This window comes from Caulobacter segnis, assembly GCF_031454995.1.
GTDB classification, from domain to species: Bacteria; Pseudomonadota; Alphaproteobacteria; order Caulobacterales; family Caulobacteraceae; genus Caulobacter; species Caulobacter segnis_E.
Window position 1 is genome coordinate 1,185,131 of record NZ_JAVDRV010000001.1, and the last position, 56,886, is coordinate 1,242,016.

The 56,886-nt window shown below is 65.4% G+C and carries 52 protein-coding genes and 2 pseudogenes (2 of these 54 only partly in view); 26 read left to right on the top strand and 28 right to left on the bottom strand.

Annotated features, from left to right (window positions below; translation table 11 throughout):
* Positions 1-2,850 carry the 5' portion of a TonB-dependent receptor gene (locus J2728_RS05510; RefSeq protein ID WP_309997312.1) on the bottom strand. 84 nt of this gene lie to the left of the window's left edge, so only the first 2,850 of its 2,934 coding nucleotides appear in the window; the start codon lies at positions 2,848-2,850; the stop codon falls past the left edge of the window.
* A gap of 292 nt (positions 2,851-3,142) precedes the next feature.
* On the opposite strand from J2728_RS05510, the gene J2728_RS05515 reads away from it, so the two are divergent.
* Positions 3,143-4,357 (top strand): MFS transporter, encoded by a 1,215-nt coding sequence (locus tag J2728_RS05515; protein WP_309997314.1) that lies wholly within the window; start codon positions 3,143-3,145, stop codon positions 4,355-4,357.
* A 29-nt stretch (positions 4,358-4,386) separates the two neighbouring features.
* Here the strand turns inward: J2728_RS05515 and J2728_RS05520 are convergent, their stop codons facing one another.
* The 4 genes from J2728_RS05520 to J2728_RS05535 form a co-directional block, all read right to left on the bottom strand.
* Positions 4,387-6,165, bottom strand: coding sequence for a coagulation factor 5/8 type domain-containing protein (locus J2728_RS05520; protein WP_309997316.1), 1,779 nt, complete (start codon positions 6,163-6,165; stop codon positions 4,387-4,389).
* Positions 6,166-6,247: 82 nt separating this feature from the next.
* Positions 6,248-7,810 (bottom strand): alkaline phosphatase D family protein, encoded by a 1,563-nt coding sequence (locus J2728_RS05525; RefSeq protein WP_309997318.1) that lies wholly within the window; start codon positions 7,808-7,810, stop codon positions 6,248-6,250.
* A 502-nt stretch (positions 7,811-8,312) separates the two neighbouring features.
* Positions 8,313-8,909: a polysaccharide biosynthesis/export family protein gene (locus J2728_RS05530; RefSeq protein ID WP_309997319.1), complete on the bottom strand. Its 597-nt coding sequence runs from the start codon at positions 8,907-8,909 to the stop codon at positions 8,313-8,315.
* 86 nt (positions 8,910-8,995) lie between these two features.
* The gene (locus J2728_RS05535; protein ID WP_309997321.1) at positions 8,996-9,784 is read right to left on the bottom strand and encodes a metallophosphoesterase family protein; all 789 of its coding nucleotides are present in this window, start codon (positions 9,782-9,784) and stop codon (positions 8,996-8,998) included.
* A gap of 256 nt (positions 9,785-10,040) precedes the next feature.
* Between J2728_RS05535 and J2728_RS05540 the strand changes: the two genes are divergently transcribed.
* Entirely contained in the window at positions 10,041-10,820 is a 780-nt protein-coding gene (locus J2728_RS05540) for a transglutaminase-like cysteine peptidase (protein ID WP_404979706.1), read from the top strand.
* A gap of 174 nt (positions 10,821-10,994) precedes the next feature.
* Here the strand turns inward: J2728_RS05540 and J2728_RS05545 are convergent, their stop codons facing one another.
* From J2728_RS05545 to hrcA, 13 genes are all read right to left on the bottom strand, one after another.
* The gene (locus tag J2728_RS05545; RefSeq protein WP_309997325.1) at positions 10,995-11,147 is read right to left on the bottom strand and encodes a hypothetical protein; all 153 of its coding nucleotides are present in this window, start codon (positions 11,145-11,147) and stop codon (positions 10,995-10,997) included.
* Positions 11,148-11,365: 218 nt separating this feature from the next.
* A complete protein-coding gene (locus J2728_RS05550) occupies positions 11,366-13,288 on the bottom strand; it encodes an O-antigen ligase family protein (protein WP_309997326.1) in 1,923 nt (640 codons plus the stop codon).
* Entirely contained in the window at positions 13,278-15,497 is a 2,220-nt protein-coding gene (locus J2728_RS05555; protein ID WP_309997328.1) for a GumC family protein, read from the bottom strand. Before J2728_RS05555 ends, J2728_RS05550 begins: the two co-directional genes overlap by 11 nt.
* 48 nt (positions 15,498-15,545) lie before the next feature.
* Positions 15,546-16,814 carry an outer membrane beta-barrel protein gene (locus J2728_RS05560; protein WP_309997330.1) on the bottom strand — a complete coding sequence of 423 codons (1,269 nt, stop codon included), beginning with the start codon at positions 16,812-16,814 and terminating at the stop codon, positions 15,546-15,548.
* A gap of 72 nt (positions 16,815-16,886) precedes the next feature.
* On the bottom strand, positions 16,887-17,477 hold the full coding sequence (locus J2728_RS05565; RefSeq protein WP_309997332.1) for a hypothetical protein: 591 nt from the start codon (positions 17,475-17,477) through the stop codon (positions 16,887-16,889).
* Positions 17,478-17,832: 355 nt separating this feature from the next.
* Positions 17,833-18,900: a methyl-accepting chemotaxis protein gene (locus J2728_RS05570; protein WP_309997334.1), complete on the bottom strand. Its 1,068-nt coding sequence runs from the start codon at positions 18,898-18,900 to the stop codon at positions 17,833-17,835.
* Between the two features lie 183 nt (positions 18,901-19,083).
* The gene (gene gyrB / locus J2728_RS05575; protein WP_309997336.1) at positions 19,084-21,549 is read right to left on the bottom strand and encodes a DNA topoisomerase (ATP-hydrolyzing) subunit B; all 2,466 of its coding nucleotides are present in this window, start codon (positions 21,547-21,549) and stop codon (positions 19,084-19,086) included.
* The gene (gene recF, locus J2728_RS05580; RefSeq protein ID WP_309997338.1) at positions 21,546-22,709 is read right to left on the bottom strand and encodes a DNA replication/repair protein RecF; all 1,164 of its coding nucleotides are present in this window, start codon (positions 22,707-22,709) and stop codon (positions 21,546-21,548) included. The genes gyrB and recF overlap by 4 nt, the downstream gene beginning before the upstream one ends.
* Positions 22,710-22,800: 91 nt before the next feature.
* Complete coding sequence (locus tag J2728_RS05585) at positions 22,801-23,172, bottom strand: VOC family protein (RefSeq protein ID WP_309997340.1); 372 nt, start codon at positions 23,170-23,172, stop codon at positions 22,801-22,803.
* Positions 23,173-23,237: 65 nt separating this feature from the next.
* Entirely contained in the window at positions 23,238-25,172 is a 1,935-nt protein-coding gene (locus J2728_RS05590) for a S9 family peptidase (protein ID WP_309997342.1), read from the bottom strand.
* A 70-nt stretch (positions 25,173-25,242) separates the two neighbouring features.
* Positions 25,243-26,361, bottom strand: coding sequence for a DNA polymerase III subunit beta (gene dnaN / locus J2728_RS05595; RefSeq protein WP_309997343.1), 1,119 nt, complete (start codon positions 26,359-26,361; stop codon positions 25,243-25,245).
* Positions 26,362-26,507: 146 nt separating this feature from the next.
* On the bottom strand, positions 26,508-27,131 hold the full coding sequence (gene grpE / locus J2728_RS05600) for a nucleotide exchange factor GrpE (protein ID WP_309997344.1): 624 nt from the start codon (positions 27,129-27,131) through the stop codon (positions 26,508-26,510).
* Positions 27,132-27,143: 12 nt separating this feature from the next.
* Positions 27,144-28,220 carry a heat-inducible transcriptional repressor HrcA gene (hrcA, locus tag J2728_RS05605; RefSeq protein WP_309997346.1) on the bottom strand — a complete coding sequence of 359 codons (1,077 nt, stop codon included), beginning with the start codon at positions 28,218-28,220 and terminating at the stop codon, positions 27,144-27,146.
* A gap of 140 nt (positions 28,221-28,360) precedes the next feature.
* Between hrcA and rph the strand changes: the two genes are divergently transcribed.
* Positions 28,361-29,077: a ribonuclease PH gene (gene rph, locus J2728_RS05610; protein WP_309997347.1), complete on the top strand. Its 717-nt coding sequence runs from the start codon at positions 28,361-28,363 to the stop codon at positions 29,075-29,077.
* Between the two features lie 59 nt (positions 29,078-29,136).
* Positions 29,137-30,114, top strand: a complete 978-nt coding sequence (locus J2728_RS05615; protein ID WP_309997348.1) for a S1C family serine protease — start codon at positions 29,137-29,139, stop codon at positions 30,112-30,114.
* Here the strand turns inward: J2728_RS05615 and J2728_RS05620 are convergent.
* From J2728_RS05620 to J2728_RS05635, 4 genes are all read right to left on the bottom strand, one after another.
* The gene (locus J2728_RS05620; RefSeq protein ID WP_309997349.1) at positions 30,111-30,341 is read right to left on the bottom strand and encodes a helix-turn-helix domain-containing protein; all 231 of its coding nucleotides are present in this window, start codon (positions 30,339-30,341) and stop codon (positions 30,111-30,113) included. The genes J2728_RS05615 and J2728_RS05620 overlap by 4 nt on opposite strands.
* 17 nt (positions 30,342-30,358) lie before the next feature.
* The gene (locus J2728_RS05625; RefSeq protein ID WP_013081064.1) at positions 30,359-30,892 is read right to left on the bottom strand and encodes a DUF2975 domain-containing protein; all 534 of its coding nucleotides are present in this window, start codon (positions 30,890-30,892) and stop codon (positions 30,359-30,361) included.
* Positions 30,893-31,058: 166 nt separating this feature from the next.
* Positions 31,059-31,175 carry a hypothetical protein gene (locus tag J2728_RS05630; RefSeq protein WP_309997351.1) on the bottom strand — a complete coding sequence of 39 codons (117 nt, stop codon included), beginning with the start codon at positions 31,173-31,175 and terminating at the stop codon, positions 31,059-31,061.
* A gap of 165 nt (positions 31,176-31,340) precedes the next feature.
* On the bottom strand, positions 31,341-31,934 hold the full coding sequence (locus tag J2728_RS05635; RefSeq protein ID WP_309997352.1) for a glutathione S-transferase N-terminal domain-containing protein: 594 nt from the start codon (positions 31,932-31,934) through the stop codon (positions 31,341-31,343).
* Between the two features lie 33 nt (positions 31,935-31,967).
* On the opposite strand from J2728_RS05635, the gene rdgB reads away from it, so the two are divergent.
* From rdgB to J2728_RS05670, 7 genes and pseudogenes are all read left to right on the top strand, one after another.
* Positions 31,968-32,570, top strand: a complete 603-nt coding sequence (rdgB, locus tag J2728_RS05640; RefSeq protein ID WP_309997353.1) for an RdgB/HAM1 family non-canonical purine NTP pyrophosphatase — start codon at positions 31,968-31,970, stop codon at positions 32,568-32,570.
* Complete coding sequence (gene hemW, locus J2728_RS05645; RefSeq protein WP_309997354.1) at positions 32,563-33,711, top strand: radical SAM family heme chaperone HemW; 1,149 nt, start codon at positions 32,563-32,565, stop codon at positions 33,709-33,711. Before rdgB ends, hemW begins: the two co-directional genes overlap by 8 nt.
* Before the next feature lie 78 nt (positions 33,712-33,789).
* Positions 33,790-34,662: a 16S rRNA (cytidine(1402)-2'-O)-methyltransferase gene (gene rsmI, locus J2728_RS05650; RefSeq protein ID WP_309997356.1), complete on the top strand. Its 873-nt coding sequence runs from the start codon at positions 33,790-33,792 to the stop codon at positions 34,660-34,662.
* The gene (locus J2728_RS05655; protein WP_309997357.1) at positions 34,659-35,057 is read left to right on the top strand and encodes a YraN family protein; all 399 of its coding nucleotides are present in this window, start codon (positions 34,659-34,661) and stop codon (positions 35,055-35,057) included. The genes rsmI and J2728_RS05655 overlap by 4 nt, the downstream gene beginning before the upstream one ends.
* A complete protein-coding gene (locus J2728_RS05660; RefSeq protein ID WP_309997358.1) occupies positions 35,054-35,869 on the top strand; it encodes a SirB1 family protein in 816 nt (271 codons plus the stop codon). The genes J2728_RS05655 and J2728_RS05660 overlap by 4 nt, the downstream gene beginning before the upstream one ends.
* A 91-nt stretch (positions 35,870-35,960) precedes the next feature.
* Positions 35,961-36,914, top strand: coding sequence for a glutathione synthase (gshB, locus tag J2728_RS05665; RefSeq protein WP_309997359.1), 954 nt, complete (start codon positions 35,961-35,963; stop codon positions 36,912-36,914).
* 108 nt (positions 36,915-37,022) lie between these two features.
* A pseudogene (locus J2728_RS05670) lies at positions 37,023-37,424 on the top strand (magnesium chelatase domain-containing protein); the annotation flags it as partial.
* Between the two features lie 193 nt (positions 37,425-37,617).
* On the opposite strand, the gene J2728_RS22245 reads toward J2728_RS05670, so the two are convergent.
* On the bottom strand, positions 37,618-37,854 hold the full coding sequence (locus tag J2728_RS22245; protein WP_404979707.1) for a helix-turn-helix domain-containing protein: 237 nt from the start codon (positions 37,852-37,854) through the stop codon (positions 37,618-37,620).
* A gap of 73 nt (positions 37,855-37,927) precedes the next feature.
* Between J2728_RS22245 and J2728_RS05675 the strand changes: the two genes are divergently transcribed.
* From J2728_RS05675 to J2728_RS05685, 3 genes are all read left to right on the top strand, one after another.
* Positions 37,928-38,293 carry a hypothetical protein gene (locus J2728_RS05675; RefSeq protein WP_309997360.1) on the top strand — a complete coding sequence of 122 codons (366 nt, stop codon included), beginning with the start codon at positions 37,928-37,930 and terminating at the stop codon, positions 38,291-38,293.
* 856 nt (positions 38,294-39,149) lie between these two features.
* A complete protein-coding gene (locus J2728_RS05680; RefSeq protein ID WP_309997361.1) occupies positions 39,150-39,983 on the top strand; it encodes an SH3 domain-containing protein in 834 nt (277 codons plus the stop codon).
* A gap of 351 nt (positions 39,984-40,334) precedes the next feature.
* Positions 40,335-40,916 (top strand): hypothetical protein, encoded by a 582-nt coding sequence (locus tag J2728_RS05685; RefSeq protein ID WP_309997362.1) that lies wholly within the window; start codon positions 40,335-40,337, stop codon positions 40,914-40,916.
* A 148-nt stretch (positions 40,917-41,064) separates the two neighbouring features.
* On the opposite strand, the gene J2728_RS05690 is transcribed toward J2728_RS05685, so the two are convergent.
* A complete protein-coding gene (locus J2728_RS05690; RefSeq protein WP_309997364.1) occupies positions 41,065-41,943 on the bottom strand; it encodes an AraC family transcriptional regulator in 879 nt (292 codons plus the stop codon).
* A gap of 109 nt (positions 41,944-42,052) precedes the next feature.
* Here J2728_RS05690 and J2728_RS05695 point away from each other — a divergent pair, with 109 nt between their 5' ends.
* The 7 genes from J2728_RS05695 (at position 42,053) to J2728_RS05725 (ending at position 51,608) form a co-directional block, all read left to right on the top strand.
* The gene (locus tag J2728_RS05695; RefSeq protein ID WP_309997365.1) at positions 42,053-44,050 is read left to right on the top strand and encodes an FUSC family protein; all 1,998 of its coding nucleotides are present in this window, start codon (positions 42,053-42,055) and stop codon (positions 44,048-44,050) included.
* Positions 44,047-44,262, top strand: a complete 216-nt coding sequence (locus tag J2728_RS05700; RefSeq protein WP_309997366.1) for a DUF1656 domain-containing protein — start codon at positions 44,047-44,049, stop codon at positions 44,260-44,262. The genes J2728_RS05695 and J2728_RS05700 overlap by 4 nt, the downstream gene beginning before the upstream one ends.
* Positions 44,259-45,164 carry an HlyD family secretion protein gene (locus tag J2728_RS05705; protein ID WP_309997368.1) on the top strand — a complete coding sequence of 302 codons (906 nt, stop codon included), beginning with the start codon at positions 44,259-44,261 and terminating at the stop codon, positions 45,162-45,164. Before J2728_RS05700 ends, J2728_RS05705 begins: the two co-directional genes overlap by 4 nt.
* Positions 45,161-46,555 (top strand): efflux transporter outer membrane subunit, encoded by a 1,395-nt coding sequence (locus J2728_RS05710; protein ID WP_309997369.1) that lies wholly within the window; start codon positions 45,161-45,163, stop codon positions 46,553-46,555. The genes J2728_RS05705 and J2728_RS05710 overlap by 4 nt, the downstream gene beginning before the upstream one ends.
* Before the next feature lie 716 nt (positions 46,556-47,271).
* Positions 47,272-50,121, top strand: a complete 2,850-nt coding sequence (locus J2728_RS05715; protein WP_309997370.1) for a TonB-dependent receptor — start codon at positions 47,272-47,274, stop codon at positions 50,119-50,121.
* A 75-nt stretch (positions 50,122-50,196) separates the two neighbouring features.
* The gene (locus tag J2728_RS05720) at positions 50,197-51,132 is read left to right on the top strand and encodes an alpha/beta fold hydrolase (protein ID WP_309997372.1); all 936 of its coding nucleotides are present in this window, start codon (positions 50,197-50,199) and stop codon (positions 51,130-51,132) included.
* On the top strand, positions 51,129-51,608 hold the full coding sequence (locus J2728_RS05725) for a cupin domain-containing protein (protein WP_309997374.1): 480 nt from the start codon (positions 51,129-51,131) through the stop codon (positions 51,606-51,608). Before J2728_RS05720 ends, J2728_RS05725 begins: the two co-directional genes overlap by 4 nt.
* 63 nt (positions 51,609-51,671) lie before the next feature.
* Here the strand turns inward: J2728_RS05725 and J2728_RS05730 are convergent, their stop codons facing one another.
* The 3 genes from J2728_RS05730 to J2728_RS05740 are packed head-to-tail and all read right to left on the bottom strand — an operon-like array spanning position 51,672 to position 53,578.
* The gene (locus tag J2728_RS05730) at positions 51,672-52,010 is read right to left on the bottom strand and encodes an isochorismatase family protein (RefSeq protein ID WP_309997375.1); all 339 of its coding nucleotides are present in this window, start codon (positions 52,008-52,010) and stop codon (positions 51,672-51,674) included.
* Positions 52,011-52,022: 12 nt separating this feature from the next.
* Positions 52,023-53,054, bottom strand: coding sequence for a FecR family protein (locus J2728_RS05735; protein ID WP_309997377.1), 1,032 nt, complete (start codon positions 53,052-53,054; stop codon positions 52,023-52,025).
* Positions 53,051-53,578, bottom strand: a complete 528-nt coding sequence (locus J2728_RS05740) for an RNA polymerase sigma factor (protein WP_309997379.1) — start codon at positions 53,576-53,578, stop codon at positions 53,051-53,053. Before J2728_RS05740 ends, J2728_RS05735 begins: the two co-directional genes overlap by 4 nt.
* A 185-nt stretch (positions 53,579-53,763) precedes the next feature.
* On the opposite strand from J2728_RS05740, the gene J2728_RS05745 reads away from it, so the two are divergent.
* From J2728_RS05745 to J2728_RS05760, 4 genes are read left to right on the top strand one after another with little or no spacing between them, the layout of a single operon-like run.
* On the top strand, positions 53,764-54,147 hold the full coding sequence (locus J2728_RS05745; protein ID WP_309997380.1) for a helix-turn-helix domain-containing protein: 384 nt from the start codon (positions 53,764-53,766) through the stop codon (positions 54,145-54,147).
* A 38-nt stretch (positions 54,148-54,185) separates the two neighbouring features.
* Complete coding sequence (locus J2728_RS05750; RefSeq protein WP_309997382.1) at positions 54,186-55,046, top strand: aldo/keto reductase; 861 nt, start codon at positions 54,186-54,188, stop codon at positions 55,044-55,046.
* Entirely contained in the window at positions 55,006-55,239 is a 234-nt protein-coding gene (locus J2728_RS05755; RefSeq protein WP_309997384.1) for a hypothetical protein, read from the top strand. The genes J2728_RS05750 and J2728_RS05755 overlap by 41 nt, the downstream gene beginning before the upstream one ends.
* A complete protein-coding gene (locus J2728_RS05760) occupies positions 55,232-56,512 on the top strand; it encodes a hypothetical protein (RefSeq protein ID WP_309997385.1) in 1,281 nt (426 codons plus the stop codon). Before J2728_RS05755 ends, J2728_RS05760 begins: the two co-directional genes overlap by 8 nt.
* 109 nt (positions 56,513-56,621) lie before the next feature.
* Here J2728_RS05760 and J2728_RS05765 read toward each other — a convergent pair whose 3' ends face one another.
* Positions 56,622-56,816: a hypothetical protein gene (locus J2728_RS05765; RefSeq protein ID WP_309997600.1), complete on the bottom strand. Its 195-nt coding sequence runs from the start codon at positions 56,814-56,816 to the stop codon at positions 56,622-56,624.
* Positions 56,817-56,834: 18 nt separating this feature from the next.
* Here J2728_RS05765 and J2728_RS05770 point away from each other — a divergent pair.
* Positions 56,835-56,886 (top strand): annotated as a pseudogene (locus J2728_RS05770) (ATP-binding protein) (its annotated part continues 554 nt past the right edge of the window); the annotation flags it as partial.

A 56,886-nucleotide genomic window follows, 5' to 3' on the forward strand; every position in this document is an offset into this window, starting at 1 on the left:
CCGCCGACCTTCGCCGGTCAGGTTCAGGCCCTCGACGAAGGCCGTCAGACCAGGCCGGATCTCATAGCTGGCGTTGGCGTCGACTTGACCATAGGCCTCGGTGTAGCCCGGATTGGGCCCGTTCCCGGACAGGAACTGGTCGCGCCAGTTGTAGGCGACGCGGGCCTGGATCCCGTGCTTGTCGTAGAACGCGACGACGTTAGCCGTATCGCTCAGACCCGTCAGCGCGAACTGGGTGGCCGTCGCCGGCAAGGTGTTGTCGTAGCGGACGTCGCCGTCGACGATGGTGTAGTTCAAGATCACGCCCAGGCCCGTATCCCAGAAGCTGTGCTGGAAGGCGAACTCCCAGCCGTGGACGGCGGCGGTCTGGCTGCTGTTGACCGGGGTCGAGACCCTGAAATTGACCAGGTTGTCTTCGGGCAGGCCGATGATCGTGCCGGTGTAGTTACCCGGCGTTCCGCCCGTGATCTTCACCGAATTGGGGTAGTTGGCGAAGATGTACTGGCGGATGTCGGCGACCGTCGCGTTGGGGCCCAGCGCCGCGCGCGCGGCCTTGAAGCGCGGACCGTCGGCCGGATTGGTCAGGCCGAAGGCCGAGGTGTCGACGCGCGTGGACGACAGGAAGTTCTCGACGTCCTTATGGAAGTAGCCGACCGAGATATAGCTGTCGGCCTTGTAGTACCATTCGGCCGACAGATCGATGTTCTTGGACTTGTAGGGCCGCAGGCCCGGATTGCCCTGGCTGCCCGAACCGGCGTCGATCCGGAACAGCGAGTCCAGCGTCCGCCCGCCCTGCAAGCTGCCATAGTCGGCGCGGGTGATCGTGTGGCTGTAGGAAGCGCGCAGCTTGACGTCGTCACGGGGCGCGATGTCGAAATCGACCGCCGGCAACCAGTTGTCGTATTCGCCCTTGAAGTGCGTGAAGTCGCTCTTGCCAGAGTAGACGACGTTGAACTCGTTGTTCGACACCCACTCGGTTCCGGTCGGGACCGGCACCAGCGCCGATGCGTCGACCTTGGTCTTTTCGTAGCGCAGACCGCCGACCAGATGGACGGGCCAATTGAAGGCGTCGAACTTGGTCTTCACCTGCAGATAGGGGGCGGCGGTCTTTTCGTGGATGCGGCGATCGACCGTGTAGGTCGCCAGGCAGTCGCCATCGCCGCCGCAGAACTTGTAGAGCTGGTCCAGAAGCGGAACCACGGTCTTGAAGTCAAAGGTGTAGATCTTCTGGACCAGGTCCGCGCCGTTCACGCCCATGTGCGGATACTTGTCCGGGATGGTCGCCAGGGTGAACAGGTTGTCGGGAAGATCCGAAGCCGGACCGGCGCCGCTCCAGGTGTTGTTCTGGATGAAGCCGTAGGCCGACCGCACCTTGTTGTCGACATAGGAGACGCCGAAGTCGATCCCGTCGAGCCAGCCGTCGCCCTCGTAGCGACCCATGACTTGGCCCTGGTTGATCTCGTCACGGAAATAACCGTTGCGGAACGAGTTGCCGCTGGCCTGGATCAGAGACGCGTCCAGCGCGCTGATGCCCGGCTGCATCGTGTAGGAGAGGATCGGCGTTCTTTTCTTGAACGTGATGCTCTGGCTGGCGACGCCATAGATGGCGGTGCTGACCGAGGTGCTGGTGCCGTATTTGTTGGTCGGCTTGGACTCGGCGGTCGAATGGTGGCCGTCGATCTCGAAGGTCAGGCGATCGCCAGGGGCCTTCCAGGTCAGGTTGCCGCCGATGGACTTATTCTCGGTGCGGTTGGCCGTCAGATTGGCCACGTAGGAGAGGTCCTTCCTTTCGCTGGCCTTGAAGGTCTCGGTATAGAAGTTCGGCGCGGCGATCGGCCCGTTGGTCCAGTCGCTGCTGGTGGCGTTGTGATTGAAATAGACGCCGACGCTGTTGTTGCGGGTTTCGACGGTGTTGCGCGAATAGGTGTAGTCGACGGTCGCGGTCACGGCGTCGGTCGGACGGAATTGCAGCACCAGTTGGCCGTTGATCCGTTTGCGCTTGAAGTTGTTGATGCCGATGCCGGCGTTGTTGGGCACCGAATAGACGGTCGTTCCCGTGGGCCGGTTGACGATATTGGCCGACCGCGGATCGCTCGGCTGGGGCAGTTGGCCAGCCGGATTGGTGGCGACATAGCCGTCGCGCCAACCGACATAGGCCTCGTTATTCCCGCCTTCACGCTTCTGATACGTGCCCGAGGCCAGGACGCCGATGCGGTTGTCGAGGAAAGTGTCACTGAAGATGCCGGACACTTCGGGCGTGACGGGGTCTTTGTCATTGCCCGACTTGTCGTAGACCGCCTTGACGCCCAAGCCGCCGCGTAGGCCAGGTCGGTCGAGCGGGCGAGGCGTGCGGATATTGATCGTCGAGCCGATGCCGCCCGACTCCATGGTCGCGCGACCGGACTTGTAGACCTCGACGGCGGCGACGCCTTCCGAGGCCAGGTTGCCGAAATCGAACGAACGCGACGAGGGCGCCGTCGCGCCGCCGCTCAGCTGCGCGGTGGGCATCTGGCGACCATTGAGGACCACCAGGTTAAAATCGGGACCGAAGCCGCGGACGGTGACGAACGAGCCTTCGCCCATCGAGCGATCGATCGAAACGCCCGTGATGCGCTGCAGGGACTCGGCGAGGTTAGTGTCCGGGAACTTGCCCATGTCCTCTGCCGAGATCGCGTCGACCACGCCTTGCGCGTCGCGCTTGATGTCGGCCGACTGGCGCAGGCTGGCGCGGATGCCGGTGACGACGATCTCGCTGACCGCGGCGCTGTCCGACGGCGCCGAAGCGTTGGCGGCCTCCTGCGCCATCGCCAGGCTCGGCAGGCTCATGATCGCCAGCGTCGATGCGCTCAAGGCCAGTCGTGACAACCTAAGCGACGTGGAGTTCGGCATGATATCCCCCGTGTTGTGAGGCTCGTCCGAGCCCCACTCCAAAAATGTGAACGTTCACTGCACGGCGAGAAATTGGCTGTCAACTGCCCACTCAAAGCTAAAAAAAACAATACAAAAACTGTCACAGAACTGTAGTGAACATTAACTTCATCCATCATTGGCTCGTCATCTTCCGACGGTAAGGACGGCGGCGAGGTAGTCTTGCGCTTGCTGATTGTGGCGGGGCCGGATAAGGCCTCGATCGTCAAGCGCGATGCCCAAACCCTCGCCCACCCCCGCGGCCTCGCCGAACCGCCGACCCTGGCGGTTTCTCCTGGTCTTCGCCCTGGCCTATGCCGGTGGGACCATGGGCTATTTGCCGCTCGTGGCGTTCTTGCTGCCGATCAAGGTGGCCGCCATCGCCGGCGACGCGCGCATCGGCCTTTTCACCGCCACCGCCCTGTGCGGCACCCTCAGCGCCATCCTGGCCAACCTCCTCTTTGGCTGGCTGAGCGATCGCTCCGTGGCCAGGGGCGGCGGGAGACGAGGCTGGATGGTCGGTGGGGTGCTGGCCACCGCCGCCGCCTACGGGCTGGTCCTGGTGGCGAACACGCCGGTCACCCTCGTGGTCGCGGTGGTGATCTTCCAGGGCGCGGTCAACGCCATCCTCGCCCCGATGTTAGCCATCATGGCCGACGAGATTCCCGACGCGCAGAAGGGCTTGGTTGGCGGCTTGCTGGCCTTCGCCTATCCCTTGGCCGCGGGACTGGCGACGATCGTCGTCGGCATGGCGCGGCACGGCGAAGCCGCGCAGCTGGCGGTCATTGTCCTGGCGGTGGCGATCTGCGTCGCGCCGCTGGTCTTGACCCCCGCCCAGCCGGCCCCGGCCCCGACTGAACCGCCGCCGCCTCGAAGCCTGACCCAGCACGATCTGCGCATCGCCTGGCTCGCCCGCCTTCTGCTGCAGGCGGCGGGCAATTCGCTGACCCTCTACTTACTGTACTATTTTCAGAGCCTTGAGCCCAATACCCCGCCGCTGGTTCTGGCGGGCTATGCGGGCCACATGCTGACCCTGGCCTATGTCTTGCCGCTTCCCTTCGCGATCCTCATCGGAAGGCTCTCGGACCAGCTGGGCCGGCGCAAGCCGTTCCTGCTCGGCTCGGCCGTGCTGACCGCCCTTGGCCTGACACTGATGGCCCTGGCGAGCAGTCGGACGGCCGGCGCCGTTGGCTTCGTCACCTACGCCCTGGGCTCGGAGATTTTCCTGGCCCTGCACGCGGTGTTCTGGATGCAGCTGCTGCCCAGCGCGCGACATCGGGGCCGCGACCTTGGCCTCCTCAACCTCGCCAACACTCTGCCGGCCCTTGTGGGGCCGGTCCTGGCCTATGCTTTCGCCACGCCGGGCGACTTTGGCGGACTGCTGTCGCTGCTGGCGGCGCTTACCCTGTGCGGGGGCCTCGCCATGCTCGCCATTCGCGGACGCCGCTGACGCCCGCGCGCTCCTTCCCAGACGACTGATCAGGGGTAGCGCGCCAAGGTCTGGCGGATCGCGCCGCGCCGCGCCGCCGCGCCTTGGTCATTGACCAAGTGCGCGATACTGCCCACCCCGCCGCCCAGGGAGACGGTGGTCACGCTGGTGAAACGAACACCGGGCCGCCGGGGAGCCTCCACCGCGCTTTCGACCACGATGGAAGGATCGGCGATGAAATAGGCGTAAACGCCCAGGCCCACGGCCTCGTGCCGCTCGACCGAGTCGGCGACCTTGTAGGCGGCCCAGCCCAGCCCGTCCGCCCTGTAGGCGGCCTGGCTCGGCGGATCGTAGGGCAGCTCGCTCTGATAGAAGAAGGTGCGCCCCCGCTCGCCTTGCCAAACAGTCTGGTGCCGTTGGAAATGCTCGACGAAAAGGCCGTACACGGTCACGTCGTCGCCGCGCACGATCAAGCCCTGGTCGCTGGTGCTCTCTGTCCAGCCGACATGCTTACGGCCACCGTCGAGATCGCCATGATCCGCGCGCCAGATCCAGAGGTGGTCGCCGATCACCTGATGGCTGTTGATCTCAAGGCAAGTCCGCGCCTTACCGACGGCGACGCCGCCGACGCGGAAGAACAGGTCGGCCAGCAGAGTCGGGTTGGCGGCGTGGTTTCCCGAGGCGTCGCGCGGTCCCACCGTCATCAGCACCGGCGACTCCAGAGGTCCCGCATCGATCAGCACCCCGGCGATGGAGACGCCCGGCACGTCGGCCACCGTCAGCGCCGCATTGCCCGCGACCGGCAACAGCGTCGCCAGACCCAGGCCCAACACCACCGTGTCGGCCCGCTCGACCCTGATGGGCGCGTCGAGCGCGTAGACGCCCGGCGTCAGTAACAGATGCCGCCCCTGGCTCAGCGCCGCGTTGATGTCGCGGGCCGACACCCCGGGCTGAGCGATGAGAAACCGCGAAAGTGGAATCAGAGCGCCGGCCGGATCCCCCGCGGCCCAGCTGGTTCCCCGCGTGTCGCTGCGCAGCGCCGGCACGAACACCCCCCACTCACCGGCCGCGTCGACCTGCAAATGCGGCTTTTCCCGTACGATCGGCGTCGTCGGCAAGGTGGTGATGGGCGGCTGTGGAAAGGCGCCGGCCGGCGCGCCGGTCACGCCCAGGAACATCATGTTCCAGTTCGCGCCCTCCCAGCCCCGGATCGAGGCGCCACGCGTGAACCACTGCTGCTGGGAGCCCGAGTGAATCACGCCCTCGATCTGGCAATCGGCCATGAAGCCGCCGCTCGAGGAACCGCCGTCGTCCAGACGAAGATCGCCCATCAAGTGGATGCGCCGATAGGGCGCCGCCTGCGACACCGCCCAGCGGTCGGCGCCGTCGGGCGGACGAATGGCGAGGTTTTCAACCGCGCGCCAGAAGTTCACCAGGGCGTTGCCCTTGAACCATTGGGCGTCCACTTGGACATGGCCGTCGATCACGACGTCGCTCGGAAGCCGGCCAAGCCCGGCGATCTGGGTAAAGAAGCCGACCTTCACCTCGGCGGCGTAGCGACCGGGCTTGAACAGCACCGCGTCGCGGCGGTCGGTGAAATGCGCCGTCTCCTGAGCGCCGTGGATCGCGTCAAGCTTGGCCTGGATAACCGCCGTCGGCATATCGGGACCGATAATCAGCACATTTGGGCCAAGGTCCGGGTCGCCGCCCGTCCGCGGCCGCGCGCCGGCCTCGGGGGGGAATACCGCGCAAGCCGCGGCGCCCACGCCCAAGGCGACGGCGCGCTGCATCAAGACTCGCCGATCCTCGTCCGCTTTGTTGTCATCCATCACGACGGTCCGATATTCCTCTCGACGGCGGCCGCGGCGTGGGAGGCCGCGTCGAGCCCCCCGCCGCCTCAAGCGCCGCGCGTCAGTCCAAGCTGAGCGTGGGCTGGCCATGCGCGACGGTGGCCGTCTTCGCCGTGACCACCGGCGCGTCGGGCGTGGTGACCCGTTCGACGGTCCTGAACTGGGTCTCCCAGCGCTCGTGATTGACGTCACACAACAGATAGCCGCGGCGATCATTGATGAACTTCAGGAACGGGTTCTGGCTCTCGATGCGGTCCGAGCCGAGCCGCTTGTCGGCCCCGTCGCCGCCCGACGAGATCGAGGTGCCGACGAACTCCACCGCCACCGCGTCGCCTTCGCCGCCCTTGGTGCGCAGCTCGCCCGCATAGTTTTGGTGTTCGTCCCCGGTCAGGACCACGACATTGCCCAGCCCCTTCATCCGGTCGAACAGTCGCTCCCGGGGAGCATTGTATCCCCCCCAGCTGTCCATGTTGCGCACCGGCGCGGTTTCACCGGCTTCGCGACGGTCCAGCGGCATCATCATCACTTGTTGGGCGATCGTGTTCCAGCGCGCGGCCTTCTGGCGAAGATTGCCCGCCAACCAGGCGTCCTGGTCCACGCCCAGCACCTGCGCGCCACGATCATCCCAGCCGGCGCAATAGGCCTTGAAGCCATCGCCGCAGGGCTGATCCGTGCGGAACTGGCGGGTGTCCAGCAGATGCAGATCAACCAGGTCGCCGATCACCGCCCGCCGGTGGAGACGCATACCCGCCGCCGTCGGAAACGACGCCGCGCGAAGCGGCATGTGTTCGTAGTAGGCCTGGAAGGCTGCGGCGCGGCGCAGGGCGAACGCCTCCGGCGGCGTGCCGTTCTGATCGATACCGCCGACCCAGTTGTTCTCGACCTCATGGTCGTCGAAGGTCGTGAACCAGCCCGTGGCGGCATGCGCCGCCTGCAGGTCCTGATCCATCTTGTACTGGGCGTAGCGCCGCCGATAGTCATCAAGGCTGTAGAGATTTTGCCCCACATGCGCCCGGACGAAGCGTCGCGCGTTGCCGCCGTAGTCGAGCGGTGTCGGCGAGGCGCGGCCTTCATAGATATAGTCGCCGTAGTGATAGATGAAGTCGACCTCCTCGCCCGCGAGGTGGCGGTAGGCTGTATACAGACCATCCTCGTAGCCCTGGCAGCCGGCGACGCCAAAGCGCAGCCGCCGCAGCGCCGCGCCGGCCATCGGCAAGGTGACGACGCGGCCAGGCATCGAGCGCTCCCGTCCGACGAAGAAGCGATACCAATAGGGCCGCCCCGGGGCGAGCCCGCTCACTTCGACATGCACCGCGTGAGCCAATTCCGGACGCGCCACCGCGCTGCCCTTGGCGACAAGGGTTTTGAACCGAGAGTCCGACGCAACCACCCAATCGACGCTGATCGGGGCCATGGGCATCCCGCCATGTTCGCCGAGCGGATCGGGCGCGAGTCGGGTCCACAGAACAAAGCCGTCCGGGCTGGGGTCGCCCGCCGCCACGCCCAGGCGGAACGGATAGCCGCTAAAGACCTGCTGGGCGCGGACGATCGCCGGCGCGGCGATCAGGCCGCTGGTCGCCGCGGCGCCAGCCAGCACGCCTCGCCGGGTAAACCGAAGTGCCATTGTGTCTCCTGGGAATTTGCGCCGGCCGCGCCTTCAGGCAGATTCTTCGCGGCGACTTCTCTGATGGCTACACATGGCGTTCATGACGGCCGGATGACGATCCAATGACAAGCCGCCCATATGCTGTGGACGGTCTCGAACAGACCGCGCCCCAACGGGACATCCGCCCGCGAGCGGTCTAGGCTCACGGACGGAATCCCCCACCTGCGGCTGAGGGGCGGGACGGCGGCGATTGTATCCGCCGTCGACAGCCACGGGCTCGGCTTGCGTGTCGCCGCGCGCCCTTCGGGGCGGCGGACAAGCCTGGAGAGCCATCGCCGAGACGGTGGCGACATGACTCTCTAATTGGACATTACCAGTCCCCGAGTCGCGCCCCGACAGCTCGGCGTCTCAGTCTGTTGACACGGTGTCTCAATCTCGCGGAGCGCCGTTTTGCGGTGCCCAAAGAAAAAGGGCGCGGCGGTCGCCCGCCACGCCCCATTTTTCAGCCCACCGGCGAAAGCTAGAAGAAGCGCTCGCCAATCCGGATCGTATCGCCCGGCGCCACGACAATCGACGGCGTCAGCTCGCTCTTGTTTTCGGACGTCTCGCCGTTGCGCTTGATCCAGACGTTCTTCTTGTCGGCGCGATAGGTGAAGCCGCCGGCGGTGGCCACCGCGTTGAGAACGGTCAGGCCGGATGTGTAAGGATAGGTGCCGGGCTTTTCGACTTCCCCCAGGATGTAGAAGGGCCGGAATGTCAGGACCTCGGCGCTGACGCGAGGCTCCTTCAGATAGCCGTCGCTGAGCGCCTTCTGCACCGCTTGCTGGAACTGGCCGACGGTCATGCCGCCAGCCTTGATCTCACCGATCAGCGGCAACGACATCAGGCCGCTGCCAGTGACGAAGAACTCGCCGGACAGCGAGGGTTCGCCATAAACCGTGACACGCACCTTGTCGGCCGGTCCCAGCAGGTAGTCCATCGACTGGGCCGGCGTCACACCGGGCGCCGCGGGCGTAACGGCCTGGGCATGGGCCGATCCGGTCATGGCGCCGAACGTCATGAACACCGCCAGCGCCAACATGGAGAGGGCGCGAGAGAGTTTCGAAACACCGATCATTGCGAAGCTTCTCACCTTGAGACTTACAAGACGTCGAGATTGAAATTGCACATCGCACGTGACCGGCCGATGAACAAGGCGAAGACTCAGGCCGACCGCGCTTTACTAAACTGGATGATCTTCGGCGGGCCGCCGTCAAGTCTAACAGCGGTGAGCACGCCGGTCGCATAGGCGCCGGTGTCGACGTTGATCCGCCGCCGGCCGATGAAGACCTCTTCCACGGGCGTATGGCCGTGAACGATCGTGGCGTCCAGCCCATGGGGGTTGTCCAGGAACTCGTTTCGGATCCACAAAAGGTCCGCGGCCACCTGGCGCTCCAGAGGCAGGCCTGGGCGCACGCCGGCGTGGACGAAGACATGGTCGCCGTAGACGACCATCAACTCGAGCTGGCGCAGGAAAGCCTCGTGCGACGGCGGGAAGGCGGCGCGGAAGGCCAGGCGCGCCTGCTCCCAGATCTCGGGCTCGGCGCGCCCCACGGGACGCTGCACGCCGTAGGAGGCCATGGTCTCGCCTCCGCCGTATTCCACCCATGACGGTCCAGCCATGGGATCGTCGAGGAAGTGCAGGAGGGTCTCCTCGTGGTTACCCATGAGGGCTCTAAACTCGAAGCGTCCTTCGCCGGACTGCTGGCGAAGCTCGATCAGCCGATCGATCACGGCCGCCGACCGCGGACCCCGGTCGATATAGTCGCCCAGCATGATCAAGACCGGTCGGTCCTGGCGCCCCAGCGCACGGAAATCCTCGGTCATGCGCTCGACCAGGCCGTCCAGAAGATCGAGCCGGCCGTGCACGTCTCCGACCGCATAGAGCAGGCGCCCATCGGTGGACGCGGCGTGCTGGGGTTGCTGCTTGGACCGAAAAAGGGACTTGAACATGAAACTCGCCAGGCCGGCGACGAGCGCCGAGAGTGTTTTCAATTTTGCCCTAGTAAGCTCGCCGGTTCAACGGCGCACGGAGCGGTTAACCTTGAATTCAGCAAGTTGATTGCCGATCAATTTACCAAGTAATTATCGCATATGTTAGAGTTAATAGCGAAATTACCCTTATCGTATATCTCAATTATACCATCTAAATTCAGCTCAAATTTGCGGCCCGAATGAATAGTGACCCCACGAACACAGCGGGGTCAGCATGTTCAGCACGCGCAACATTATTACCGGACTGGTCAGCACTGTCGCCCTCATGGCGAGTGTCAACGCCCACGCTGGTTCCATGCCTTTCATGCCCCGCGGCGAGGGCGTGGGCGCGCCGGTAGGCTTTGCCGATCTATGCCGCCGAGACCTCGCCACTTGCGGCCTGCCGTCCAGCCAACTGGCCTTGATGGGTTTGAACGCGCCGTCGAACCCCGCGCTCACCTCGTCGGTCGGCGCGGCCGCGCCCCATCCGTTCGACGTCGCTCCGGCCTCGTCGAACGATGAGCCGCTCGAAGCCGTGACGCCCACCGGCCTCACCGAACCCGCCGCCTCGCGCCCGAACGCCGAGACCGCGGCCGTGTCCGCCACTCTCGCATGGATGGGCCAGGGCGAGCGCGAGCAACTGAAACTGCTCAACAGGGTCAATCAGGCGGTCAACCGGGAAGTCAAGAAAGCCAACGACCTCGATCTCTATGGCCAGCCCGAATACTGGTCGTTGCCGCGCCTGGTCGACGGCAAGCTCTATGGCGATTGCGAGGACTACGCCTTGGAGAAGCGCCGCCAGCTCGTCGCCGCCGGCGTGCCGGAGAGCGCTCTGTCCCTGGCCGTGGCCATCACCGCGCGGGGTGAAAGCCATGCCGTGCTGATGATCTCGTTGAAGAGCGGCGATTGGGTTTTGGACAATCTGACGCCCTGGGCGACCCCTTGGGAAGACCTGAACTACCGGTGGGTCGAACGCCAAGTGCCCGGCACCGCGCTCTGGACCAGCGCGGCCTAAGGACGACGCCGCCCTTAAGAAGATCAAGAAAAGCCCCGGACTTCGGCCCGGGGCTTTTTACGTTGGCGCCTCCGGAGACAGCGGGGCGTCGGCAAAAAAGAAACGCCCCCTCCGGTGAACGGAACGGGCGTCTATTCGACGACGGCGCGTCGGGATTCCACGATCCGAGGCGCTTCAGAAGAGCCTGGAGATCCCCAGGGCCAACAACCCCCAAAGGCCAGCAGACGCGAGCGCCGCGACCCCAATACCGGCCAGCGGCGCCATGCGACGGTCACGCTCCTGAAGAGCGATCGTAACGGGGGAGAACGAGATTTTGGCGTCGATCATCGACCACAACTCCTGCTTGTCGGAGAAGTATCGCGACGACGGTAATGGCCCGTGAAAAAGGAAGGTTTATCTCGATTAAACATGCGCCCAAAACGAACCCGACGAGGCGCTCAGCGAAGCCTCGGGTCCAAAGCAGGTCAGCCCGCGCCGAGGTTGCCACCGAGGTTCGCGAGAAGGCTCCGGCGCGCCGACACCAAGCAAGTCTTGGCTGGCGAAGCCTATCGGGCGGCGGCCTTCGCTTGTTCGGCGACGATCAGGAAAGCCAAGCCGATCCGCCCCGCCGGATCGCGGATGCTATTCGCCAGGGCGGCCAGGCGCCTGGGTCCGCCGCCGCGGCCGAATTCGACACGGGCCTGAGACATAACCTGCTGGCGAACGGCCGGGCTCAGCGCCGACCAATGCTCGTAGGCCAGACGCGACCGACTTTCGAAAAGACTGGTCTGCAGGGGCGCGACCGAGAGCGAATGATCAAGCGCCAAATTGGCGGCCGCTACATCACCGCGCTGGAACTGTACCGCCGCCATCCGCAGCCAGGCGCCGCCGGAGGCCGGCCGCAGGGCGACTTCACGGCTGGCGCGGTCGAGCATGCGCTTCCGAACCTCGGGGTCCTTGGTTTCGCGCGCGAGATCCCGCTCGACGCTGATCGCGAGGACATCGGCCGACGCCGTGGGCACCCACGCCATGTCGCCGCCGAAACGCGACGCCGCCAGAGGCGCGGCGACCATGAAGGAAATGACGAGGACGACGCTCGCGAAAACAAGACCGCCCCGCTTGGTCGTGGGCGGAGCCCGCCGCTGCGGCGCCACGGCGGTCACCGCGCCGAGACCCACGGCGAACAAGGCCTGAAGCGCCGGCACCTGGACGGCGAAATCCGACAGGCCATGGATGAGCACGAGGACGGCGGCCGCCACGGTGGCGCGCGCCAGCGCGCCGCCCGTCCCGGGTTTGAGCCCCTCGCGAACCGCGCGCCAAAGCGCGACCAGAACCCACGCCGCCATGAAAGCGGCGCCGATGACGCCAACTTCCTCAAGCCATTGGAGATAGAGATTGTGCGTCGCCCTCACGTCGAACAAGACCCCGAGGGTCTCGCTGGTCATGATCAGTTGGTTCACGAGAGGGAACGAGCCAAGACCGAACCCAAACCATGGCGACCCGAGAAACGCTTGCCAGTGCGCGTCAAAGATTGTCCTGCGCGCCACGATGTCACCCTCGAGATTCTCGAGTCGGGCGGCCGTCAAATCCGCGCTTCGCATGGCGACGCCGACCATCACGAGCAACACGGCGGCGCCGCCGAGGATCGCGACGGCGCTGAGCTTTCGCCCTTGAGACAGAACTTGCCAGGTCAGCAGCACCGCGAGAGCGATCACGGTGGAGAAGACGCCGGCCCTAGAGGCCGTCATGGCCAACGCGACGGCGAATACGCTGGCGGCGCCGAACGCCAGGCTTGCGTCCAGACCCAGCCGCTCGAGACGAAGCTTCCCGCCCGCTCGCTGAATGGCCTGGGAAAGGAAGGCCGAGGCGAATACGACGCCCACGCCCATCAGGGTGGCGGCGCTATTGGGGCTCAACAGGGTCGCCGTGAGGCGGCGCCCGCCTCTGAGCGTAACATGATCGACAATCGCCAGCGCGGCGTAAGCGCTCAGCGCCAGGAGCATCCACCAGATTAGCGCGCGGCGGCGTGTCTCGGACGCGCCGATAACCCACGCGCCTTGAAAAACGCAGGCAAGTCCAAGCAAGCGCAGAAGACCGAGAACGAGAGACGAGCGGTCGACCGTGATCGATCCGCCACCCTGCCCAACATAGGCCCAAAGGGGGTGCGCCCCGCCGGGGCCAAACGGCGTCAGGGACCAAGCGGCGGCGATCAGCACCGCGAGGAACATCAGGCTCGGCCAAGGAGCGGCCAGAATACTCGGAACCCGCCGCGCCCAACCGCACGTCGCTAGCACGACCACGAGGAAGAGGGCTTCCAGCACGCCAAACACGGCGGCCACGGCGACGTCGCTCGCGCCGAAGGCGACGATCTCGGCGACGACCAACGCAACGAGGGCGCCGATCGCGACGCCCTCGGAAACCTGCAGCTTTCGGGTTCTAGCGGCGCCGGGCGACGGCGAACCCCCGCCCGACTTCGTTCTAGTCCGCATAGTACTTTCGGTAGTTGGCGTAGTAATAATAGGAGTCGCCGTAGCCGTAGCGGGACTGGGCCTTGAGGTCCATCTGGGTCAGGGCGACGCCGGCGATGAACGCTCGCGTGCCTTGCAGAAGGCCCAGGGCCGACTGAACCGCTTTAACCGGAGTCTTCTTCCACCGAACCAGCATCACCACCGCGTCGGTATGGGGCGCCAGGATGCGCGTATCCGCGATCGCGAGAAGCGGCGCGGTGTCCAGCAGAACGATCTCGTACCGGCTACGAAGCTCCTGCAGCAGACGATGCATGGCCGACGAGCCGAGCACATCGCGCGGCGTGTAGGCCGACTTCGCCAGAGGCAGGATATGCGCCCCGCTCTCGTCCTCCACCAGCGCCTGCTCGATCGTCGCCACGCCGTTCAGGACCTCGAGAAGACCCACCTTCGCCGGTTCCTTTAGGAACTGGGTGATGGCGCTTTGTCGAAGGTCGCAGTCCACCACGATGACCTTGGCGCCCGAGGTCGCCAGAGTGCGCGCCAGCGAGAAGGTGGTGGTCGTCTTGCCCTCGCCCGGGAGGGACGAGGTCACGGCGATCACCTTCACTGTCTCGCCCACCTTGGAGAACAGGATGGACGCCCGCAGCTTCCGGAGGCTTTCGGCGAAGCTCGAAAGCGGCTTGGCCAACAGATACTCTGGCGGCGTCATGCCCCTTAGGGTCTTGGCGTCATCCACCGTGGTGTCAAGCGACGGCACCGCGCCCAGATAAGGCAGACCCAGACGACGCTCGACCTCATCCTCGGTGAACAGACCCGCCATCAGGATTTCGGCGAGAACGATCGACGCGACACCCGCGCCCAGGGCCAGAACCAGGCCTAGAGCAAGGTTCAGGGACGGCTTGGGATAGCTGGCGCGCGTCGGGATCTTGGCTGGCGACACGACGCGGGCGTCCGCCTGCTCGATCCCTTCCTGGGTGGTGGTCTGCTTGAAGCGCGACAGCAGGGTCTCGTACAGCGTCTTCACGGACTGAGCTTTGCGCTCCAGCTCCGCGAGGCCGATCGCCGCGCGATTGTTACCCGCGAGCGTGCCCTTGGACTGCGAGACGCTCGAGGCGACGGAACCCGTCCTCTGACGCGCGACCTGAGCCTGGGCTTCCAGGTTCGAGATGATGCGACGGATTTCAGCCTGGATCTGGGTGTCGATGTCGGCCAGCTCGCGCTTGGCCTTCAGCAGGTCCGGGTGACGGTCGCCATAGCGGCCGCCGAGGTCGGCCACCTGGGCGCTCTTCTCGGCGCGCTGCTTGCGCAGCTGCTGCACCACGGGGGAATTCAGCGACTCGCCGACATCCTCGCCGGTGCTGCCACGGGCCAATTGCTGGCGCGCGATCGACAGGCGGGCGTCGGTTTCAGCCTGAGCCGCGCGGCTCAGCGCCAGTTGCTGGTTCAGTCCCGAAATCTCCTGCTCGGTGAGGGTCGCCCCCTCGGCGCTGAGCAGGTTGTTGGCGATCTTGTACTGCTGAACAGCGGCGTCAGCCTGCGCGACCTGATCGCGAAGCTCGCCCACGCGCGTATCCAGCCATTCATTGGCCTTCTGCGTGGCGTCGAACTTAGCCTCGAGCTGTTCGGTCAGATAGAGGTTGGCGAAAGCGTTCGCCAGATCCGCCGCGCGACGAGGATCGGTGTGCGTGTACTCGATGGAAATCAGGTAGGTCAGGCCGGCTCGGCGGACCTTCAGACCGCCCAGCACGTTGTCGACGATCCGTTCGCGACGACGCTGCAACTCGACCGGATCGGTGACCGCCACGGGCGCGGCCGCCTTCTTCAGCGACGAGAACCAAGCCCCCGCGCCCTTCGCCTGCGGCAGATAGGGATTGAAGTAGGGGTCTTCCTCAAGCTTCAGGTCCTTGACGACCCGAGCCGCCAGTGAACGCGACTTGAGGACCTCGACCTCGGTATCGACAACAGCGGAGTCGGCGGGCAAGCCCGAGAGCACCGCGCTCATGTCGGTGACCTGCTCCTTGCGGACGTCGAGCATCACCTGAGCGACCGCCGTATAGCGCGGCGTTTGCTGCAGGGTGAAGAGCACCACCGCGGCGAACACGACCACGCCCACCGCCGCGAACAGGCGGAAACGGCGCCTGAAGGTCGCGATCGCGATATTCAGATCAAAAGACAACGCTCCGGTGGCATTCACCGGAGCGTTCGAAGTTTCATAACCGGAGCCGTCCATAACCACTCTCAGTAATCGGCAATGCTTGCCGTTTCGTGGACGTTTTTCTTAGAACTGAAGCGCGACAGAAGCGATCAGCTTGTTGTCCTTGAACGAAGCGCCACGGTCGAGCGGAGCGCCCGTCGAATTCTGCTTGAGGTAGTTATACGTCAAGAACAGGCCAACGCGACGGTTCAGCAGATAGGTAGCGGTCGCCGAGAAATTGTCACGCTTATCGCTACGGGTGATGCCCTTGTAGCTATCCTTGCCATGCGTGTAGGCGGCCGAGAGCAGGACGTTGCGCATCAACTCGTGGTCGATAGACGCGCCGATGTTGTTGGAGATGTAGCCTTGCGAACGCGGCGCCGTTGATTCCTCAATCGTCCGCGATCCGTTGATACCCACGGTGGTAAGCTGGGTTGGGAACCATTCGACGCGCCCGATAGCGTTGAAGCCATCGATCTTGCCGAAGTTATCGTAGGTCTGCTTCATGTAGCCGACTTGAACGTCGCCCCGCACCAACTCGGAGACATCGAAGTTCGCGCCAACGCCGACGACATAACCGTCGGATGAGCGGTCGGACGCGACGATGTTGGTGTCGTAGTCCTTTTTATTGCCGGTGGCCGTCAGATAGACCGCCGTATCGGGGCTGACGGCGTACTCGGCCTTACCGCCGTAGTAGAGCTCGTTCCGGTCACGGAAATCCTGATCGACGATGTCCGTGCCCGCGATATTCGGAACGTCCTTGTAGTTGAAGTCCTTGTCCTCAACGCGCCCGGTGACGCGAAGCCGGTTGAACTCCTTGGTCAGAATAATCGAACCTTGGTTCAGATCATACTTCACCGGTTTGCCCGCCGCCGCAGGAGCGTTGGGGGAGCTGCGCGGCTCAACCAAGCTCTGGGTTTGGACAAAGCCCGTGATGTTGGAGCCGCGCGCGATGTCCAACCGGCCATTCGCGGAGACCGTATACTCTTCCGCGTCTTCGGAACCGTTGTTCGCATAACGGATGAGATTACCGCCGGCGAACAGGCCGAGGGCGTGACGCGACCAGTCCGAACGAACAGCCACTTCAGGCTTCACGCGCCAGATGAGATCGTCATCCTTGCCGGTAGCCTCGGCGTAGATGTTGTCATTGTATTCGGCGTCAACCGTGATCCGCGGATAGAGCGTGAAACCACCAGCCTTCTGGCCAGCCGCCTCGTAATCGGGACGCGGGCGCTGACGAACGCTGACGTTCTTGTCACGCTTGAAGTTGGAGCCGAGATCTTGAGCCTGAACGGCCTGAGGCGCGGTCAAGGCGATGCAGGCCATGGCGGCCGAGCACATTAGGAGTCGCATGTTTATCCCCACCAGAAAGTGGCGGCCGACGCACGTCGTGACGCGTCGGTCCGCCCCGAGACTGTGTTTTTACTAACTGCCGCAGTACGCGGCGATCACGCCAGCGCACGGATCGAACGGAGCCGGCGTCGGCGCCGTCCCGCCAGCGCCCGCGCCCGCAGCGGCGTCACCGCCCGTCGCGGTCGAAGCGGCGCCTTGCAGGCTGACCAGAACGCTCGGCGCGCCGGCGTCGGTGGCCGTCGCGGCGGTGGTAACGGTCGCCGATTGACCCGTGGCGGCCAGTTGTTGCTGAACAGCGGGAGCAGCGGCGACTTGCTGAGCCATTTCCGGAGCAACGGCGGCGGCCACCTGGATGGCCACGCCGGCCGAGACCGTGCCGGACGAGACCGCCTGCACCAGAGCGGTGGCGATCACCGACGGTGAGGCGCCGCTCGCGGCGAGCGCAGCGGCGACCGCAGCCTGGATGGCCGCAAGCTTAGCCTGGGGCGACAGCGTTGCGAAGCCGGGTTGAGCCGCGGTGCCTTGAGCGGCGGCTTGGATCGTGGCCTGCAGCGAAGCGGCGGTAGGAGCCGGAGTATTTTGAGCCCAGACCTGACCAGCGCCCATGGGCGCCAGAGCAACGGCCAAGCTGATAGCGATCGCCCGAACGCGATGAGAAGCCATGACTGCTCCCTCCAAGTTAACGGCGTCCCTTTAGGACAATGTAAACGAATGCTCTAGCCCAGAACGCGCGCCGCCATCGATTTCTCGACAGAAGCGTCTCCCGGAGATCACACTTCCCGTGCGAATCTCGCGAAAAGTAAACGCGAACGAGCCCTAGACTGAGAATATGACGCGTCTCTCCGCCCCCGGCAGAACTATCAGACTTCGTCAGAAGCTCGTTAGCCCTAAAAAAACACGTGCTGCGCTGCAATGCAACGCCGCCGTCAGAAAATCCATAAAAAATGCCAAGAATCTAGTCGGTTTCGCGTATTAAGCGATCAGTAGTTCGCCTAATCCGCACACGTTTTGGTTAAGACTAAGCAGCCGCCGTGGTTAATCCAGGGACTTGCTGGCGCTGTACGAGACAGCCATACCAACCAAGACCAGCATAGGTCTCGTAACCCGGCGTTAGAGCGTACCCGACTGTAATTTCACCATCGGCGTAGCTTCCCATGGGACCGGCCGAAGTATCGAGCGGGAAAACTTCGCTGAGAACGCCTTGATTGTCGGAGGACGCGAGGACGCGCCCCTTCTGATCCAGCAGCATAACTCGCGAGCGCTCGCGCTCTTCGCTCGTGAGGCGAACGCCATCCACGACCGCTTGGGCCTGAGGGCGCCAATCGAAATGCACGCCAAGGACACCAAGGGGTTTGCCGCTGGCCTCTCCGCCGGCGCGTATGGCCGTGGCGTAGGTGGCGACCGGGGCGTCACCCAGCGCCCGGCAACGTTCTATATCGCACGCGACGAAATCATCGCCGCTGGCGGTGCGAAGCCCCTCCTGAAACCATCGAGTCTCGACGACGGATTGACCGACCACGTTCGGGTAACGCCCTGGCCGGCCGTTGGCGACAATCCTCCCGCGCTCGTCGCAAATCCAGAGATCTAGATAGACAGTGTAGGCGTCGAGGATCACGCCCAGACGCTCACTGGCGTACCGCCGGGCCGCCTCGCCCTCCTCGCCGAGACACGCGACGACGGCTGAGTCCGTCGCCCACCAGCGTACGTCGCAGGTGCGCTCGTAGAGATTGCGGTCGACGATCTCGATGGCGTTGAGCGCCAGGTCAGCCAACCTTTGTCCGCGCATGTGCGCGAGGATGGCGCCACCGATCGCGGACAACTCATCGAGGTCGGCGCGGACCTGGCTCTCCAGCGCGGCCGCGACCGCGTCGATCTCGGTGGAGATCTTCTTGAACTCCTCGGCGACGATGGCGAACCCCTTACCGGCCTCGCCGGCGCGCGCCGCCACGATCAGAGCGTTGATCGAGAGCATCTTGGCCGCGCGATTGACCCTCGCGATTTCGCCGATCTTCTCGCCCGCCACGGTCGAAAGTCGTTCGGACAAGTCCAGGATCCGTTCCGGACGAAAACTGGAATCCTGCTCCATGACTGACGCGCCCCCACGCACACCAAGCGAATCACCTAACCCCAGGAAGATGACGCTCTCGTCATGACCGCGCGACGACATGACAGGCGGGAGAGGGCTTCTTTTCTCGCCTTCGATGTAAAAGCGCCGGAACGCCCTTGAAACGGGCGCCCGGCGCTCAGAAAAAAATCGTTTGCGGTTAGCTTAGACGTCGACTTCCGCGTCTAGAGCGTTCTCTTGGATGAATTCCCGACGCGGCTCGACGAGATCGCCCATCAGCCGGCTGAACATATCGTCGGCGTCGTCCGCGTGATTGACACGGACCTGCAGCAGAGTGCGCGCTTCGGCGTCCAGAGTGGTCTCCCAAAGCTGCTCCGGGTTCATCTCGCCGAGACCCTTGTAGCGCTGGATCGTCAGACCCTTGCGACCCGCGTCCAACACGGCGTTCACCAGATCCAGCGGACCTCGGATCGTCGTTGACTTGTCCTTGCGACGGAAGACGGCGCGCCCCGAGAAAACCTCGGCCAACTTGACCGCGCGTTCGGCGAGGCGACGGGCGTCGGCGGCATGCAAGAGCACATCGTCGAGCACCACGCGCTCGGAAACCCCGCGCCGCACACGGCTGAACACGAAGCCCGTATCGCCGCGCTCCCCGCTCCAAGGGCCATCGCCCTCTTCCGCATAGAGGTCCAGGCGCTTGGCGGCCGCGTTCGGATCGGGGCTTTCCCCCAGCAAGCCCGCCAAGGCGGCTTGCTCGATCGCCGTGGCGGGCGCGCGAGCGGCCAGGCGGTCGATATTACCCTTGGCGGAACGAGCGGTCTGCACCAGGGCCAGGAGATCCTGGGCGATCAAGCGCTCACCGGACGTCAGGTCGAGCTCCGCCCCGTCCACGCCCTCGTCCACGAGGAAGGCGTCCATCTCGGCGTCGTCCTTCAGATAGCGCGAGGACTTGCCCTTGCTGGCTTTATAAAGCGGCGGCTGAGCAATGTAGATGTAGCCGCGCTCGATCAGCTGGGGCATCTGCCGGTAGAAGAAGGTCAAAAGCAGGGTGCGGATGTGCGCGCCGTCGACGTCGGCGTCGGTCATCAAGACGATCTTGTGGTAGCGCACCTTGTCCGGATTGAAGTCGTCACGACCGATACCCGCGCCCAAGGCCGTGATCAGCGTACCGATTTGGTCCGATGACAGCATCTTGTCGAAGCGAGCCCGCTCGACGTTCAGAATCTTGCCACGCAGCGGCAGCACGGCCTGATTGTCACGATTGCGGGCCTGTTTGGCGGAACCGCCGGCCGAGTCGCCCTCGACGATGAAGATCTCGGACTTGGCCGGGTCGCGCTCCGAGCAGTCGGCGAGCTTGCCGGGCAAGCTGGTGATGTCGAGGGCGCTCTTCCGCCGGGTCAATTCCCGCGCCTTCCGAGCGGCTTCGCGAGCGGCCGCGGCCTCGGCGATCTTCGACACAATGGCCTTGGCTTCGTTCGGATGCTCTTCGAACCAGGTCGACAGGCCTTCGGAGACCAGCCCCTCCACGGCGGGGCGCACTTCGGACGAAACCAGCTTGTCCTTGGTCTGGGAGCTGAACTTCGGGTCCGGCACCTTGACCGACAGCACGCAGGTCAAGCCCTCGCGGGCGTCTTCGCCCCCGAGATTGACCTTCTCCTTCTTCAGGATACCCGAGCTCTCGGCGTAGTTGGTGATGATGCGGGTCAGGGCCGCGCGGAAGGCCGAAAGGTGCGTGCCGCCATCCCGCTGCGGGATGTTGTTGGTGAAGCACAGCATTTGCTCGTGATAGCTGTCGTTCCACCACAGGGCGAGATCGACCTCGACCTTTTCCTTGACGCCGCGCACGACGATCGGCGCCTTGAGCAGCGGGGCCTTGGCCTTGTCGAGGTGGCGCACGAAAGCTTCGATACCGCCTTCGTAGTGGAGCTTCTCCTCCCAAGGCTCGGCGTCGCGGTGATCCTTGAACCAGATCGTCACGCCCGAGTTCAGGAACGCCAGTTCCCGCAGGCGATGTTCTAGCGTCTTTCGGTCAAACTCGATGAACGCGAAGGTGTCTCTGGACGGATAGAAGGTCACCTCGGTGCCCGTCAGCGTCTCGCCCGCCTTGGGACCGTCCTGACGCACCGGGGAGTCACCGGTCACTTTCAGCGAGGTGACCGCGTCACCGCGCTCGAAGCGCATCTGGTGGACCTTGCCATTGCGGTGGATCAGCAGCTCTAGCCAGTCCGACAGCGCGTTCACCACCGAGACGCCCACGCCGTGCAGGCCGCCCGAGACCTTGTAGCTGTTCTGGTCGAACTTACCGCCGGCGTGCAGCTGGGTCATGATGACCTCCGCGGCGGACACGCCTTCGCCTTCGTGCATATCGACCGGGATGCCGCGGCCGTCATCCGTGACCGTCACCGAGCCGTCGGCGTTGAGGATCACCTGGACCTTGGTCGCGTGCCCCGCCAGGGCTTCGTCGATGGCGTTGTCGACCACCTCGTAGACCATGTGGTGCAGGCCCGAGCCGTCGTCGGTGTCGCCGATATACATGCCGGGACGCTTACGAACGGCGTCGAGCCCCTTCAGCACCTTGATCGAGTCGGCGCCGTACTGAGCGGCGGCTTCCTCGGTCGTCATTTCCGGGGCCGACACTTCGGGAACTTGGTCTTCGGTGTTCTCGGTCATTCGTCTTCCAGAGTAGCCAGGCCGGCGTCGCACACGCGAACGCCTAGCGCCCGACCCTTGAGATGGTCGAACAGCGACTCGTCCGTGCCGGTTAGGAAGGCCTGGAGCTTGAGCGCCGTGAGTTCGTCGGCCAAAGCGGCTCGTCTGGCAAGATCGAGATGCGCGGCGACTTCGTCGAGCAATATTACAGGATTCGGCGCGGATTCCGCACGTGAAAGTCGCGCGGCCTGAGCCAAAACGAGGTTCAAAATCAGAGCTTTCTGCTCTCCCGTCGAGCATTCCGCCGCCGGACGGTCCTTCTCGACATGGAAGATGGCGAGATCACCGCGATGCGGCCCCGTCAGAGCCCGCCCGGCGGCGCCGTCACGCGCCCGAGCGGCGGAGAGCGCGACGGCCAATTTCTCTTCGATTTCCGCGAACGGAACGCCATCCATCGCTAGCTTTTCCCACTCGCCCGTCAGGGTCAGGCGGGCCTGGGGAAACGGCCGGTCGCCCCGACCATCGATTTCGGCCTGCAGCGCCTGGAGCGTCCGCGCCCGGGCTTGGGCCAGGAGCGCGCCGCTCTCGGCCAATCGGGCCTCCAGCGCGTCCAGCCACGTCGCGTCCGGCGCCACGCCCCCGTCAGCGGCTTCGGTCAGAAGCCGCATCCGCTCGCGTTGAGCCTTGTCATAGGCGTTGGCGTTGGCGGCGTGCGAGGGCTCGCCCGCGAAGACAAGGCGGTCGAAGAAGCGCCGACGCTCCGACGCCGCCTCGAGGAACAGGCGATCCTGGGCGGGCGTCAGCCAGATCGGCCGGACGTGATCGGCCAAGCGGCCGGGCGACACGGTTTCGCCATCCAGGCGCACGGTTCGACGACTGGCGCCGCCGTGTTCGGCGCCCGTGCCGATCCGCACGGGCGCGTCCTGACCGCTCTCGACCTCCGCGGCCACGGCCCAGGCCCGACCGAACGCCTCGCCGGGCAGTCGCCGTCCCACTTCGCCAAGGCTGGCGCCCCGGAGGCCCTTGCCGGGCGTCAGCAGGCTAATGGCTTCGAGCAGGTTGGTCTTCCCGGCGCCGTTCGGGCCGAACAGATAGACGCTACGCCCCCAGGTCTCGAGGCGCGCGCGCTCGTAGGAGCGGAAATCCGTCAGGGTCAGGGAAAGTAGTGCGGCCGACGCCATGCGGCGTTCTTAAGCGGTGTCGACGGTCGGGGCTACTGGCGTGACGGCCCGCCCCGTCTCCCCAAGAGACGTGAGCGGGCCGCGGCGTGGATCAGCCCAGCTTGTAGCCGCAGAGCTTGTTGCCATCGAGATCGCGGAAATAGGCGAAATAGGCCTTGGGCATGCGCGCGCCGGGCGCGCCCTCGTCACTGCCGCCAAGTTCCAGCGCCTTGGCGTGGAAGGCGTCGACCTCCTCGACCGTATCGAACGCGAAACCGCCCATCATGCCGTTGCCGACGCAGGCCGGATTGCCGTCGTACGGCCCCAGCACGCCGAACATGCAACCGTCGCCGCGATAAAGACGACCGCCAGAGGGATGGTCGAACAACGGCTTGAACCCGATCGAGCCCAGCAGAGCGTCATAGAAGGCCTTGGCCTTCACAAGATCGTTCGAGCCGACCGTCACGTAGTTTACCTTGGCCATGGCCACCTCCCGTTTTCTTAGGAAACGGACCTAAGCATGACCTTCGTTCGATCGCAACCGGGCGGCTATTGAGCCAGACCCAGAACCTTGCGCAGGAACTGCGTTTCGACCTCGCGACGCCGATCGTTATTGGCCTTCTTCAGGAAGCCGTGCCCCTCGTCCTTGAACTGGACGTACCAGGTCTCCACGCCCTTCTCGCGCAGCTTGGCCACGACCTGGTCGGACTCGGACTTCGGCACGCGCGGGTCGTTCCACCCCTGCATGACCAGCATCGGTTTGTTGATCTTGCCGACATTGTTCAGCGGCGAGATCGTCTCGAAGGCCTTGAGCATCTTCGGATCGCGCTCGTCGCCATATTCGGCGCGGCGCAGGTCCCGACGATAGGCCTCCGTGTTGTGGAGGAACGAGACGAAGTTGCTGATGCCGTATCGTTCGACCCCGCCGGCCAAGCGGTCGGAATAGTGGGTCATGGCGGCCAGCGACATGTAGCCGCCGTACGACTGGCCATAGACCACGACGCGGCTCGGATCGAGGTCGGGCTGGGTCTTGATCCAGTCCAGCAGCGCGCCGATGTCCTTGACCGAGTCCTCGCGCTTCTCGGCGTTGTCGAGGTTGTGGAAGGTCCGACCGTAGCCGGTCGATCCGCGGACGTTGGTGACGATCACCGCCGCGCCCAGCTCGGCGACGCTGTGCTGATGGAAGGGGTTGAAGATGGGCAGCGACTGGCCTTCCGGACCGCCGTGGATGTCGATGATCACTGGAGCCTTCTGGCCCGCCGCCAGATTGGGCTTGTAGACGAAGGCGGGGATCGAGCGCTTGTCGAACGAGGGGTAGCGGATAAGGGTCGGCGTCGCGAGCGCCTCGGGATCCAGACCGCCCAGCTCGGAGGCTGTCCAACGCTCAAGCTTGCCGTCGATCACGCCCCAGCTCCAGGCGTCGCTCATGGACGTCGGCGTCGCCAGGGTGAACCCCAGCCTTCCGCCATCCGACGAGAAGGCGACGCCGCTGACGACGCCAGCGGGCAGCTCTGGCCGCGGCAAGGCGCGGCGGGTGCGGAAGTCCTGGACCACCAGCTTCGAATAGCCGTCCTCGTTGACGACATAGGCAAGGACCCGCCCATCGTCGGAGAGAGCGAACTCCTCGACATCCCATGGCCGCTCACCCGAAACGTTGACCTTGGCGCCGGTCGCCAGATCGATCTGAACCAGACGCAGGAAATCCGAGCCTTCGTCCGAGAGCAGCAGGACGGACTTGCCGTCGGGCGTGAAGGCACCGCCTTCATAGGCGATCTTGGCCGCGCCCTTCTTGGGCGGGTTAAGCTCGGTCAGCTTGCCGGTGGCGACGTCCAGCAGCCAACGCTTGGACTCCGAGATCGAGTAGTAGCGGCCCAGCAGGACCGTCTTGCCGTCGGGCGACACCGCGAGCGGCGAAACTTGGCCCTCGCCCTTGAAGATAACCCTGGTCGCGCCCGACGCGTCGCGCATCAGCACGTCATGGTTGGCCGCGCCCTTGACCGCCCGCGACCAGACCAGGACCGAACCATCCTTGGACCACGCCGGCGAGGCGTTGCGCGTCCCGGTCTCGGTCAGTTGAACGGTCTTGCCGTCGGGACCGCGCAGGAAGAGCTGAAACCACTCGTCGCCGCCGGTGTCCTTGGAGAACAGGATCCGCCCGTTCGGCAAGACGTGGGGCGCGGCCACCGGTTCGTCATAAAAGGTGATCTGGCTACGGTCGGCGCCGGGCGCGCCGACCGTGTGCAGTTGGTTGGTGTTGCCGAACCTCGTGGTGATCAGCATGCCGCCGCTGGGAAGCCAGTCGCCAAACAAGGCCAAGCGGGCGTTCTGGTAGCGCGCCAACCCTTCGCGGATCGAAGGCGGCGCGACCGGTACGTTCTCCAGGATCTGATTGCCGATCTCACGGCGCTCCACGGCCTGGGAGAAGGCCGGCGCGCCGCAGGCCAGGGCCAGGACGGCGACGGAAGCGACAAACAGCTTCTTCATGCGAGACCCCAAACAGCAGAACGGGCGCCTGAAAGCGCCCGTTCATTGAACTCGAAAAAAGACCGCGGGATCAGACCCGCAGCGGCATCAGAACGTACTTCACGCCGGGATCCACGGGGTCGACCACCAGGGTCGGGCTGGCGGGGTCGGCGAAGCGGAACTCGGCCCGCGGACCGGCGATCTGGCCGCAGACGTCCAGCAGGTAGCGAGCGTTGAAACCGATTTCGAAGGGCTCGCCGTCATAGTCGACCTCGACCTCTTCCACCGCCTGGCCGGCTTCCATGTTGCGGACCGTCAGGGTGATGCGACCCGGCTCGACGGCCAGCTTCACCGATCGGCTTTTCTCGGCCGAGATCGTGGCCACGCGGTCGACCGCCTTGGCGAAGAGGTCGTTGTCCAGCGTCAGGATCTTGGCGTTATCGCGCGGAATGACCCGCATGTAGTCCGGGAAGGCGCCGTCGATGACCTTGGACGTCAGGGCGGCCGCGCCGAACTCGAAGCGGACCTTCTGGGGCGAAACCTGCAGATCGACCGTCTCGCCGGCCGATTCCATCAGGCGGCGGGCCTCGGCGATGGTCTTGCGTGGCACGATCACGCCCGGCAGGCCCACGGCGCCCTCGGGGGCCGGCATCTCGGCAAGGGCGAGACGGTGGCCGTCGGTGGCCACGGCCCGCAGCTTGGTCTCGCCGCCGTCGTTGACGGTATGGAGGTAGAGGCCGTTCAGATAGTAGCGGGTCTCTTCGGTCGAGATCGCGAAGCGGGTCTTGTCGATCAGACGGATCAGCTCGTTGGTGTCGACGGCGATGCGCCCCGAGAGGCCGTCGCTGCTCATCACCGGGAAGTCGCCGGCGGGCAGCACCGGCAGGTTGAAGCGCGAGCGCCCAGCCTGGATCACCAACCGCGGATCGTCGCCGCTAAAGCTCAACGAGACGTCGGCGCCGTCCGGCAATTTTCGGACGATTTCATAGAGGGTGTGGGCCGGAGCCGTGATCTGGCCGGGCACGTCGATCTGGGCCAGGCCCTCGTCGATGATCTCCATGTCCAAATCCGTCGCCGAGAACGACAGCTGGTCGCGTTCGGCCGACAATAGAATGTTCGACAGGATCGGGATGGTGTTGCGCCGCTCAACGACGCTCTGCACGTGCCCCAGCGCCTTCAGGAGCGCCGCCCGTTCGATTGTAAGCTTCATAGTCCGATCCAGATCGTGCGGGCGCCTACAGCAGAATCGCCCGCTACCCCCGCGATGAATGGACCGCCGACATTATCGCAAAGCGCGAAGGGGGAAAGGGGGCGCGCGGCTCATTTGCGCGCCCCGAGCTGCAAAATCGAAGGGGTTCAGGCCTTGGTGTCGAACGAGCCACCCGAACCGTCCGCGTCGGAGGCCGCTTCGGCGTAGGGATTGCCCCCAACGGGAGCTTCCGAGACGCCCGGACCGGTCGAGCCCTTGGCCGCCACGGCGACCATCGCTGGACGCACGAGACGCCCCATCAGCTCGTAGCCGGCTTGCAGAACCGCCACGACACCGCCCGCCGCGACCTCGTCCGACGGCTGCTCCATCATCGCCTGATGCAGATGCGGGTCGAACTTCTCGCCCTTGGGGGGATCGATCTTCTTCAGCCCGTTGCGCTCGAAGGCCGTCAGAAGCTCCTTCTCGGTCATCTCGACGCCAACAACGAAGTTCTTCACCACCGGATCGGCCGAGTCGCGCGGGCTATGGGCGGTCGCGCGGGCCAGGTTGTCCGCGGCGCCCAGTAGATCGCGGGCGAACTTTTGGATCGCGTAGGCGCGCGCGTCGTTCATCTCGCGCTCGGCGCGGCGCTTGGTGTTCTCGGCCTCGGCGGCGTAGCGAAGCGCCTGCTCCTTTAGGACGGCGACCTCGGCCTTCAGCGCCTCGACCTCTTGGGCGAGGTCTTCGGTCTCGAACGTAGTGTCTTCAGCCGGCGTTTGCTCGTCGGTCATCTCTTGAGGTCCTTATCCATCCATCATGCGTCCGAGCACCCGGGCGGTATAGTCCACCAACGGGATGACACGGGCGTAGTTCAAGCGGGCGGGCCCGATCACGCCGATCGCTCCCAGCACCTTCTGCCGGCCTGTCATATAGGGCGCCGCGATCACGGAGGAACCCGAAAGCGAAAACAGACGCGTTTCGGCGCCGATATAGATGCGCACGCCCTCGGCGTCGCGCACGTCGTCGAGCAGGCCGATCAACTGCCCTTTCTGCTCCAGGTCGTCAAACAGCTGGCGGACCCGGTCGATATCCTCGCGCGCCCTCGCGTCGGCCAACAGGTTGGCCTGGCCCCGCACGATCAGAGACCGGGCGTCGCCCTCGCCGCCACTCCAGGCCGCGAGCCCGTCCTCGACGAGACGCGCGGCGGTCTCGTCCAACTGGCGGCGCGCGGAGTCCAGTTCGGCGCCCATTTCAACGCGCGCCTCGCTCAAGGTGCGGCCGCGCAGACGGGCGTTGAGGAAATTGCTGGCTTCCTGCAGGGCCGATGGCGTCACGCCGGGCGGCTGACGCATCAGGCGGTTCTCGACCTGGCCGTCCTCGAAGACCATGACCGCCAGCACCTGGCCGCCGCCCAGCGGCACGAACTCCACGTGCTTGACCCCGCCTTCGCGGACCGGCGTCACGACGATCCCGGCCCCGCCGGCCAGGCCCGAGAGCACCGCCGAAGCCTCCGCCAACGCCTCCTCGAACGAGCGCCCCTTCACCGCCAGCCGCGCCTCGATGGCCCGCTTCTCGGCCTCGGCGATGTCGCCGACCTCCAGGAAGCCGTCGACGAACATCCGCAGGCCCGCGTGAGTCGGCATGCGGCCGGCGCTGGTGTGGGGAGCGTCCAGCAGTCCTAGTTGCGCGAGATCCTGCATGGTGTTGCGGATCGAGGCCGGCGACAGCGCGACCCCGCCCTTGGAGATGGTGCGCGAACCCACCGGCTCACCTGTCTCCAGATAGGACTCCACCACCCGTCGGAAAATGTCGCGGGCGCGGGCGTCCAGCTCGGCCAAACCCGGCGCGCGGACGATCGACCCTGGAAACAGCTGTGTCATGACCGCCTCATCCCGAGCATGTGGTCTTGAGTCGTGTCGTTTGGGACCCGGTCGGCGAACAAAAGCTGTCGGCCCCTTTCAAGTTCCGTCGCCAATAGGATAAGCGGCCCCATCGACCTATTCAAACCCCGGAGTTTCCCATGCGTCCGTCCGAACGCGCCCCCGACCAGATGCGCGCCGTTACGCTGGAAACCGGCGTCAACCGCTACGCCGAGGGATCGTGCCTGATTTCCTTCGGCCACACCAAGGTGCTGGTCACCGCCACGGTCGAGGAAAGCTTGCCCGGCTGGCTGCGCAACAAGGGTCAAGGCTGGGTCACGGCCGAGTACGGCATGCTGCCGCGCGCCACCCATAGCCGGGGCCGCCGCGAAGCCGCGGCCGGCAAGCAAAGTGGCCGCACCCAGGAAATCCAGCGCCTCATCGGCCGCTCCCTTCGGGCCGTCGTCGACCTGAAGGCGTTGGGCGAGCGCCAGATCACGTTGGACTGCGACGTGGTCCAGGCTGATGGCGGCACCCGGACCGCCGCCATCACCGGCGCCTGGGTCGCCTTGCGCCTGGCGACCAAGTACTTGCTGGACGAAGGGGTTCTGAAGACCGATCCGATCCTCGGCCATGTCGCGGCCGTCTCGTGCGGCGTCTTCAAGGACACGGCCGTCCTCGACCTCGACTATGAAGAGGACTCCAACGCCGAGGCCGACAGCAACTTCGTTCTGACCAATGCCGGCGACATCGTCGAAATCCAGGCCACCGGCGAGAAGCGCGGCTTCACCCGCGCCGAGTTCGAGTCCTTGTACGGCTTGGCGGAAAAGGGCATTGGCGAACTCTTCGCCCTGCAGCGCGCGGCGATCGGGGGCTAGGCCCTTGTCGGGGGCGGCGCTAGGACCCAGATTCGAACCCTGAACATCAGGAGTTCCGCGTGCCCACCCCGTTCGAAGGTTACGAAGTCGAAGCGCGCCTACGTCCATCGGCGGAAGCCTATCGGTTCGATCTCGACCACGTGTTGGCCAGCGTGGTGGCGCTGGAGGCGAAGGTTCCCTCCGACGCCTACACGGCCGCGATCCTGGGGACCGAACGCGTCGGCAACGGTGTCGTGGTCGGTCCCTCGGGCCTGGTGCTGACCATGGCCTATCTGATCACCGAGGCCGAAGAGGTCGTCCTGACCCGCAACGACGGCCGACGCATCCCGGCCCACGTGCTTGGCCTCGACGGCCGCTCGGGCTTGGGCCTGGTGCAGGCTTTGGAGCCGCTGGACCTTCCGGTCATCACCGTGGGCAGCGCCCAAGACCTCGAAGCTGGCGCGCCCGTCATCGCCGCCGGCGCCGGGGGCCGCGCCCACGCGGCGGCCAGCAAGGTCCTGGCCCGCATTCCGTTCGCCGGCTACTGGGAATATCTGCTGGACGAGGCGATCATCACCGCCCCCGCTCACCCGCACTGGAGCGGCGCGGCCCTGATCGGCCCCAAGGGCGACCTGGTGGGCCTGGGTTCCCTGACGCTGGAAGGCCGGGATCAGAACGGCGACACCCGCCCGCTCAACATGTTCGTGCCGGCCGAGCTGCTGCCGCCGATCCTGGACGATCTGGCGCGGGGCCAATCACCTCATCCGCCGCGCCCCTGGCTGGGCGTGTTCGCTCAGGAGATGGAGAACCACGTCGTCGTGGTCGGCATCTCGCCCAAGGGTCCGGCCGCGCGCGCCGAAATCAAGCCCGGCGACCTCATTCTGGCCGTCGATGGCCAGCCGGTCTCGGACCTCACGGAATTCTACGCCGTGATGTGGAGCCTGGGCGAGGCGGGCGTCACCGTGCCGCTCAAGATCCTGCGCGAGGGCGACGCCTTCGAGGTCGAGGTCCGGTCGATGGACCGTAACGCGCTGCTCAAGAAGCGGCGGCTGAACTAGTCTTCCTCATAGGCTCCGGGCGGTCCGCTCTCGAAAGTCAGCAGGTCGCCCGGCTGGCACTGGAGCTCGCGACACAGCGCGTCCAGCGTCGAGAAACGCACCGCCCGCGCCTTTCCGGTCTTCAGGATCGAGAGGTTGGCGATCGTCACGCCGACGCGGTCGGACAGCTCCGTCAAGGACATGCGGCGGTCCAGCAGCACGCGGTCGAGGTTCACGCGGACGGGCATAGAGGGATCGCTCCGAGTCAGATCGTCAGTTCGGCTTCGCGGCGAAGGCGCGCGCCCTCGCGGAACACTTCGGCCAAGACGAAAACCACCAGCACCGAGAACCAGGCTGTCAGGGTGAAGCTATCGTCGATGACCTTGGTCTTGGGAGCCAGCCAGCGGGCCATGCCCGAGAAGACGTAACGGCCGACCTCGAGGCCCGCGAGCACCAGGCCGATCAGGCGCAGACGCACGACATTGTCGGGGTGGAAGGGGTCGCCGGCGGTCAGGGTCGCGAAGATCTTGCGCAGGCGCTCGACGATCACCATCCAACCCCCGAGCAGCAGCGCCCAGGCGGCCAGGGCGCCGGCGAACAGCGGGCCGTCGCGGCTGACGGCCTCGACCGCGTCGCTGATCGGCAGCATCGAAGCCAGCAATTCGGGATTGAAGCTGAACAGCAGGGCGACCAGCGTGAACAGCGAGAGCAGACTGACGAAAATCCACAGCCCGACGTAGATGACGTCCAGGATGATCTTCAGGAAACTCGAAACGGAGCCTGGCCCCAAGGCGCGCATGGCTGCTCCCCGACAGCGACGCTGAACAAGACGCCCCGCGTCGCGGGAGGCGTGACGGCGAGCCTCCCGCCGGACTTGGCCCTTAGCGCCTGTCTAAAACAGGCTCTAATTTAGATCTAGAGCGCGTTCGAGCGGTTTAACCGCTCACACTTGAACCTAACGCGCTCTAAAGCGTCCGCGCCACGAACGCCACGGCCGAGACCGGCACGGCCACGATCAACGCGGCGGTGATGGCGGTCATGACGACCTTGTCGGCGAGGCGGAACAGTCGAGCGGCGGACATCGGGTTTTCCGGTTAGAGAGACGTGGGGCGCGCCGACAATCCGGCGCTGTCCACGATCAACAAATAAGACCCGAATTCCGTTCCGCCAATCGCGATTATCGAAAAACGATATTAAACTCTAGTAATGTTGCGCGGGCATCAAGCTCAGTGTCTTGGGAGCCACACTCAGTTGGCGCTGGGATCGCTGGCGATCATCGAGCTTCGCTTCGATGCGATCTCGAACCAAGCGGTGAGCGAGGGTCGTCCTTCACGCCAATCAACCACCTTGCGCGCGTCGAGATAGCCAAGCTGCGCGGCCACGGCGATCTCGCCAATGCCGAACCGTTCGGTCGAGAGTCCCGCGCGGTCGAAAAGGTCCAGGGCCGCCGCGATAGCCCTTAGCTGGCGATCGAACAGGTCCTGGCGATGCTCCTCGGCCGGCCGCGTTCGTTCGCGAACGACCAGCAGGGCGGCGTCCCCCATGCCGTCGGCGGCGGCTTCCAAGGTCAGGGCGCGATGGCGCTCTGGCTGGGCGGCGGGGATCAGGCGCGGCTCGGAGAGGCCGTCCAGATAGTCGCAGATCACGGCGGAATCATAGACCGCCTCGCCATGGTCGGTGACCAAGGTCGGGACCTTGTTCAGAGGGTTCAGCGAGCGAACGGCTTCATCCTGATACGGCGCGGCCGGTTCGAGCGCGATCCGGTCGGAAAGGCCCTTTTCCAGCGCAAGGACACGAACCTTGCGCGCAAAAGGCGACAGGGCGGAGTAAAGGAGCCGCATCGATATGTTTTCCTTGGCCGACCGGAGGGACGAATGGCGCTGAAGCTTGAAATGGGAATGAAGCTTGTGGCCGCCACTCACAATCCTGGCAAGGTGCCCGAGATCATGGCTCTGCTGGACGGCCGCTTCGAGATCGTCACGGCCGGTCGGCTAGGCCTACCCGAGCCGGAGGAGACCGAAACCACGTTCGTAGGCAACGCGCTGCTGAAGGCCCGCCACGCGGCCGACCGTTCGGGCCTCGTCGCCTTGGCCGATGACTCTGGCTTATCGGTCGCGGCGCTCGGCGGCTCTCCCGGCGTCTACTCGGCGCGGTGGGCGGGGCCGGGCAAGGACTTCGCCGCGGCCATGCGCAAGGTCGAGGAACGGTTGGAGGAAACCGGCTCCGACGAGCGTTCGGCCTGGTTCACCTCGGCCTTGGCCGTCGCGTGGCCCAACGGCCCCGCAGTCGTGGTCGAAGGCCGCGTCGATGGGACCTTGACCTTCCCGCCCCGCGGCGACCGCGGCTTCGGTTACGATCCGATCTTCGTTCCCGACGGCCATCAGACGACCTTTGGCGAGATGGAGCCCGAAGCGAAGGATGCCATGAGCCATCGCGCGCGCGCCTTCGCCAAGCTGAAGGCGGCGCTGTTTGAGTGACCCGACGGAGCTGGGCGTCTACGTCCATTGGCCCTATTGCGCGCGCATCTGCCCCTATTGCGACTTCAACGTCGTTCGCGATCGGGGGCGGACGGAAGAGCAGGCGGCGCTTGCCGACGCGATCGTCGCCGACCTGGAAGCTCAGCGCGCCCTGACCGGCCCGCGAACCCTGTTGTCGATCTTCTTCGGCGGCGGCACGCCCTCGCTGATGGATCCGGCCCAGGTGGCCCGCGTGATCGAGACGTCCAAACGCCTCTGGTCGCCGGCGGACGGCCTCGAGATCAGCCTGGAAGCCAACCCGACCGACGCGGAAACCGACCGCTTCGCGGCCCTGGCCGACGCGGGGGTCCAACGGCTGTCGCTGGGTGTTCAGGCCCTGGACGACAGGGCCTTGAAGACGCTCGGTCGCAACCACGACGCCGGCGCGGCGCGTCGAGCGATGGCCGAGGCGCGGCGCGCGTTTCCGCGCCTTTCGATCGACCTGATTTATGCTCGCCCAGGTCAGACGGACGCCGATTGGCGGGCTGAGCTGGCGGAGGCCTTGGCGACCGGCCCCGAGCATGTCTCACCCTATCAACTGACCATCGAGGCCGGCACCGCTTTCGATCGCGCGGTGGGACGGGGAACGCTGAAGGTCCCCGACGAAGATCTCGCGGCCACGCTCTTCGAGACCACTCAGGAGGTTTTGGAGGCCGCTGGCTTCGACGCCTATGAAGTGTCGAACCACGCCAGGGGCGAGGCCGCCCGTTCGCGGCATAATCTCGTCTACTGGCGAGGTATCGACTATGTCGGCGTGGGTCCTGGGGCGCACGGACGCCTCGCCCTGCCCGACGGTCGCGCGGCCACGATCGCGCATCGGGCGATCGGCGACTATGTCGGCGCTGTTCGGCGGACAGGTCTCGGCTTCACGTGTGAGATTCTGACGCCCGAGGAGGCGGCCGAGGAACGACTCGTGCTGGGTTTGCGAATCGACGCCGGCGTCGCCTTCGCTGAAATGACCCCTCTGGGCCTGTCACCGGACCTGCCCAAGGTCCGCGATCTGGTCGAGGCGGGCTTGCTGGCGGACGACTCCAATCGTTTGCGCGCGACGCGGGCGGGACGCCTTGTCTTGGATCGGCTGACAGGCGTGCTCGCGACCTGATATGAGTACGGCCCGCGAAGGTTTAGCGCGGACGAATGCTACCAACTAAGATTGAGTGATCTGCGAAGGACGCCTGATTTGAGCCGTCACCTTCCCCCGCCAGCCCTGTCGGACGCGCCGCTCGCGCCGGGGCTTTATCTGGTGGCGACGCCGATCGGGAACCTGCGCGACATCACGCTGCGCGCTCTGGACGTGCTGGCCGCGTGCGACGTCCTGCTGGCGGAAGACACGCGCGTCACCGGAAAACTGTTGTCCGCATACGGAATTCGAACGCGACTTGAGCGTCACGACGAGCACGTCGCCGAGCGGGCCATCCCGGGCATCCTTGAGCGCCTGGAAGCCGGCGAGCGCGTCGCCCTGGTGTCTGACGCCGGCACGCCGATGGTGTCTGATCCAGGATACCGCCTGGCGCGCGAAGCGATCGCGGCCGGTCATCCGGTGATCCCGATCCCAGGCGCCTCGGCCGCTCTGGCGGCTCTGACCCTGGCCGGACTTCCGACCGATCGCTTTCTGTTCGCGGGGTTTCCGCCGCCCAAAAGCGCCGCGCGGCGCACCTTCCTCGAGGAATTCGCCAATGTCCGCGCCACCCTCATCTTCTACGAGGGCGCGTCCCGCGTGGCCGACTGTCTCGCCGACATGGCCGCCGTCTTCGGGCCCCGTCCGGCGGCGGTTTGCCGGGAACTGACGAAGCTCTACGAGACCTGCGTGCGAGGGACCTTGCCCGAACTCGCGGCCGATCCGAGGTTCGAGGCGCCCAAGGGCGAAATCGTCATCCTGGTCGGGCCCGGGGCCGAGAAGGCGGCGAGCGCGGATGACGTCGAAGCCGCTCTGCGTGAAGCCGTCTCCCGACTTCCGCTGGGCGAAGCGGCGTCGGAAGTCGCCAAGGCCTTCGGCATCTCGCGCAAGGATCTCTATCGCCAGGCGCTCGCTCTGAAGGAGGCGGCTGGATGACGGTCGGCGCGCGCCAGATCCGGGGCGCCGCGGCGCGCAAGCTCGGTCGGCGCGCCGAGGTTCTGGCCGCGCTGTGGCTGATGGTCAAAGGCTATCGGATCCTGGGCTTCCGCCTGGCGACGCCCTTGGGTGAAATCGATCTCCTCGCGCAACGCGGCGACGTCCTGGCCGTTGTGGAGGTCAAGCAAAGGACCACTATCGAGGACGCTCTGGACGCCGTGACGCCCAACCAGCGCGATCGCTTGCGCCGCGCCGCCGCTCACCTCACCGCGCACAGAGCCGGATTGCGCGCCCTTGAGACGCGCCTTGATTTGATCGCGCTCTCGCCCGGGCGGGCGCCGCGACATCTGCCCAACGCATGGGGAGCGGAGCTCTCCCGGGAGGGACTCTCATGACGCGCGAGGAGGCCGAGGACATCCTCCTACACGCGGGCCAGGGGTCGGACGAAGCCTTCCCATTGTTCGAGGCGGCGCTCGCCTGCGCCGTGCACGATGATCCCAGCCGCGACACCGCCGGGGCCTCGGCCCTCGCGGTGGAGGCCGTCGAACGCCTGCGCCGTCGCCTGGAATCCGAGTCGCCGGAAGAGGCGATCGCCGAGGCGCTGGCCGGCGACCTGCGTCTGACGGGCGATGTGCTGACCTACGACCATCCCGACAACGCCGACATCGTCGCCATCGCCGATCGGCGCAAGGGGTTACCCGTGGCGCTGGGCGTCTTCTACCTGCACGCGGCGCGCGCCGTTGGGCTCGAGGTGCACGGCGTCGACTTTCCCGGCCACTTCCTACTGCGCATCGAGGCCGAGGAAGGACCTCTGGCGCTAGACCCCTTCAGCGAAGGCCGCGTGGTTCTGCCCTCCGAATTGTCACGGCGCGCCCTGCGGACGGGGCTGATGCCCGATGTCGCGGCGCGGTTGGAGCTCCTGATGGCGCCGATCTCGGACCGCGCCGTGCTGATCCGCCTGCAGAACAACATCTTCGCCCGCGCCCAACAGGCCAAGGACTGGGTCCGCGCCGAACGCTCCGCCCTGCGACGCGCCCTTTTGAACCCCAATGACCACCGCCCCTGGCTGGACGTGGCCGCGGCTCGAGAGGGGCAGGGCGCGCTGGCGGGCGCGCTGCAGGCCTTGTCTCGAGCGCAGGTCCTTGATGGCGGCGCGGCCATGGCGGCTCGGGCCGCGCGCGAGCGGATGCGGCTTAGGCTGAACTGATGCTTCTTCGGCTTCCTTGGTTGGAGCCGGGCGCGAGAACGCCTAACTAAGCGGTCACGCCAAGTCGCTCGGAAGAACCCCAGGAGCCCCCATGTCGCTGCGAGTCGCCGTCCAGATGGATCCCGTCCTGGGGATCAACATCGACACCGACACGACCTTCCTGATGATGATGGAGGCCCAGAGCCGAGGGCATCGGCTATGGTTCTACACCCCGGAAAAACTCTCTTTGGAAGACGGCCGCGTCTTCGCGCGCGCTCAGCCCCTTGAGGTCTTCGCGGAGAAGGGCGCCCACGCCAAGCTGGGCGAGCCCGTCCTGCTCGACATGAAGGACGATGTCGACGTCGTGCTGATGCGCCAGGATCCGCCGTTCGACATGGCCTACATCACCGCGACCCACTTCCTGGAGAAGGTCCATCCCCACACCCTGGTGGTGAACAATCCCGCCGAGGTCCGCAACGCGCCCGAGAAGTTGTTCGTCACCGACTTCCCCGGCGTGCAGCCGCCGACCCTGATCACCAGCGACCACGAGGCCATCTACGATTTCCGCGCCCGCCACGGCGACATCGTGCTGAAGCCCCTCTACGGCGGCGGCGGCTCCGGCGTGGCACGCCTTCTAAAGGATGACCCGAACCTCGACGCGCTGCTGGAACTGCACGCCATGATCGGCCGCGAACAGGTCATCGCCCAGAAGTTCGTGCCCGCCGTCAGCAAGGGCGACAAGCGCGTCCTGTTGGTCGATGGCGAGCCGGTCGGAGCCATCAACCGGGTGCCGGCCGATGGGCAGGTGCGCTCCAACCTGCGCGTCGGCGGCCGCGCCGAAGCGGTCGAACTCACCGCGCGAGACATCGAGCTTTGCAAGATCATCGGCCCCGAACTAAAGCGCCGTGGACTGATCTTTGTGGGCATTGACGTGATTGGCGAGTACCTGACCGAAATCAACGTCACGTCGCCCACTGGCGCCCAGCAGCTGCTGGGCTTCAGCGGCGTCAACGCCGCGGCTGTACTTTGGGATCGCATCGAGGACATTCGCGGAGTCCGTGGGTAACTTTTCCCAACTCTCGGATTTTCCTAAAATGTTCGTTTTTTGTTCTTGCTACTCCCCATAAGCTATGCTGCAAGTTGTGGATAAATTGATCATCCGCAAGGTAGGAGCATGGCGGCCAGAGTCGTCACGGTGGCGTTCGAGGGTGTCGAGGCGCGAAGAGTCGACGTCGAGGTCCAACTAACGACGGGGCAGCACGCCTTCGTCGTCGTCGGGCTCGCCGACAAGGCCGTGGCGGAAAGTCGCGAACGCGTGCGAGGCGCGTTCGCGGGCCTGGGCCTCTCCCTTCCCGGCAAGCGCATTGTCGCCAATCTCGCGCCGGCGGACATGCCCAAGGAGGGCACCCATTTCGATCTTCCCATCGCCCTGGCGGTGATGGCGGCGCTGGGCGTCATTCCGCTGGACGCCCTGGATGGCTGGGCGGCGATGGGCGAGCTGTCCCTGGATGGTCGCATCGTCTCAGCCGCCGGCGCGCTTCCGGCCGCCATGGCGGCCGGGGCCATGGACCTTGGCTATATGTTATCTTTGCAATCAAGCGTCTCACGCCGCTAAGTGCCCATCGTTACGCACTATATTCTGAGGTCGTGAGACCCGCCTGTCTCATTCGCGCGGCGGCCTGCGCGCGGAGGTTCACATCACGCAGCGTGCAGGCCGGCGTCGCCGCACCTAGGATGGGAATCCAAAGCTTTGAGCGCCGGAAAGTTGATTAAGCTTCTTCCGGAGATTTTATCAAAATCCACGGCTCAATCGCCAGCGCAAGGGACAAACGATATAGATTGTCGAGAGAAATATTGCGTACACCACGCTCTATTTGACTTATGTATGTGCGATCAAAAGAGGCCTCTTGGGCCAACCTTTCTTGGCTCAGATTTAGATACTCTCGCCTTGACTTGACGTTACGCGCCAAAACCTGACGGAGCGAGCTCGGAGGCGTCCGCTGCATTCCGCGAACGTGATGAGATGCGTACTTTGCGTCGACGGACTATAAGTCCCATTTTGAACTGATGGCCCCCTCCATGAAACGCGGCATCAACCTTCCCAGTGACTGGAGCTTCGTAGAGCAAGTTTTCCCGGCCCTCCGCATCGGTGAGCCAATGGCGCACGTCAGACATCAAGAAAAGTTGCTCTCCTCTGGACTGCGGATTCTGCAGGACCTGACCTCTGCTCAAGTGAGAGCATCGCTCAGGGGCATCGAACTGGGAAAGAAGAGCGGCCTCATCATTCCCGTGACGAACGAATTGCGCGATCAGGCCGCCCATCTCGGCCGCAGACTCTCAAGGGAGGCAGCAGTCGATGGGGATGCAAAGTGGCGCCCCCGAGAGGTGATGCTCTGCGCAATGTTTCTGGCATCTGAGCCGAGCCTCAACGACCACTCGGGGTAGAATGGTAGCAAGAAGCGGGCGGCGCGGCTGCCTTCCCCGCCTTGACTTTCCAATTTATGCGCCTCGCTAATAATCTAACGTCAATTCACGCATGACTTGGTGTAACCATGCAAGAATATATTCCTCAAGAATTGTATGAAAAGGTCGCCCGCGCGGCGGCCGAACTTGACATGACAGTCGAAGCATTTGTCCTAAAGACTGTGTCTGAACGTGTGGAGCTTGCCGAGTACATTAGACACCGCTTCGGGACTGCAAAGCCCGGGGAACTGACTGAGCTAATGCGGGCGGGGCCGAAAAGGCCGCCTTTTCCTGGCGACGAGCTGCCGCCCGAAGTTGCAGAGAGGGATGCTGCGCTGAGCCATACGCGCTGCAGTGAAGATTGATTAGCTCCGCCTGGTCCCTCGAAGGCCCCGCTCCGGACGCACGCTAGCTACGTGGGCGCCGGTACTTCCCCACTTCGCTCGGCACGTAGGCGTGATCGGGATAGCAATACGACTAGCGACCGCCTCGATCGGAAGCTCGTCGATGTCCGCATTTTCGTTTTCGGAAGAGAAGCTCTGAGCGTTCGCTTTAGTGCGTGATGTTCGAGGCAATTTGAAGCTTCCTTAACGCGAACCCGCAATCTTTGCGCGCATGAACAACACTACGCTCAACAACGTCGCAGTCACCCCCTGGTCAGACCAAGTCGTTGATATCGTAAGGACTTTTATCGCGCGCCATTCGCTGGATGTCACTGTGAATAGCGCATATGGGTAGGCGAGCTGAACGATGACCTAAAGGTCACGGGCAAGTCAGCTCCCTACTCGCCCTGAAGAGCACCCTTCCCGAGTGGAAATCGATCGCTGGCCTTGACCACATGACCGAGAGCCTAAGGCTGTCGAGTCTCATGCGGCTTCCAGACCCGCTGGCCGACCTCGGCGCGCTTGCGCGCGCAGGGCTTCCCAGATGGATCACGACGGCGACCGACCTTGGCCTGCACACCTCCATCATGAATACCATGCCTATGCTGGCAACGGCGCATCAACTGCCCACACTGGATCCCTTCGCATCGAGCGTGTTGGCGGCCTCCAAGGCCTATGAGGACCAGCTGGGGTTCCTCAAAGCAGCTAACCGCCGCTTCAACCTTGGGCTAACCGCCACCACGATCGCGGCCCTGACGACGGTGCAGATGCCCGACCTTGGGCTCGTTGGGCGCGCGATGTCGGACGCCATGGCTAAGCTCCTGAGCGGCGGCGATCCGATCGCGCGGGTGGGACGGTTCGAAATCTTCAACGCCCTGATTGCCTTCATCGGGGCGGCGGCAGGGATCTTCGGCGCCTATGTCGCCATAAAGTCCCTCGAAGTTTCCAAAACAGGCCTTGCCCTCGCCCAGGCTGAGGCTCACGCGCCGGCTGATCGGGCCGGCTTGGTGCCCAGGCTTGACCAGTTACACCAGGACCTGACGGCCGCGCGAGCCGACGCCCTGTCAGCGGACAGGACCTTGCGCTTCGTGCACAAGGCCGCTCCGTTACGGCTCGCCCCCGATGCCTCAGGAAAGTTGCTTCGCGTGGTCTATCCCGACCAGAGCTTGAAGGTTCTTGATGAGCAGGGCGCTTGGCTGAAGGTCGAGGTCTTCGACTACCACGCGGGCGCGGCGGTGACCGGGTGGCTCAATCGCCGCCACGTGCGAAGCGCCCCATCCCAACCCTAGCCATCGTCTTCGTTCCAGCTTCTGCACAAGATCGTGCCTTGAGTCTGGCGGGCGGTAACTAAATCCGCTTCTGATGCGCCAATAAGAGACGTTGGTGCGGCTCCAAGAAGGCGACGTTCACGCGCCCTGCGTTGGGCAGATTCCTCGGGGCTGAACGTGCCGCAGCCCTACCGGGTCAGGTACAGCTCGTGACGCTAATAGCTTTGCAGCGCCTTACCCGGTCAAGGTCAGGGCCCAACGACGCCCGTCACAAGTCACCCGCCGATGCCGCTATCGCTCAGCCCCGCCGCAGTCCGAAAAGTCTATTCAAAGCCCGCGCCCGCCGGGCGCGCATACCCGGAGTTTCCGGACTTGCCGCAAACGCAGGCCGTGACCGTCCCGGTCGAACCGGCTCCGAACGCGCAGCGGCTGAAGTGCTTCTACAATGTGCGTGACGCCTGCGCGAAATCCTCGGGTGATATCGCCTTTGGTTGGGCGCTCTGGATGTGGCCATCGGTCAATATCGAAGCGATCCACCATGCCGTCTGGCGTCAACCAAATGGGACGCTCGTGGATATCACCCCGCCCGAGCTAACCGTGCCAGGCATCACCTTCATCGAAGACGCCGGCGTCGCGTTCGATCTCGACGACATCCTAGCCGAGCCACTTCGGACCAACACGCATTGGAGCCGCACCTCGCCGGCCGCTGCCGCCTATCGAGAGACCTATGACGAGGTGCAGCGCCTCGATCGGGTGCTTGGTGACTACCTCAAGGCCAAGGGCGCCAAGCGTCTCCGTTCAGCGCTGCAGCGTTCGACAGCAGCCGGACCGGGGCGGCGAAGACGTCCGGTGAAGGGGGGCGCCAGCCTAGCGCGCAGGGCGGCTGCACGGGAGGGGCGCGCTGGACGCGCTCGAAAAGCACATCGATTTGTATGCTCTGCTGCCAACCTTTGATGTACCTTCGCTGAGCGAGCCGGCAGGCGAACTCGGCGACGATAGTTGCGCGAGAAGCCAAGCGTCACGCCAATCAAGCGTCTGGTTCAGAGGCTGGGCGACGCCAATCGCTGACAAAAGAGCGCTCCGGACCTTCGATCTTCAGATGTCAGCGTCGTTCAGCGGCCGACCGGCCTCTCCCGAAATACTGCGCCGGAGTGCGGCCCAAGGCTTTCTTGAACATGGTGATGAAGGCGTTCACCGACTCATAGCCCAGCTCTGTCGCGACGTTCTGCACCGCCGCGCCCCCAGCAAGTTCGCGAAGGGCGATGATGAGGTGCAGCTGCTGGCGCCAGCGCCCGAACGACAAGCCCGTCTCGCGGATCATCAAGCGGGCGAGCGAGCGCTCGCTCATCCCCACGCGCCTGGCCCATTGGGCGAGCGTACTGCGGTCGCTGGGTTCAAGCGTCAGGCTGTCGGCGATCGCCCGGATCTTCGGATCGGCGGAGACAGGTAGATTCAGGTGCTCACGCGGCATTTCGGCCAGTTCGTCCAGTGTCACCCGCGCCAGCCGAGCGGCATGACTGTCGCTCGAATAGTCCGCCTGCTCCTGGGCGAGGCGGTCGACCAGCTCCCGGATCAAGGGGGAGACGGACAGGGTGCAACACTCGTCGGGAAGTCGCGCGCCCCCTGGCTCTACAAATAGGTAGTTCAGCCGGGCGTTGGCGGTCGCCCGAGCGCTGTGCGAAACGCCGCCAGGAATCCACACGCCGCAGTTTGGCGGCACGATCCAGATTTCGTTGTTCGCGGTGCAGGTGATTGCTCCGCGCAGCGCGAGAATGAGCTGGCCTTTGCGATGCACGTGCATCGGCACTTCCGCCGCGAGCTGAGCGAAATCGAGGTGATGGGCCGAGGCGACAGCAACGGCAAGGTCGGGGTCAAAGACGGATACGGCTGATCGCACGCGAGGCCACTGGCAAGATTCAGGGATTTTTTGACTGGATAACGAATTTATCTCTTTTTGCAAGTCGTTATCAACATGACCCATGACCCTCGATGAGCCCTCAAGCCTGGCGCGAGCCAAACCAGACCTATCCTGGACCAAGTCGGTGCAAGCCCTCCTTCGAACGCCCCATTTGAAGGCGGATACTGACGCCATGCTCTTCTCGGCCAAGAGCTACGCGGCGGCGGTGGCTTCCTATTACATCGCGCTCAGCATCGGCCTCCCCCGCCCCTACTGGGCGATCGTCACCGTCTACATCGTCTCGCAGCCCTCGGCCGCCGCCTCGCTGAGCCGCGGCGTCTACCGTTTGGCGGGCACGCTCGTCGGCGCCGCGGCGACCGTGGTGATCGTCCCCACTTTCGTGAATGCGCCGCTCGCGTGCAGCTTGGCGCTCGCGGGCTGGATCGGGCTGTGCCTGTTCTTCTCGTTGCTCGACCGCACAGCCCGGGCCTACGCCTTCGTCCTCGCCGGTTACACGGCCAGCCTCATCGGCTTTCCAAGCGTGGCCGACCCAGGCGCGGTGTTCGAAATAGCGTCCGTGCGGGTGCAGGAGATCGCTCTCGGCATCCTGTGCGCCGTCCTGGTCCATCGCCTCGTCCTACCCAAGCCGATCACCGGGGCCTTCACTGGCAAGCTGGCGCTCGCCCTACGCGACGCACGGACGCTGGCGGCTGACGCGCTCGCGGGAACACCCGCGGCGCAGACCCGCTCGGCGCGTCATCAGCTGGCCGCCGACCTTCTCGTCCTGCAGGGACTTGCGACACAGCTGCCTTACGACCCCGCGCCGGAGACACCGAAGGCCGGGAAGCTGCGATTGGTCCATGACCGGCTGGCCCGTTTGCTGCCGCTCACCGCCGATATCGAGCAACGGATCGAGGCCTTGGCTGCAAGCGGCCGCGGAGCGCCGGACGAACTGGCAGTATTGGTGGCGGACGCCCGGGTCTGGCTCGCGGCCGCAGAGGAGGACGAAGCGGCAATCGCCTTGATCGAGCGCGCACGATCGCTCCAGGTTCGGCTTAGCGACAAGGCCGCAACGATCGGCGACAGGCTCGCCGTCAATCTCGCCGGGCATCTGGTCGAACTGATCGGACTGCTCGGCGACTGTGATCGCCTGGATCGAGACATCGCAGCGCCCGGCCGATCCTCAAGAGTCGTGTCGCTGCACCGATCCCGGAGAGCGAGGGGCTATGTCTACCATCGCGACCCCGTCATGGCCGCCCGCGCGGCGCTCGGAGCCACGGCCGGCGTTCTCGGCGGATGCGCCTTCTGGATCTGGTCGGCCTGGCCGGATGGAGGGCTGGCGGTTTCGCTCCTGGGCGTGACCTGCGCCCTGTTCGGAAACGTCGATAAGCCCGCGCCGAACGTGATCAAGTACCTGGTGGGCTCGATCTGGGGTGTGGCGATAAGCCTGACCTACAGCTTCGTGATCCTCCCTCGCGTCAGCGACTTCACCGTTGTGGCCGCGGCGCTCGCGCCGGCCTTTCTGGTCGCAGGATCTTTACAAGCCCGCCCCGCGACGGCTTACGCGGCCACGGGCGTCACCCTGACGATCCCAATCCTGGCCGGCCTGGGCGCCAGCTACCACGGCGACTTCGCGGCGTCGGTCAATAGCGCCATTGCGCTGTTTGCGGCCCTCGGCTTCGCCGTCTTCAGCATGACGCTGCTCCAGACGGTGCCGGTCGACACCGCGATCAATCGGCTTCTTCGGCTCAGCCGCCAGGACGTTGGACGCCGCGCGCTGGGCGAGGCCTCGGACGAGGCCCATTGGACGAGCCTCATGGTCGACCGGGCGGCCCTGCTGCTGCCAAGGTCGCGCCAAGCCCAAGATCCCGGCCAGGACGCGCTCGAAGAGACCTTGCGCCATCTTCGCCTCGGCCATGCCGCGGGCCAGCTCCGCAAGACCGTCCAGTTCATCCAGGGCGAGATCGGCGAGGAAGCGCGCGCGCTGCTTTCGGCGATCGCGAAGCGCTTCGGCGCCAAGTGGCGGCCCGACCCCGCCGAAACGCACCGCCTGGCCGAACGAACCGAAGTGCTGATGGCGAGCATCGCCGCCAGTGCGATCATAGAGCGCGCGCGATTGCTCGACCTGCTCATCGATCTTCGGCTCGCCCTTTCTCCCCAAGTTCCGACGGGCGCGGAGCGCCACGGATGATCGCCGATCTCGACCTTGGCGGCGTCATCATCCCCGGCCTTCTGGTCCTGGCCCTGGCCTCACTCGCCGCGACAACCGCCGCCATCCGTCTCCTAGCCTACGCCCGGCTGACCCGCCTCTTTGCTTACCGACCTCTCGTCGAGCTCGCCGTCTTCGCCATCCTCTACGGCCTGCTTGTCCAGGCCGCTTCCTCCATCGGACTCTTCCAATGAAGCCTGTTCTATCGCTGCTCGGTCGCTACGCCGTCACCCTCTGCCTCGCCGTGGCCGCCGCCCTCGTCGCCTGGCAGGCCTGGAAGCGCGATGCGCAGACCCCCTGGACGCGTGACGGGCGCGTGCGCGCGGACATCGTGCGAGTCTCGACCGACGTCGGCGGCTTGGTGACCCAGGTCATGGTCCGCGACAACCAGACGGTCCAGCCGGGGCAGCTCCTGCTCGTGCTGGATCGGCCGCGGCTTGCAGCGGCGGTCGAACGCGCGCAGGCGGCGATCGCGGAGGCGCAGGCTCAACTCGAGCAGGCCCGCAAGGAAGCCGCGCGCGACGTCGCGCTCGGCGACCTCGTCGCGACCGAGGCGCGCGAACAGAGCGCCGCAAAAGTCAGAACCTGCGAAGCGACCCTGACCCGCGCTTTTGCGGAACGGGACGTGACGCTGGTCGATCTGCAGCGGAGCGAGGTCCGCGCGAGCGTCGGCGGCGTCGTCACCAATCTTGACATCCATCCCGGCGACTATCTGGCGGCCGGCGCCCAGGCGATGGCGCTGGTCGACGCCTCGTCGGTGCGGGTCGAGGGCTATTTCGAGGAGACCAAGCTGCATCGGGTAAGCGTCGGCGATCGGGCCCGCGTGCGGTTGCTGGGCGACGATGTCGAGATCACGGGCCACGTCGAAAGCCTGGCCGCCGCCATCGCCGATGATCAGCGAGACGATACGGGCAATCTCCTGCCGAGGATCGCGCCGACCTTTTCCTGGGTCAGGCTAGCCCAACGCATCCCCGTACGCATTCGCATCGATCACGCCCCACCGGGCGCGAGACTGATCGCCGGCCGGAGCGCGACCGTGGAGATCGTCCCCGCGCGCGGCCGCGCCGCTCAGGCCGCCGGGAGGATCCGCTCGTGAAGCGCGTCCTGTCGCCCCTTCTGGCGTTGCTGATGGCGGGCTGCGCGACGCATCCTGCGGACCCTGTCCCGCCATCCGGCGTTGCGCGGCAGGTGGTCGCCGCTGCGCCGTTTTTGGGACAAGGCGGGGCGGCGACCAACCAAGCGGACGTCCCGGCGCATTGGTGGCGCCTCTATGAGGATCCTCGGCTCGACTCCTATGTCGAGGAGGCGCTGGCGGCGAATACCGACCTGAGGGCTGCGGACGCGAACCTGCGCCGGGCGAGCGCGATTGTTCGCGAGGCTCAGGCGGGCCGGACAGCGAGCACCGGCGTGTCCGGCCAGGCGCTCGGCGCGCGGACCGCCGGCCCGACCGGTGCGCTGCCGTCATCCTTCAGCTACGCGCTCGGGTTTGATCTCAGCTATCCGCTCGATTTGGGCGGCGGTCTTCGTCGCGGCGTCGCGGCGGCCAGCGCGCAAGCGGAGGCAAGCGTGGCGGCGCGCGACCATGTCCGTGTCGCGATCGCCGCTGCGGTGACGCGCAATTACGCGCGGGTCTGCGCCTCCAACGCCGCGCTGGCCTCCGCCCGTAAAATTGCGCAAGTGCAGCAGTCGACCCTGGACGCGGCGATCCGTATGGCCAGAGGTGGCCGGGGCGTCCGCTTTGACATAGACCGCGCGCGCGCCGCCGCCTACGCGAGCGACGCGGCCATCCCCGGCATCCTGGCCGAAAAGCAGGCCGCCTTGTTCGAACTGGCGGCGCTGATGGGGCGCGCGCCCGCGGACTATCCGAAGGAGGCGGAGCGCTGCGACGACGTTCCCGCCGTCGAGCGGCCCATCCCGATCGGCGATGGCGTGACGCTGCTCAAGCGCCGTCCGGACGTCAGGATGGCCGAGCGCGATCTGGCGAGGGCCACGACGATGATCGGCGTCAGGGCGGCGGAACTCTACCCGAGCGTCAGCATCGGCGGGTCAGCTGGAACGGCGGGGCCGATGAAAGACCTGCTGGCGCCATCCACATTCGGCTTCGGCCTGGGACCGTTGGTGTCCTGGACGTTTCCGAACAGAAAAGCGGTGCGCGCCCGCATCGATCAGGCCGGCGCCGAGGCCGACGCCGCCCTGGCGAGCTTCGATGGCTCGGTGCTTCTCGCCCTTCAGCAGACGGAGACCGCGCTCTCGGCCTACGCACGCGCCCGGGACCACCTGAAGGCTCTGGAACTGGCCGCCGCCGCGGCCGGAAAGGCCAGCGACGACGCAGAGAAGCTCCAGCGCTTCGGCCGCGCGCCATTTCTCGACGTTCTACAGGCGCAGGCGAGCTATGCACAGACGCTGGCCAGTCTATCGGCCGCGCGTGCAAGCCTTGTCGATCGGCAGATCGACCTCTTCCTCGCGCTCGGAGGAGGCTGGGAGTGACCAGCGGGCGTTGATTGAGGTGGTCCGCCTACTCATTGCGGACTGCGCTGTGCGACCGATCCAGGCGTGCTGTTCGTCAAGTCGATTAGGGCAAAAGCAAGTCGCCCGCCTCTGACCACTGTGACAGAGCGCCCGCCCGGCAATCTGCTTGCCAGTTATTTGCCAGAAACGAACCGAAAGGGTCGAACGAGACGACATGAGATCTCACCAGATCGGCTTATTTCATTGGGGTTTCAGCTAGATCGGCGGTTGTTCACACCGAGGGGGTCACAGGTTCAATCCCTGTCGCATCCACCATCTTCCCCTTATTTTATAGTAGCTTGCGGCGCGAAGAGCAGGCCACTGGTGGCGTTATCGCCTCGGAAACCCCAGCTTCGAGCCCTCTGACCCGCGCGCCGAATGCTTGCGAGAACCGGTTTTTCGAGGGCGCGAGCTTCTTCCTATTCCAGGAGGCGCTCTAGATTGCCGCAAACGGCGCGAGGTGGATGGCTGCTATCTAGAGCCACGCTGACGGCTGTAACGCGCCATCACCGGACCTTGGTCGCCCTCCGGTTATCGGACATTCAAGCGATCATAGTCGACGGGCGGTCCTGATTGGCCGATGCCTCAGTTCGCAGCCCCTCGGCGTCGCGCGGGATCGTCGGAACTGGGCTGCGCCTTCTCCACATTGATCGTCGTCATATGAGCTGTTAACTGGCGCCAAGGCGGAGGCTCCCATGCGCAAAGCCGATGCAAGCTCCGCGCTTTTGCTCTGCGTGATGATGCTGGTCTCTAGGCCTTCACTGGCCCAAGGCGCGCGCGCCCTCCAGATGGACACGGGCGGCCAGCCGCTCGCGACGGCGCTGACCGATCTCGCTCGCCGCGCGGAACGCGAGTTGGTCATAGAGAACGCCGCCGAGATCTCCCGAGCCGCGCCACGTCTCAACGGACGATATACGTTCGACCAGGCTCTTCCCCTGTTGCTGGCGGGCTCTGGCCTCACCTTCAAGCGCACCGCCGACGGCACCTATGTCGTTTACCTTGCGTCACCCTTACCCTCCCTGGAGCCGGAAAGTCCGGTGGCCCTGCCCGAACTGTTGGTCACCGCCCGCTCGCAGAACAGCGACATTCCTCGCACCCAGGACGACATCCAGCCCTACAAGGTCTGGACTGCCCATGACGTGGGCGCGTCGCACGCCGACACCCTGGACGACTTTTTCCGAACGCGCTTGTCCAGCAACGCCCAACCCTTCGCGGCCATTCAAGACCCCGCCAGGCAGAACGGCGGCAGCCGATCCGAAATCAACATGCGCGGCATGGGGTCCAGCCAAACCCTCGTGCTGATCGATGGCCGTCGTGTCCCGAGCCTGCCCTCGGTCGACAACACCTTCCTGCAGCCGGACATCAACGGCGTGCCCCTCTCGGCGATCGACCGGATCGAGGTGCTGACCGCCACCTCCGGCGGAGTCTACGGCGCGGGCGCGGTGGCGGGCGCGGTCAATATCGTGCTCAAGCGAGACTACCGGGGAGCCGACCTAGCCGTCACCTACGGCGACACCTCCCGCTTCGACGCGCGGACCAAGCGCGTGGACGGACGCATCGGGTTTACCCCCGACGGCGGGCGAACCGACGTCATGATCGCGCTCAGCGATTTCCGCGGCGCCGACCTGCGGACAGGCGAACGTGACTATCCCGCAAGGGCCCGAGCCAGGCGTTACGCCAACGACCCGGCGACTTTCCTGGCCGATAACTACGTGCGCAAACCCGCTGACTTGGCCAGGATCGATCTGCTATTCGCGCCCGGGCTCATCACCCCGTGGGCCAGCCTGTTGACGCGCGAAAGCACCTCGTCGGCCCTGCTCAGCGTCCGCCACCGGTTCGGCGCCTCGGTGGAGGCCTATCTCGACGCGCTGGCCCTCCGCGACGAGGGCCGTTCATACACCTCCAGGCCCTACATTGGCATCCCCCCGAGCACCCTGCTCAAAGGCGTCTCGTCGTCGGACGATGGGTTGGAGCAACGCAGCCGGACGACGACGACGCGGGTCACCGCCGGCCTGATCGTCGACCTGCCGGCCGCCTGGAAATTGAACGCCGACTATACGGCGGGCCAGGCCGAGGTCCGCAGCCTAGCCAACTATCACTACACCCCCGGAACCTTTGGCTCCTACCGCCAATCCAACAATCTTCGTGTCTTCTCGGCCAGGCTCGCGGGAACGGTCATGGATCTGCCAGGCGGTCCCTTGACCCTGTCACTTTTGGCCGAGGACCGCCGCGAACACGCGCCGATCCCCATGGTCGAGCACTACGATCTATTCTTCTGGGTGAATGGCATGCCCTACGGCGTGACCCAGAGTCTAAGGTCGTACTACGCCGAGGCGCGCGCGCCGTTGATCCCGCGAGACGGCGGGCATGGGCTGTTGTCTGGCCTGGAGCTGCAACTGGCCGCGCGCCACGAGATGATGCGAGCGGTCGCGCCCGCCAATTTAGACGATCTGTTGTTCGCCAACGACGATCCAGTCGACTATCGCCAGACGGCGCCCGTCTACACCTTGGGCTTTCGTGTGTTCCCGATACCAGACGTGATGCTGCGCGGCAGCTTGGCGACCGGCGTCGTTCCGCCACCAATCGACCAGTTGGCCCGCGTGACCATGCGATATTTGGCGAGCGAAGGGGGGAGAGGAGCATCGACGGCCTTACAATTCGGCCTTCACACCAGCGACCCCAAGCGGCGCGGCGTCTTGATCGGCGGCGAGCAGCCACTGCTTATCACGTTCGGCGGATCGCCAACCGCTGAACGGGCGCGCAGCGTCTCCGTGGGCGTGGTGGCGACGCCCAGGGCCGCGCCGGGCCTGAGAGTCTCGGTCGACTACACGCGGATCGTCAAATCCCGCGAACCGGTCGTCATCCAAGGCGGCAGCGCCCAATACTTCTTGGAGCATGAAGACCTCTTCCCGGGTCGCGTGATCCGCGCGCCGCTGACCGACGCCGACCGGGCAAAGGGCTATACTGGCGGGGTCGTCACGAGCCTCGACACAAGCGCTTTCATTATTGGCGAGACGATCAGCGAGATGGTCGACGTCCAGGTCGACTATCGCATCGCCACCCGAAAGGCCGGTGATCTGCGGTTCTCGAGCTCGGCGACGTGGCAGCCTCTCCTGAGGCGCCGCGCGGAGCTCTACCATGACGCGCGAAACGCCGTGGGAAGCGCCCAGGAGCCCCTTGCATGGCGTGGAACGGCCAGCCTTGAATGGTCGCGCGGCCCATGGCTGGCCGGCCTCGCCGCTGACTTCTACGCTCGCTACCACGTGCCCCGGTTTGGAGAGTACAAGCCCCGCGCGGATCAGATGACACGTTTCCAGGGCTCGGAATGGATTCCCAGCCAGATCTATTTCGACCTGGCCGGCGCCTACCGTTTCGAATTACCGCCGACAGCGCCGATGCATGCGCTCGAAGCGAGGTTCGGGATCCGTAACCTGTTGGATCGCGACGCGCCGGTGGTCGCCCAGGACTACTACGGCATGGGCTACAGCTCTTTGGCCGATCCTCGCGGACGCCGCTTCGAGTTGAGCCTGATCAGCCGTTTCTGATGGATGAGGGTTCGCTCAGAGCCTGCGTTCCCCCTCCTAGGCGCGGTGGTTCCGCGCGATCCTGGAGGACAGCAGGTGTTCAAGCTCGCCCCGGTCGCCCTGGCGGCCTTCATCCTTTCGGCCTCGGCCCTGGGCGCGCCCGCCCAGGCGCAGGTCAAGCCCTACCCCGCCGACTTCAAGACCCAGAACATCGCGACGAATGGCGCGACGATCCACGTCCGCGTCGGCGGAAAAGGGCCGGCCGTCGTGCTGCTGCACGGCTATGGCGAGACCGGCGACATGTGGGAGCCGATGGCCGTCGAACTGGCCAAGACCCACACTGTCATCGTGCCCGACCTGCGCGGCCTGGGCCTGTCGTCCAAGCCGGCTTCCGGCGGCTATGACAAGAAGACCCAGGGTCAGGACGTGGCCGGCGTCCTCGACGCCCTGAAGGTCGGCCAGGTCGATCTAGTCACCCACGACATCGGCAACATGGTCGGCTACGCGTTCGCCGCCGAACACCGCGACCGCGTCCGCCGCTTCGTGCTGATCGACGCGCCGCTGCCCGGGGTCGGCCCCTGGGAGGACATCCTCAAGAACCGGCTGCTGTGGCACTTCCGCTTCGGCGGGCCGGACATGGAGCGCCTGGTCGCCGGCCGCGAGCGCATCTATCTCGACCGGTTCTGGAACGAGTTTTCGGCCACGCCGTCCCGTTTCACCGAAGCCTCGCGCGAGCACTACGCCAAGCTCTACGCCCTGCCTGGCGCCATGCACGGCGGGTTCTCGCAGTTCGCCGCCTTCGACCAGGACGCCATCGACAACAAGGCCTTCATGGCGCAGGGCAAGCTGACCATGCCGGTGCTGGCCCTGGGCGGCGAGAAGTCATTCGGGCCGATGATGGCCACGGTTATGCGCTTCGCCGCCAGCAACGTGACCGAGGGCGTCGTTCCCGATTCCGGCCACTGGATCATGGAGGAGAACCCCAAGGCCACGGTGGCGATGGTCCGGGATTTCCTGGAGGCCAAGCCATGAGCCGCCACCTCGCCATCACCGCCGTCGGGCTGCTGCTCATCGCCGCCGGCGCCGCCTCGGCCCAGGAACGCGCGCTGCGCCTGACGCCGCCCGAAATCGGCGCCCTCACCGCCGGCGGCGCGACCGCCGGCACCTCGGGCGTCACCGGTATCCGCACGACGGTCCTCTACGGTGACCCGACCAAGGCCGGTCCCTATACGATCGCGCTCCGCGTGCCGCCCAACATGCGGATCGCCGCGCACAGCCACCGGGACGAGCGCACCGCCGTGGTCGTTTCGGGTGTGTGGCGGTTCGGCTATGGCCGCAAGCCCGACGAGGCGCTGGTGAAGACGCTTCCGCCGGGCAGCTTCTACAGCGAGCCGGCCGGCATCGATCACTTCGCCATGACCGGTCCTGAAGGCGCCAGCGTCTATATCTCCGGCTTTGGCCCCACCAGCACCGACTATGTCGAGGCGGCTGACGCGCCCAAGCGCTAGACTCTCGAGATCACTCCGAAGACGGGGAGCAAGGTCGGTGGCCTTGCTCCCCTCTTTCGTCAGCTAGTGACCCACGGCGCGCAGGACGATGTCCGCGAAGCCCTCCGAGGTCGCCTTGCGGTTCCAGTCGCGCTGCAGTTCGCAAGCGACCTGGATCCAGCTGACGGGCTTGCCGCCGGCCTGGACGACGCGATCGATCCCGGCCCGGTGCGCCAGCTCCGAAGTGCCCCCGACCGCGTCCACCACCGCGAAGACGTCATAGCCTTCAGCCAGGGCGTCGAGGGCGGGGAAGGCCAGGCAGACCTCGGTCCACAGGGCGACCATGATCAGCTTCTTGCGGCCGGTCCCCTCAAGCCCGCGGCGCTCTATCAGGGAGAACGCCGTCTTTCCGGAAATCCTCAACGAAAATAGGGTCTAGCGTCGCGTGGAGACCAGCTCGTAGGTGTCGGCGTCGCGGGCGATCATGCGCACCGGCAGAACCTCGGACACCGAGCGCCCGAAGCGCTTGATGTCACCCGTCCTGAAGACACCGGTGATGCGCAAGGCCGCCACCTTGGGATCCCGGATGACGATCTGGGCCCGGGTGTAGCGGTTCAACAGCCGGACCGCTTCGGACAAGGGCTGGTCGCGAAATTCGACCACGCCCTGCTTCCAGGCCAGCGCCTCGTTCAGATCGGTCCGCGTTACCTTGCCGCCACCGTTCTTGGGCGCGGAGAAGGCCTCGCCGGGCTTGAGCTTCACCGGCGGCGCGCCCGGGCGTCCTGTGGCCATGCCGACCGAAACGCTGCCTTCGGCCAGCACCACGCGCAGCCCTTCCGCCTGCAGCTTGACGTCGAACTGGGTGCCGAGCGCGGTGATGACCCGTCCGGCGGCTTCCACGGCGAAGGGATGCTCGCGATCATGCGCGACGTCGAAGAAGGCATGGCCGTTCAGAAGGCGGATATCGCGGCGATCTCTCGCGAACGCCACGTCCACCGCCGTGCTCGCATCCAGCGTGAGACGCGTTCCATCCGGCAAATCGATGATGGACTTCTGCCCCTCGCCGGTCGCGTAGTCGGCGCGGCCGAAGGTGGCCAGCGACGGCGCCTCGCCGCGCGCCACCTCGACCGGCGCGGCGCGGTGCTCGAGCCACCTCCACCGTTGGCCGGCGAAGAGCGCCGCCGAGACCGTCAACGCCGCGATCGAGGCGGCGATGAGCCAGGGCTGGAGCGGCCTCGCCACCGGCTCGGGGCCCGCCCGCCGCGCCGCGCGCGCCAAGGCGGCGATCAGATCGCTGTCGTCGGCGTCGTCAAAGACGTCCCAGACCTGGTGCGCCTGGATCCAGGCCTGGCGGTTCTCTTCGCTCTCCTCCAGCCAGGCGGCGAACCGCTCGCGTTGGGGCGACCGGTCGAGGTTCTCGTGGGCCAGCCAGCGCGTGGCGGCCTGGGCGGGCGTGAGACGGCTCATCGAGCGCCTCCCACATGGGCCATCAGGTGCTCGATGGCGCGAACCATGTGCTTCTCCACGGCGCTGACCGAAAGGCCCAGCTGTTGGGCGATGGCTTGATGGCGAAGGCCGTCGATGCGGCGGAGCAGGAAGATCGTCCGGGTGCGTTCGGGCATGGTCATCAGGGCCGCGGCGGCGGCGTTCAGAGCCTGCTTGCCGGCGTAGATGCGCGCCGGGTCGAAGTCTTGATCGCCGTGAAGCTCCGGGTCCAGCGCGACATGCTCGTCGGCTCGCCTGACCGTACGCCTGCGGTAGCGGTCGGCCAACACACTGGCGGCGATCTGGAAGATGTAGGCGCTGGCGTGATCGGCGCTGTCGGGCGTGCCCCGCACGGTGAGCCGCAGGAAGACTTCCTGGACCAGATCCTCCACCTCGCTCGCGTTGCGGATCCGCCGACGGAAATACGAGGCCAAGGGTCCGCGCATCGCCGCGGCCTGCCGGGCGAAGGCGTCCGCGCGCGCCGCGACGTCCGAAGCATCCCTCATGGGCCCCTCTCGCGCCATTCCCATCAGAGACTCCGCCGCCTGTCCAACGACCAGGAGAGATGCGTGGTCATAAGGGCGGAACGCAGCCGCGCGCGAAAGCCTCACCTCACGCCGAGAGAGGGTGAGGAAATCTCGTCGACCTGCGTTCGACCGGAAGGAAGGGCATAGCGATTGGGGATTTCGGAATGGGTGTTGTCGATACAGGCCAGGAGGCCCTCGGCGCGCGGACCTTGGCGCTTGCCCCGTGGCAAGAGCGCAAGGTGCTGAGATACGTCGAGGAACATCTTGGCCAGCCAATCAAAACCCCGGAACTCGCGAGCCTGGTCGGTCTCAGCGTCAGCCAATTCTCCCGTCGTTTCAGGGGCAGCTTCGGGCTTCCTCCGCGCGCATACATGATCCGCACCCGCCTGGACCGCGCGAAAGCCATGATGCGGCAAAGCCGCGCTTCGCTCTGCGAGATCGCCTTGGACAGCGGCTTCTGCGACCAAGCCCACATGTCCCGGCTCTTTCACGCGTTCGTCGGAGAGACGCCTCGGCGTTGGCGTCGAGACAACAGGCTCGCGATCTGACGGCGCAAACCTCCTCGAACGAAAGGCTCTGACACGACATGAACACGCTCTTGCCCAGCAAACTAGGATTTGGTGCCGCCCCTCTGGGAAACATGTTCCGCGACATCCCCGAGCAAGAGGCTCTGGCGACGGTCGAAGCGGCGTGGACCGCCGGCATCCGCTACTTCGACAACGCCCCCCTTTACGGGGCGGGCCTTGCCGAATTGCGCATGGGCGAGGCTCTCGCGGGCAAGCCCCGCGACGAGTACGTCATCAGCACCAAGGTCGGCCGGATCATTTTGGACGAAGTGGAGTCCCCACAGGACCGCGACCTCGGTGAAAAGAGCGGCGTCTTCCAGCACGGTCGTCCGAACAAGGTCGTGAACGACTATTCCGAAGACGGGACCTACCGCTCGATCGAGGCCAGTCTCAAGCGGTTGCGCACCGATCGTATCGACATCGTCTTCATCCACGACCTGGCGCAGGACTTCTATGGGGACCGATGGATCGGCGTCTTCGAGACCGCGCGCCTGGGCGCCTTCAAGGCGCTTGATCGTCTCAAGGACGAGGGCGTGATCAAGGGCTGGGGCCTTGGCGTCAATCACGTCGAACCGATCGAATTGCTACTGGCTCTGGATGAGCCCCGCCCGAACATCTTCCTGCTCGCCGGCCGCTACACCCTGCTCGATCATGACCGGGCCCTGCAGCGGTTGACGCCCAAGGTGGCCGAACGTGGCTTGGGGATCGTCGTAGGCGGGCCCTATAGTTCGGGGGCTCTCGTTGGGGGGCCTAACTTCGAATACGCCCCGGCCAGCCCCGCGATCCTCGACAAGGTGGCGCGCATCAAGGCCATAGCGGACCGGTACGCGATTGGTCCGAATGCAGCTGTCCCAGATTGGCGCTGTCGAGCCAGCGGATGACCGTGATCGGCACCTCTATCTCAAGGTGGCGATGGATCCGCTTAGAATTATTCAACGCTGGATGGGACATTCGAGCTATCTCACTACCCAGAAGTATCTCAACTACCTCGATGAGGTGATCGAACTTATTGAACTTGCGGCTGAGGTGTCAGACGCGGATTTGTTCGCGAATTTGGGCGGTGAGGATGAGTAGGGAGAAGGTTGATTTCTCTACGGTGCCCATCAAGGCAGATTCCGCCTACGTGCCCTCCACCTCCTATGTCCACGTAGATGGGAACGGTGGAGAGTTTACTTGGCGCTTTGGAAGCGTCGGTAGAGCGGACCTCGCATCTGCGCTCGCGGCCTACTTCTCACCACTCGCGGCTGAAGCGTTGGCTGGCCTGCGTGTGCCCACAGTCGAGCAGTATGACAACTCGTGGCGCAGGATCGCACGAATCTTAGACAAGCGAGGTGCGGAGCAGTCCGACGGATTTGGCGCGATGCGCGGTGTTGATCTCGATGAACTCGATATTGTGGGAAATTACTCTGGGACGCGGTGCGTTGTGCACACACTGCGGCTGATCAACGACGCCTATCCCGACGTTCTAAACGCCGATCTCAAGTCGCGCATCAAGTTCATTAGCAGGCACGGTAATGTTCGAGTCGCGCCAAGGGAGCCGCTTCCGAAGCGCCAAGCTGAACACCTGAAGGAATCTGCCGATAGGGCGGTGAGGGCCGCTAGAGTCCGCATCGTAGCGGGCATTCGCGAAAGGACCCGACTAGAGCTTCTCGACCGTCCAACGGAAACCCAACGGCTCACGCTGAAGATCATGGACGGGCAGAGAGTGGGAGGAGAGCGGTACCCCGATGGCACCGCGATCCGCGACGTCGCCGAGTCCGTTGTTATGGGGCTCTATGATGCCGTTGCGTTCATCATCGCAATTGGGCTTAGGGCGGAAATCCCGGTTGAGTGCCTTAAGTCACTCCGTCGAGATTGTCTAAAGAACGAGGCGAGAGGCTTCGTTGACATCGAGTATGTCAAGGGGCGCGGCGGGCGTCAGCCACGCATAAAGCGCGAGCGCGTGCGGGACGGCGGACTAACCACGCCGGGGGGGCTTGTAAGGCTTGCGCTGGAGCTCAGTGAGCCGGTGGCTTCGCGTCTTGCTTCTCTGGGGCACCCAGATGCCGACTACCTGTGGCTTGGCTGGGTGGAGCGCTGCCTTCCGTCCTGGAGGCGGTTCAGCTTGTGCCACAAGGCGTTTGGAAGGGGAGTCGCATCCTTCGCGGGAGATGCGGTTAGCGTGGATGGCCGCACCACGTTCTCGCCTGCCCGCATGAGGAAGACAGTCAAGGTCGAGCGCTATCGCCGAACCGGAGGCCATCTACTCCGATTTGCAACTGACCATTCTGTTGGTGTTGCAGCGCGTCACTATGCTGCGGTCGAGGCATTAGCTGATGACCATCATGAACGCAATTCCCATTCATGAGCGCCGCGTATGAGTGGTCTGCCACTTAGCCGATCAAGTCGGCTCGATCTCGAAGGGAATCCAAAAGTGGTTCCAAGCTACGCGGTTACGGCGCTGCTGATCGCTGAGTTCAGGCATTGTCCGGCGGCCCCACCTGGCGGACCGCTCTCCACCAGGGCCATGCGTGGCCCTCGCCGCGCTCGATCTTCTCGACCTCGAACCAGGCAACGTCGCCTTCGAACGGCGGCACATGCTCGGGTTCGACATAGTCGGCGCGACCCATCAGGCCCCTTTGCTCATGCAGCAAGAAATGCAGGGTGCGCACTGCCCCGGCCTGGCCCTGCCCCGCTCTCTCGTGTCGCTGATCAATCACTTCCGGGGAAGCCAGGTGCTGT

Bases quoted from the DNA above. Each gene is read 5' to 3' on its own strand.
- J2728_RS05515 (WP_309997314.1), top strand. From the start codon at position 3,143: ATGCCCAAACCCTCGCCCACCCCCGCGGCCTCGCCGAACCGCCGACCC.
- J2728_RS05520 (WP_309997316.1), bottom strand. From the start codon at position 6,165: ATGGATGACAACAAAGCGGACGAGGATCGGCGAGTCTTGATGCAGCGC.
- J2728_RS05525 (WP_309997318.1), bottom strand. From the start codon at position 7,810: ATGGCACTTCGGTTTACCCGGCGAGGCGTGCTGGCTGGCGCCGCGGCG.
- J2728_RS05530 (WP_309997319.1), bottom strand. From the start codon at position 8,909: ATGATCGGTGTTTCGAAACTCTCTCGCGCCCTCTCCATGTTGGCGCTG.
- J2728_RS05535 (WP_309997321.1), bottom strand. From the start codon at position 9,784: ATGTTCAAGTCCCTTTTTCGGTCCAAGCAGCAACCCCAGCACGCCGCG.
- J2728_RS05540 (WP_404979706.1), top strand. From the start codon at position 10,041: ATGTTCAGCACGCGCAACATTATTACCGGACTGGTCAGCACTGTCGCC.
- J2728_RS05545 (WP_309997325.1), bottom strand. From the start codon at position 11,147: ATGATCGACGCCAAAATCTCGTTCTCCCCCGTTACGATCGCTCTTCAG.
- J2728_RS05550 (WP_309997326.1), bottom strand. From the start codon at position 13,288: ATGCGGACTAGAACGAAGTCGGGCGGGGGTTCGCCGTCGCCCGGCGCC.
- J2728_RS05555 (WP_309997328.1), bottom strand. From the start codon at position 15,497: ATGGACGGCTCCGGTTATGAAACTTCGAACGCTCCGGTGAATGCCACC.
- J2728_RS05560 (WP_309997330.1), bottom strand. From the start codon at position 16,814: ATGCGACTCCTAATGTGCTCGGCCGCCATGGCCTGCATCGCCTTGACC.
- J2728_RS05565 (WP_309997332.1), bottom strand. From the start codon at position 17,477: ATGGCTTCTCATCGCGTTCGGGCGATCGCTATCAGCTTGGCCGTTGCT.
- J2728_RS05570 (WP_309997334.1), bottom strand. From the start codon at position 18,900: ATGGAGCAGGATTCCAGTTTTCGTCCGGAACGGATCCTGGACTTGTCC.
- gyrB (WP_309997336.1), bottom strand. From the start codon at position 21,549: ATGACCGAGAACACCGAAGACCAAGTTCCCGAAGTGTCGGCCCCGGAA.
- recF (WP_309997338.1), bottom strand. From the start codon at position 22,709: ATGGCGTCGGCCGCACTACTTTCCCTGACCCTGACGGATTTCCGCTCC.
- J2728_RS05585 (WP_309997340.1), bottom strand. From the start codon at position 23,172: ATGGCCAAGGTAAACTACGTGACGGTCGGCTCGAACGATCTTGTGAAG.
- J2728_RS05590 (WP_309997342.1), bottom strand. From the start codon at position 25,172: ATGAAGAAGCTGTTTGTCGCTTCCGTCGCCGTCCTGGCCCTGGCCTGC.
- dnaN (WP_309997343.1), bottom strand. From the start codon at position 26,361: ATGAAGCTTACAATCGAACGGGCGGCGCTCCTGAAGGCGCTGGGGCAC.
- grpE (WP_309997344.1), bottom strand. From the start codon at position 27,131: ATGACCGACGAGCAAACGCCGGCTGAAGACACTACGTTCGAGACCGAA.
- hrcA (WP_309997346.1), bottom strand. From the start codon at position 28,220: ATGACACAGCTGTTTCCAGGGTCGATCGTCCGCGCGCCGGGTTTGGCC.
- rph (WP_309997347.1), top strand. From the start codon at position 28,361: ATGCGTCCGTCCGAACGCGCCCCCGACCAGATGCGCGCCGTTACGCTG.
- J2728_RS05620 (WP_309997349.1), bottom strand. From the start codon at position 30,341: ATGCCCGTCCGCGTGAACCTCGACCGCGTGCTGCTGGACCGCCGCATG.
- J2728_RS05625 (WP_013081064.1), bottom strand. From the start codon at position 30,892: ATGCGCGCCTTGGGGCCAGGCTCCGTTTCGAGTTTCCTGAAGATCATC.
- J2728_RS05630 (WP_309997351.1), bottom strand. From the start codon at position 31,175: ATGTCCGCCGCTCGACTGTTCCGCCTCGCCGACAAGGTCGTCATGACC.
- J2728_RS05635 (WP_309997352.1), bottom strand. From the start codon at position 31,934: ATGCGGCTCCTTTACTCCGCCCTGTCGCCTTTTGCGCGCAAGGTTCGT.
- rdgB (WP_309997353.1), top strand. From the start codon at position 31,968: ATGGCGCTGAAGCTTGAAATGGGAATGAAGCTTGTGGCCGCCACTCAC.
- J2728_RS05655 (WP_309997357.1), top strand. From the start codon at position 34,659: ATGACGGTCGGCGCGCGCCAGATCCGGGGCGCCGCGGCGCGCAAGCTC.
- J2728_RS05660 (WP_309997358.1), top strand. From the start codon at position 35,054: ATGACGCGCGAGGAGGCCGAGGACATCCTCCTACACGCGGGCCAGGGG.
- gshB (WP_309997359.1), top strand. From the start codon at position 35,961: ATGTCGCTGCGAGTCGCCGTCCAGATGGATCCCGTCCTGGGGATCAAC.
- J2728_RS22245 (WP_404979707.1), bottom strand. From the start codon at position 37,854: ATGCAGCGGACGCCTCCGAGCTCGCTCCGTCAGGTTTTGGCGCGTAAC.
- J2728_RS05675 (WP_309997360.1), top strand. From the start codon at position 37,928: ATGAAACGCGGCATCAACCTTCCCAGTGACTGGAGCTTCGTAGAGCAA.
- J2728_RS05680 (WP_309997361.1), top strand. From the start codon at position 39,150: ATGACCGAGAGCCTAAGGCTGTCGAGTCTCATGCGGCTTCCAGACCCG.
- J2728_RS05690 (WP_309997364.1), bottom strand. From the start codon at position 41,943: ATGGGTCATGTTGATAACGACTTGCAAAAAGAGATAAATTCGTTATCC.
- J2728_RS05695 (WP_309997365.1), top strand. From the start codon at position 42,053: ATGCTCTTCTCGGCCAAGAGCTACGCGGCGGCGGTGGCTTCCTATTAC.
- J2728_RS05700 (WP_309997366.1), top strand. From the start codon at position 44,047: ATGATCGCCGATCTCGACCTTGGCGGCGTCATCATCCCCGGCCTTCTG.
- J2728_RS05705 (WP_309997368.1), top strand. From the start codon at position 44,259: ATGAAGCCTGTTCTATCGCTGCTCGGTCGCTACGCCGTCACCCTCTGC.
- J2728_RS05715 (WP_309997370.1), top strand. From the start codon at position 47,272: ATGCGCAAAGCCGATGCAAGCTCCGCGCTTTTGCTCTGCGTGATGATG.
- J2728_RS05725 (WP_309997374.1), top strand. From the start codon at position 51,129: ATGAGCCGCCACCTCGCCATCACCGCCGTCGGGCTGCTGCTCATCGCC.
- J2728_RS05735 (WP_309997377.1), bottom strand. From the start codon at position 53,054: ATGAGCCGTCTCACGCCCGCCCAGGCCGCCACGCGCTGGCTGGCCCAC.
- J2728_RS05740 (WP_309997379.1), bottom strand. From the start codon at position 53,578: ATGAGGGATGCTTCGGACGTCGCGGCGCGCGCGGACGCCTTCGCCCGG.
- J2728_RS05745 (WP_309997380.1), top strand. From the start codon at position 53,764: ATGGGTGTTGTCGATACAGGCCAGGAGGCCCTCGGCGCGCGGACCTTG.
- J2728_RS05750 (WP_309997382.1), top strand. From the start codon at position 54,186: ATGAACACGCTCTTGCCCAGCAAACTAGGATTTGGTGCCGCCCCTCTG.
- J2728_RS05755 (WP_309997384.1), top strand. From the start codon at position 55,006: ATGCAGCTGTCCCAGATTGGCGCTGTCGAGCCAGCGGATGACCGTGAT.
- J2728_RS05760 (WP_309997385.1), top strand. From the start codon at position 55,232: ATGAGTAGGGAGAAGGTTGATTTCTCTACGGTGCCCATCAAGGCAGAT.